Annotated in this window: 51 protein-coding genes (2 of these 51 running past the window's edge); 30 read left to right on the top strand and 21 right to left on the bottom strand. The window is 64.2% G+C overall.

What is annotated here, in order from left to right; translation table 11 throughout:
• The 12 genes from rimP to LC343_RS20960 form a co-directional block, all read left to right on the top strand.
• Positions 1–550, top strand: partial view of a ribosome maturation factor RimP gene (rimP, locus tag LC343_RS21015; protein WP_223479145.1) — the 3' portion only. The gene continues 80 nt to the left of window position 1, outside the view; 550 of the gene's 630 nt are visible here — the last part of the coding sequence; its start codon lies beyond the left edge, outside the window; it ends in the stop codon at positions 548–550.
• A 19-nt stretch (positions 551–569) separates the two neighbouring features.
• Entirely contained in the window at positions 570–2,213 is a 1,644-nt protein-coding gene (nusA, locus tag LC343_RS21010) for a transcription termination factor NusA (protein ID WP_223479144.1), read from the top strand.
• A gap of 66 nt (positions 2,214–2,279) precedes the next feature.
• Positions 2,280–2,927, top strand: coding sequence for an RNA-binding protein (locus LC343_RS21005; protein ID WP_223479165.1), 648 nt, complete (start codon positions 2,280–2,282; stop codon positions 2,925–2,927).
• Entirely contained in the window at positions 2,924–5,497 is a 2,574-nt protein-coding gene (gene infB / locus LC343_RS21000) for a translation initiation factor IF-2 (protein ID WP_223479143.1), read from the top strand. Before LC343_RS21005 ends, infB begins: the two co-directional genes overlap by 4 nt.
• Before the next feature lie 71 nt (positions 5,498–5,568).
• Entirely contained in the window at positions 5,569–6,141 is a 573-nt protein-coding gene (locus tag LC343_RS20995) for a hypothetical protein (RefSeq protein ID WP_223479142.1), read from the top strand.
• Between the two features lie 67 nt (positions 6,142–6,208).
• Entirely contained in the window at positions 6,209–6,622 is a 414-nt protein-coding gene (rbfA, locus tag LC343_RS20990) for a 30S ribosome-binding factor RbfA (protein WP_223479141.1), read from the top strand.
• The gene (locus LC343_RS20985) at positions 6,619–6,909 is read left to right on the top strand and encodes an HNH endonuclease (protein WP_223479140.1); all 291 of its coding nucleotides are present in this window, start codon (positions 6,619–6,621) and stop codon (positions 6,907–6,909) included. Before rbfA ends, LC343_RS20985 begins: the two co-directional genes overlap by 4 nt.
• 47 nt (positions 6,910–6,956) lie before the next feature.
• Complete coding sequence (gene truB / locus LC343_RS20980) at positions 6,957–7,934, top strand: tRNA pseudouridine(55) synthase TruB (protein ID WP_223479139.1); 978 nt, start codon at positions 6,957–6,959, stop codon at positions 7,932–7,934.
• Positions 7,935–8,043: 109 nt separating this feature from the next.
• Entirely contained in the window at positions 8,044–9,468 is a 1,425-nt protein-coding gene (locus tag LC343_RS20975) for an aldehyde dehydrogenase family protein (RefSeq protein WP_223479164.1), read from the top strand.
• Positions 9,469–9,648: 180 nt separating this feature from the next.
• Positions 9,649–9,918 carry a 30S ribosomal protein S15 gene (gene rpsO / locus LC343_RS20970; RefSeq protein ID WP_223479138.1) on the top strand — a complete coding sequence of 90 codons (270 nt, stop codon included), beginning with the start codon at positions 9,649–9,651 and terminating at the stop codon, positions 9,916–9,918.
• A gap of 238 nt (positions 9,919–10,156) precedes the next feature.
• Complete coding sequence (pnp, locus tag LC343_RS20965; protein WP_223479137.1) at positions 10,157–12,286, top strand: polyribonucleotide nucleotidyltransferase; 2,130 nt, start codon at positions 10,157–10,159, stop codon at positions 12,284–12,286.
• A gap of 68 nt (positions 12,287–12,354) precedes the next feature.
• Positions 12,355–13,368, top strand: a complete 1,014-nt coding sequence (locus tag LC343_RS20960) for a class I SAM-dependent methyltransferase (protein WP_223479136.1) — start codon at positions 12,355–12,357, stop codon at positions 13,366–13,368.
• Here LC343_RS20960 and LC343_RS20955 read toward each other — a convergent pair.
• The 4 genes from LC343_RS20955 to fabA all read right to left on the bottom strand — a co-directional run bounded on the left by LC343_RS20955 (position 13,360) and on the right by fabA (position 17,602).
• Positions 13,360–14,898: a putative bifunctional diguanylate cyclase/phosphodiesterase gene (locus LC343_RS20955; RefSeq protein WP_223479135.1), complete on the bottom strand. Its 1,539-nt coding sequence runs from the start codon at positions 14,896–14,898 to the stop codon at positions 13,360–13,362. The two genes, LC343_RS20960 and LC343_RS20955, sit on opposite strands and share 9 nt — an antisense overlap.
• 84 nt (positions 14,899–14,982) lie before the next feature.
• The gene (gene fabI, locus LC343_RS20950; RefSeq protein ID WP_223479134.1) at positions 14,983–15,792 is read right to left on the bottom strand and encodes an enoyl-ACP reductase FabI; all 810 of its coding nucleotides are present in this window, start codon (positions 15,790–15,792) and stop codon (positions 14,983–14,985) included.
• 19 nt (positions 15,793–15,811) lie between these two features.
• The gene (fabB, locus tag LC343_RS20945; RefSeq protein WP_223479133.1) at positions 15,812–17,032 is read right to left on the bottom strand and encodes a beta-ketoacyl-ACP synthase I; all 1,221 of its coding nucleotides are present in this window, start codon (positions 17,030–17,032) and stop codon (positions 15,812–15,814) included.
• 54 nt (positions 17,033–17,086) lie between these two features.
• Entirely contained in the window at positions 17,087–17,602 is a 516-nt protein-coding gene (gene fabA, locus LC343_RS20940; protein ID WP_223479132.1) for a 3-hydroxyacyl-[acyl-carrier-protein] dehydratase FabA, read from the bottom strand.
• Positions 17,603–17,752: 150 nt separating this feature from the next.
• Between fabA and irrA the strand changes: the two genes are divergently transcribed.
• Positions 17,753–18,187 (top strand): iron response transcriptional regulator IrrA, encoded by a 435-nt coding sequence (irrA, locus tag LC343_RS20935; RefSeq protein WP_223479131.1) that lies wholly within the window; start codon positions 17,753–17,755, stop codon positions 18,185–18,187.
• A gap of 17 nt (positions 18,188–18,204) precedes the next feature.
• Here the strand turns inward: irrA and LC343_RS20930 are convergent, their stop codons facing one another.
• Entirely contained in the window at positions 18,205–18,780 is a 576-nt protein-coding gene (locus LC343_RS20930; RefSeq protein WP_223479130.1) for an SH3 domain-containing protein, read from the bottom strand.
• 206 nt (positions 18,781–18,986) lie between these two features.
• On the opposite strand from LC343_RS20930, the gene LC343_RS20925 reads away from it, so the two are divergent.
• Positions 18,987–19,988: a 2-hydroxyacid dehydrogenase gene (locus LC343_RS20925; RefSeq protein WP_223479129.1), complete on the top strand. Its 1,002-nt coding sequence runs from the start codon at positions 18,987–18,989 to the stop codon at positions 19,986–19,988.
• Between the two features lie 3 nt (positions 19,989–19,991).
• Here the strand turns inward: LC343_RS20925 and LC343_RS20920 are convergent, their stop codons facing one another.
• The 13 genes from LC343_RS20920 to LC343_RS20860 form a co-directional block, all read right to left on the bottom strand.
• A complete protein-coding gene (locus LC343_RS20920; RefSeq protein ID WP_223479128.1) occupies positions 19,992–20,786 on the bottom strand; it encodes a glutathione S-transferase family protein in 795 nt (264 codons plus the stop codon).
• Positions 20,787–20,881: 95 nt separating this feature from the next.
• Positions 20,882–22,741 (bottom strand): ABC transporter ATP-binding protein, encoded by a 1,860-nt coding sequence (locus LC343_RS20915; RefSeq protein WP_223479127.1) that lies wholly within the window; start codon positions 22,739–22,741, stop codon positions 20,882–20,884.
• Positions 22,742–22,746: 5 nt separating this feature from the next.
• Positions 22,747–23,508, bottom strand: coding sequence for a HesA/MoeB/ThiF family protein (locus LC343_RS20910; RefSeq protein ID WP_223479126.1), 762 nt, complete (start codon positions 23,506–23,508; stop codon positions 22,747–22,749).
• Positions 23,505–24,656 carry a DNA replication/repair protein RecF gene (gene recF / locus LC343_RS20905; RefSeq protein WP_223479125.1) on the bottom strand — a complete coding sequence of 384 codons (1,152 nt, stop codon included), beginning with the start codon at positions 24,654–24,656 and terminating at the stop codon, positions 23,505–23,507. The genes LC343_RS20910 and recF overlap by 4 nt, the downstream gene beginning before the upstream one ends.
• A gap of 26 nt (positions 24,657–24,682) precedes the next feature.
• On the bottom strand, positions 24,683–25,801 hold the full coding sequence (gene dnaN / locus LC343_RS20900) for a DNA polymerase III subunit beta (protein WP_223479124.1): 1,119 nt from the start codon (positions 25,799–25,801) through the stop codon (positions 24,683–24,685).
• A gap of 226 nt (positions 25,802–26,027) precedes the next feature.
• Positions 26,028–27,650 carry a chromosomal replication initiator protein DnaA gene (gene dnaA, locus LC343_RS20895; protein WP_428982635.1) on the bottom strand — a complete coding sequence of 541 codons (1,623 nt, stop codon included), beginning with the start codon at positions 27,648–27,650 and terminating at the stop codon, positions 26,028–26,030.
• Between the two features lie 768 nt (positions 27,651–28,418).
• The gene (gene rpsT / locus LC343_RS20890) at positions 28,419–28,685 is read right to left on the bottom strand and encodes a 30S ribosomal protein S20 (protein WP_223479123.1); all 267 of its coding nucleotides are present in this window, start codon (positions 28,683–28,685) and stop codon (positions 28,419–28,421) included.
• 124 nt (positions 28,686–28,809) lie between these two features.
• Positions 28,810–29,583: an enoyl-CoA hydratase gene (locus LC343_RS20885; protein ID WP_223479122.1), complete on the bottom strand. Its 774-nt coding sequence runs from the start codon at positions 29,581–29,583 to the stop codon at positions 28,810–28,812.
• Positions 29,584–29,617: 34 nt separating this feature from the next.
• Positions 29,618–30,511, bottom strand: a complete 894-nt coding sequence (gene mutM, locus LC343_RS20880) for a bifunctional DNA-formamidopyrimidine glycosylase/DNA-(apurinic or apyrimidinic site) lyase (protein WP_223479121.1) — start codon at positions 30,509–30,511, stop codon at positions 29,618–29,620.
• Positions 30,504–31,742 carry a phosphopentomutase gene (locus LC343_RS20875; protein ID WP_223479120.1) on the bottom strand — a complete coding sequence of 413 codons (1,239 nt, stop codon included), beginning with the start codon at positions 31,740–31,742 and terminating at the stop codon, positions 30,504–30,506. The genes mutM and LC343_RS20875 overlap by 8 nt, the downstream gene beginning before the upstream one ends.
• Before the next feature lie 129 nt (positions 31,743–31,871).
• Entirely contained in the window at positions 31,872–32,477 is a 606-nt protein-coding gene (locus tag LC343_RS20870; protein ID WP_223479119.1) for a TadE/TadG family type IV pilus assembly protein, read from the bottom strand.
• A gap of 8 nt (positions 32,478–32,485) precedes the next feature.
• Complete coding sequence (locus LC343_RS20865) at positions 32,486–33,058, bottom strand: TadE/TadG family type IV pilus assembly protein (protein WP_223479118.1); 573 nt, start codon at positions 33,056–33,058, stop codon at positions 32,486–32,488.
• A 114-nt stretch (positions 33,059–33,172) separates the two neighbouring features.
• Positions 33,173–33,649 carry a pilus assembly protein N-terminal domain-containing protein gene (locus tag LC343_RS20860; protein ID WP_223479117.1) on the bottom strand — a complete coding sequence of 159 codons (477 nt, stop codon included), beginning with the start codon at positions 33,647–33,649 and terminating at the stop codon, positions 33,173–33,175.
• Between the two features lie 265 nt (positions 33,650–33,914).
• Between LC343_RS20860 and LC343_RS20855 the strand changes: the two genes are divergently transcribed.
• From LC343_RS20855 to LC343_RS20825, 7 genes are all read left to right on the top strand, one after another.
• Complete coding sequence (locus LC343_RS20855; protein ID WP_223479116.1) at positions 33,915–34,079, top strand: Flp family type IVb pilin; 165 nt, start codon at positions 33,915–33,917, stop codon at positions 34,077–34,079.
• A gap of 133 nt (positions 34,080–34,212) precedes the next feature.
• Positions 34,213–36,447, top strand: coding sequence for an AGE family epimerase/isomerase (locus LC343_RS20850; protein ID WP_223479115.1), 2,235 nt, complete (start codon positions 34,213–34,215; stop codon positions 36,445–36,447).
• A 174-nt stretch (positions 36,448–36,621) separates the two neighbouring features.
• Positions 36,622–37,698, top strand: coding sequence for a cysteine synthase A (gene cysK, locus LC343_RS20845; protein WP_223479114.1), 1,077 nt, complete (start codon positions 36,622–36,624; stop codon positions 37,696–37,698).
• Positions 37,699–37,838: 140 nt separating this feature from the next.
• Positions 37,839–38,321: a luciferase domain-containing protein gene (locus LC343_RS20840; protein ID WP_223479113.1), complete on the top strand. Its 483-nt coding sequence runs from the start codon at positions 37,839–37,841 to the stop codon at positions 38,319–38,321.
• 34 nt (positions 38,322–38,355) lie between these two features.
• Positions 38,356–39,294: a LysR family transcriptional regulator gene (locus LC343_RS20835; protein WP_223479112.1), complete on the top strand. Its 939-nt coding sequence runs from the start codon at positions 38,356–38,358 to the stop codon at positions 39,292–39,294.
• Positions 39,295–39,456: 162 nt separating this feature from the next.
• Entirely contained in the window at positions 39,457–40,113 is a 657-nt protein-coding gene (locus LC343_RS20830) for a glutathione S-transferase family protein (RefSeq protein WP_223479111.1), read from the top strand.
• Positions 40,114–40,161: 48 nt separating this feature from the next.
• The gene (locus LC343_RS20825) at positions 40,162–40,548 is read left to right on the top strand and encodes a hypothetical protein (RefSeq protein WP_223479110.1); all 387 of its coding nucleotides are present in this window, start codon (positions 40,162–40,164) and stop codon (positions 40,546–40,548) included.
• A 38-nt stretch (positions 40,549–40,586) separates the two neighbouring features.
• Here the strand turns inward: LC343_RS20825 and LC343_RS20820 are convergent, their stop codons facing one another.
• Positions 40,587–41,438: an SDR family NAD(P)-dependent oxidoreductase gene (locus LC343_RS20820; RefSeq protein ID WP_223479109.1), complete on the bottom strand. Its 852-nt coding sequence runs from the start codon at positions 41,436–41,438 to the stop codon at positions 40,587–40,589.
• A 273-nt stretch (positions 41,439–41,711) separates the two neighbouring features.
• Here LC343_RS20820 and LC343_RS20815 point away from each other — a divergent pair, with 273 nt between their 5' ends.
• From LC343_RS20815 to LC343_RS20805, 3 genes are read left to right on the top strand one after another with little or no spacing between them, the layout of a single operon-like run.
• On the top strand, positions 41,712–43,487 hold the full coding sequence (locus LC343_RS20815; RefSeq protein WP_223479108.1) for an N-acetylglutaminylglutamine amidotransferase: 1,776 nt from the start codon (positions 41,712–41,714) through the stop codon (positions 43,485–43,487).
• 8 nt (positions 43,488–43,495) lie between these two features.
• Complete coding sequence (gene ngg / locus LC343_RS20810; protein ID WP_223479107.1) at positions 43,496–45,304, top strand: N-acetylglutaminylglutamine synthetase; 1,809 nt, start codon at positions 43,496–43,498, stop codon at positions 45,302–45,304.
• A 21-nt stretch (positions 45,305–45,325) separates the two neighbouring features.
• Complete coding sequence (locus tag LC343_RS20805) at positions 45,326–46,489, top strand: osmoprotectant NAGGN system M42 family peptidase (RefSeq protein WP_223479106.1); 1,164 nt, start codon at positions 45,326–45,328, stop codon at positions 46,487–46,489.
• A gap of 9 nt (positions 46,490–46,498) precedes the next feature.
• Here the strand turns inward: LC343_RS20805 and LC343_RS20800 are convergent, their stop codons facing one another.
• On the bottom strand, positions 46,499–47,755 hold the full coding sequence (locus LC343_RS20800; protein ID WP_223479105.1) for a Zn-dependent hydrolase: 1,257 nt from the start codon (positions 47,753–47,755) through the stop codon (positions 46,499–46,501).
• A 121-nt stretch (positions 47,756–47,876) separates the two neighbouring features.
• Between LC343_RS20800 and LC343_RS20795 the strand changes: the two genes are divergently transcribed.
• The 6 genes from LC343_RS20795 (at position 47,877) to LC343_RS20770 (ending at position 55,097) form a co-directional block, all read left to right on the top strand.
• Positions 47,877–49,436, top strand: coding sequence for an ABC transporter substrate-binding protein (locus LC343_RS20795; RefSeq protein WP_223479104.1), 1,560 nt, complete (start codon positions 47,877–47,879; stop codon positions 49,434–49,436).
• Between the two features lie 61 nt (positions 49,437–49,497).
• Complete coding sequence (locus LC343_RS20790; protein WP_223479103.1) at positions 49,498–50,442, top strand: ABC transporter permease; 945 nt, start codon at positions 49,498–49,500, stop codon at positions 50,440–50,442.
• The gene (locus LC343_RS20785; RefSeq protein WP_223479102.1) at positions 50,442–52,385 is read left to right on the top strand and encodes a dipeptide/oligopeptide/nickel ABC transporter permease/ATP-binding protein; all 1,944 of its coding nucleotides are present in this window, start codon (positions 50,442–50,444) and stop codon (positions 52,383–52,385) included. Before LC343_RS20790 ends, LC343_RS20785 begins: the two co-directional genes overlap by 1 nt.
• Positions 52,378–53,361, top strand: a complete 984-nt coding sequence (locus tag LC343_RS20780; protein ID WP_223479101.1) for an ABC transporter ATP-binding protein — start codon at positions 52,378–52,380, stop codon at positions 53,359–53,361. Before LC343_RS20785 ends, LC343_RS20780 begins: the two co-directional genes overlap by 8 nt.
• A gap of 6 nt (positions 53,362–53,367) precedes the next feature.
• A complete protein-coding gene (locus LC343_RS20775) occupies positions 53,368–54,150 on the top strand; it encodes a FadR/GntR family transcriptional regulator (RefSeq protein WP_223479100.1) in 783 nt (260 codons plus the stop codon).
• Positions 54,147–55,097 (top strand): acetamidase/formamidase family protein, encoded by a 951-nt coding sequence (locus LC343_RS20770; protein WP_223479099.1) that lies wholly within the window; start codon positions 54,147–54,149, stop codon positions 55,095–55,097. Before LC343_RS20775 ends, LC343_RS20770 begins: the two co-directional genes overlap by 4 nt.
• An 8-nt stretch (positions 55,098–55,105) precedes the next feature.
• Here LC343_RS20770 and LC343_RS20765 read toward each other — a convergent pair whose 3' ends face one another.
• A protein-coding gene (locus LC343_RS20765) for an SIS domain-containing protein (RefSeq protein ID WP_223479098.1) crosses the window boundary here: on the bottom strand, positions 55,106–57,671 show its 3' portion. The gene runs 818 nt beyond the window's last position; only the last 2,566 of its 3,384 coding nucleotides appear in the window; its start codon lies off the right edge, out of view; its stop codon occupies positions 55,106–55,108.

Raw genomic sequence — 57,671 nt, 5'->3', positions numbered from 1 at the left:
GTCGATCGTCGAGCCCGTGCTCAATTCGGCCGGTTACCGGCTGGTCCGCGTCCGCCTGTCCGGAATGAACGGACTGACGCTCCAGATCATGGCCGAGCGTGCCGACGGCACAATGACCGTCGAGGATTGCGAGAACGTATCGCGCATGATCTCGCCTCTGCTCGACGTCGAGGATCCGATCGACCGGGCCTACCACCTCGAAGTGTCATCGCCCGGCATCGACCGGCCGCTTGTGCGCATGTCCGATTTCGCGCGGTGGAGCGGCCATATGGCGAAGATCGACACGTCGGTGATTGTCGCGGGGCGCAAGCGCTTTCGCGGCACGATCATCGGGCTTTCGCAGGACAGCGTCACGGTGGAATCCGACAAGGCGAGCTTCGGCGATTCGATGGTCGCGGAAATCCCGCTCGACACGATCGCCGATGCACGGCTGATCCTGACCGATGAATTGATCCGCGCCGCGCTGAAGGCCGACAAGGCTGCCCGCCAGGCGCGTGGACTGGAACTGGAAGACGAGGACTCCGTATCCGAAGACGATACGGACAACTGAAGGCCCACAGGAGACCGCAATGGCTGTCAGTGCAAACAGGTTGGAACTTCTTCAGATCGCCGATGCCGTGGCGCGCGAGAAGCTCATCGACAAGGACATCGTGATCGGCGCCATGGCCGATGCCATTCAGAAGGCCGCGAAGTCCCGCTACGGGCAGGAAACCAATATCCGCGCCGATATCAACACCAAGACCGGCGAGATCAAGCTGCAGCGGCTTCTGGAGGTCTCCGAGACCGTCGAGGACTCCGCGACGCAGATTTCCATCGAGCAGGCCCGCGACCGCAACCCGGACGCCCAGCCCGGTGATTTCATCGCCGAACAGCTGCCGCCGCTCGATTTCGGCCGTATCGCCGCACAGTCCGCGAAGCAGGTCATCGTGCAGAAGGTCCGCGAGGCCGAGCGCGACAACCAGTATGACGAGTTCAAGGACCGTGTTGGCGAGATCGTCAACGGATCGGTCAAGCGCGTCGAATACGGCAACGTGATCGTCGATCTCGGCCGCGCCGAGGCGATCATCCGCCGGGACGAACTGATCCCGCGCGAGACCTACCGCTATGGCGACCGCGTGCGCGCCTATGTCTATGACGTGCGCCGCGAGCAGCGCGGCCCGCAGATCTTCCTGTCGCGCACCCATCCGCAGTTCATGGCGAAGCTGTTCCAGATGGAAGTGCCGGAAATCTACGACGGCATCATCGAGATCAAGTCTGTCGCCCGCGACCCCGGTTCGCGCGCCAAGATCGCCGTCGTCTCGCGCGATTCGGCCATCGACCCGGTCGGCGCCTGCGTCGGCATGCGCGGCTCCAGGGTTCAGGCGGTCGTCGCCGAGTTGCAGGGCGAGAAGATCGACATCATTCCCTGGCAGCCCGATGCGGCGTCCTTCATCGTCAACGCGCTGCAGCCGGCCGAAGTCGCCAAGGTCGTCCTCGACGAGGATGCCGAGCGCATCGAGGTCGTCGTGCCGGACGAGCAGCTGTCGCTGGCCATCGGCCGCCGCGGCCAGAATGTCCGTCTTGCCTCGCAATTGACCGGTTGGGATATCGACATCCTGACCGAGGAAGAGGAATCGGCGCGCCGTCAGAAGGAATTCGTCGAGCGCTCGAACCTGTTCATGGAATCGCTCGATGTCGACGAGATGGTCGGCCAGGTGCTGGCTTCGGAAGGCTTCACCTCGATCGAGGAAGTCGCCTATGTCGATGCCGAGGAAGTCTCCTCCATCGAGGGCTTCGACGAGGAAACCGCCGCCGAGATCCAGACCCGTGCGCGCGAGCACCTCGACCGCATCGAGGCGGAAAACGACGAGAAGCGCAAGAGTCTGGGCGTCGCCGACGAAATTCGCGAAGTTCCCGGCATCACCACCGCGATGATGGTCGCGCTCGGCGAGGAAGGCATCAAGTCGATGGAAGACTTCGCCGGTTGCGCCTCCGACGACCTCGTCGGCTGGCGCGAGCGCAAGGATGGCGAGACGACGTTCCACGACGGCGTCCTGACGCCGTTCGGCGTCAGCCGCGTTGATGCCGAGGAAATGGTCGTCGCCGCGCGTCTCGCCGTCGGCTGGATCACCGAGGAGGACCTGCGCGCCCCCGAGGAGGAAGTCGAGGGCGAAGGCGAAGAGGAAGCCGTGGAAGAAGCACCGGTCTCGACCGGCGTGATCTTCGACGCCTGAGACGAACGATGCGCGCGCGGACGGAGATAACGGCACTTGGGCGGGATCGCAGGCAAGAAGGACGACATGAACGACCGCACCTGCATCGTGACCGGGAAGGCCGGGTCCGTGGACGACATGATCCGCTTCGTGGCGGGTCCCGACGGGACGGTCGTCCCTGACCTGAAGCGCAATCTGCCGGGTCGTGGCTGTTGGGTCACGGCCAGGCGGGACCTCGTCGACAAGGCCGTTGCGAAGAAACTGTTTCGCCGCGGTCTGAAACAGGAAGTGTCCGCCGATCTTGAACTCGGCGCCCTCGTCGATCATCTGATAGCTAGGCGCGCGCTCGGCCAACTGGGTCTGACACGCAAGGCCGGCGGTGCCGTCACGGGACACGCTCAGGTCGAAAAGGCAGTGCGAAGCGGCATGGCGATCGCCGTTCTGCACGATCCGTCCGCGGCTGCGGACGGCGTGCGCAAGATTGACCAGGCCCGGACATTCGTCCGCCGTATGGAAGGGCCTGATATACCCGCGTTCAAATCCTTTGCCGAGGGCGAATTGGATTTGGCATTGGGCGCGGGAAATGTGATACATGCTGCGATACTTGACGGACAGCCGGGACGTGCCGCACTGCGGCACCTTGTGTTTCTCGACCATTTCCGGCATTCCAGCGCAGAAAATGACAGATCAGGCGGTTCGAGCGAAAAGACCGCAAAGGACATGACTACGGAATGAGTGATACGACAGACGACAAGAAGACAGGCGCGGACGGCAAACGCACGCTGACGCTGAAACGCTCCGGCGGTGACAAGAGCACCGTCCGGCAGAATTTCAGCCACGGCCGCACGAAGTCGGTTGTCGTCGAAACGCGCAAGCGCAAGTTTACGCGGCCCGACGAAAAGCCGGCCGGCTCCGTTGCGTCCGGCGTGAAGCCACGCGCAGCCGCACCGGCTCCGGCGCCCGAGGCGCCGAAGCCCGCCGCCCCGCGTCCCGCGCCGGCGGCCGACGATCGCAGCGGCGTTGTGCTGAACCAGCTCTCCGATAACGAGATGGAAGCACGCAAGCGCGCGCTGGAAGAAGCCAAGGCCCGCGAGGTCGAGGATCGTCAGCGTGCGGCCGAAGAGGCCAAGCGTCGCGCCGAGGAAGATGAGCGCCGTGCGCAGGAGCGTGCCGAATCCGAACGCCGCCAGCGCGAGGAAGAAGAGCGTCTTGCCGCCGAGAAGGCCGCGCGCGAACGCGCCGAGGTCGAGGCCGCCAAGCGTGCGCCGGAACCCGAAGAGGAAAAGCCCGCGGCGGCCGCCAAGAGCGGACGCCGTGCAGCGGGCGACGCGGACGACGGACGCGGTGGTCCGCGCCGGTCCAGCCGCGCCGTCGAAGCGCCGCCGAAGCCGGCGCCGCGCCGCGAGGATGAACGCCGTCGCGGCAAGCTGACCCTGTCGAATGTCGGCGCCGACGCCGAAGGGCGCTCGCGCTCGCTGTCGGCCATGCGTCGCCGCCAGGAGAAGTTCAAGCGCTCCATGGCGTCGAACGAGCCGCGCGAGAAGATTTCCCGCGAGGTGCAGCTGCCCGAGACCATCACCATTCAGGAACTTGCCCAGCGCATGGCGGAACGCGCCGTCGATGTGGTCAAGTATCTGATGAAGGAAGGTCAGATGATGAAGCCCGGCGATCTGATCGACGCCGATCTGGCCGAACTCATCGCCGGCGAATTCGGACATACGGTCCGGCGCGTCACCGAGGCCGATGTCGAGGAAGGCATCTTCGACGTCGAGGACAACCCCGACGACATGCGGCCGCGTCCGCCGGTCGTGACCATCATGGGTCACGTCGACCACGGCAAGACCTCGCTGCTCGATGCGATCCGCAACGCCAATGTGGTGTCCGGCGAAGCCGGCGGCATCACCCAGCATATCGGCGCCTATCAGGTCGAGAAGGACGGTCAGAAGATCACCTTCCTCGACACGCCGGGCCACGCCGCCTTCACGGCGATGCGCGCGCGCGGTGCCCAGGCCACCGATATCGCTATCCTCGTGGTCGCGGCGGACGACAGCGTCATGCCGCAGACGATCGAATCGATCAATCACATCAAGGCGGCCGGCGTGCCGATGATCGTGGCGATCAACAAGATCGACAAGCCGGACTCCGATGCGCAGAAAGTGCGCACCGAACTGCTCCAGCACGAGGTCTTCGTGGAATCCATGGGTGGTGAAATCCAGGATGTCGAAGTCTCGGCGCTCAAGGGCACCAATCTCGACGGCTTGCTCGAGGCGATCCTGCTGCAGTCGGAACTCCTCGAACTCAAGGCCAATCCGAACCGCACGGCCGAAGGCGTGGTCATCGAGGCCAAGCTGGACAAGGGCCGCGGTTCGGTTGCGACCGTGCTCGTTCAGGCCGGTACGCTCAGGACCGGCGACATCGTCGTCGCCGGCGACGAGTCGGGCCGCGTCCGCGCGATCATCAACGATCGCGGCGAGCAGTTGAAGGAAGCCGAGCCGTCGCTTCCGGTCGAGATCCTCGGTCTCAGCGGAACGCCGCAGGCCGGTGACCGTGTCGCCGTGGTCGATTCGGAAGCACGTGCCCGCGAAATCTCCGAGTACCGCCAGCGCGTGTCGCGCGAAAAGGCGGTCGCCCGCCAGGCCGGCTCGCGCGGTTCGCTCGAGCAGATGATGGCCCAGGCCCGCGACAACGAACTGGCCGAGTTCCCGCTTGTCATCAAGGGCGATGTGCAGGGTTCCGTGGAGGCGATCCTCGGTGCGCTCGATAAGCTCGGCACCGACGAGGTCCAGGCCCGCATCGTCCATTCGGGCGCCGGCGGCATCACCGAGACCGACGTCTCGCTTGCCGAATCCACCGGCGCCGCGATCATGGCGTTCAACGTGCGTGCCAACAAGCAGGCCCGCGAAGCCGCAGAAGCCAACGGCGTCGAGATCCGCTACTACAACATCATCTACAACCTGCTGGATGATGTGAAGGCGGCCATGTCCGGCCTGCTTTCGCCGGAACGTCGCGAGACCTTCCTCGGCAATGCCGAGATCCTGGAGGTGTTCAACATCACCAAGGTCGGCAAGGTTGCCGGTTGCCAGGTCACCGAAGGCAAGGTCGAGCGTGGAGCCGGCGTGCGCCTCGTGCGCGACAACGTCGTGATCCACGAGGGCAAGCTGAAGACGCTCAAGCGCTTCAAGGACGAAGTTGCGGAAGTGCCGGTTGGTCAGGAATGTGGCATGGCGTTCGAGAACTACGACGACATCCGTGCCGGCGACGTGATCGAGTGCTTCCGCGTCGAGGAAATCGCCCGGACGCTCTGACGCCGGGCGCGACGTGAAATCCGAGTCGGGCCGGTAGCGATACCGGCCCGCCGCTTTTTGGGGGCAAAGGCGTGGAGCAGGATGATCCCGACAGCGGCCAGCCGATCCGCACCTTTGCTTACCGCCTGACGCCGCAAGACGCTTACGCATGGGTCTCGATCCCACGCGCCTATTCGGGCACCGGAAAATTTCTTTCCATCCTTTGGCTGATGCTGGCCGGTGTCGCGATGGGACTGCTTCCGGAAAGCATCGTCGGTGCGGATCGCTCCCTGCGATGGTGGGCGATTGGAGGAGGACTTCTCCTCTTCCAGTTCGCGGTCCTCGTCCTGGTCTTCAATCTGCGCCTGCGGCGGCGTGCCCGCCGGCTGGTGCCGGCGCCATGCGATGTTGAACTGGAGGAATGGGGCGATCATCTCTGCGAGAAGCGCGACGGCCGCACAACCGAGGTGCCGCTCGAAACGATCGCGTCGGTGACGCGCACCGAGCGTCACGTCTTCATCGATGCGCCGGACGATATCCTGATCATCCCCGCGCGCGCCTTCGAGGACACCGGCGAGATGGTTGCCTTCGCCGAGGGTTGGGAGGAGGCCGCCCGCGACCCCGAGACGTTCCTTTACGGCGCAAAGGGTGGCGAAAACCGATAACCGGCGTTATGACGCGCCAAACGCTCTCCGGTCCGATCCCGCGGGGCGAACAAAACAGAGTAAGCCAATGTCACGTTCTGAACAGTCGAAGGGGCCGTCCCAGCGCCAATTGCGTGTCGGCGAACAGGTTCGCCACGCCCTCACCGAAATCCTGCAGCGCGGCGAAGTCCGCGATCCCGTCCTCGAAGGCTCGGTGATCTCGGTCAACGAGGTGCGCATGTCGCCGGACCTCAAGATCGCCACGGCCTATGTCACGGCGCTTGGCCGCGAGGACATGGACCCCGTCGTCAAGGCGCTCGCCGCCAACGCGAAGTTCATTCGCGGCCGCGTCGGCCCGTCCCTTCGCCAGATGAAATACATGCCGCAATTCCGCTTCCGCGCCGATACCAGCTTCGACAATTTCTCGAAGATCGACGAATTGCTGCGGTCTCCCGAGGTTGCGCGCGATCTCGACCACGGGGAGGGAGACGAGAACGAGTGAGGGCGGGCGAAGCGGCAACCTGCTGGCTGTGCGACCGGGCGCTCGGGCCCCGCGTCGAATGGCACCACCCGGTGCCGAAAAGTCGCGGCGGCCGGGACACGGTCCCCGTCCATCCGATCTGCCACGCCACGCTGCATCGCCATTTCTCCAACACGGAGCTTGCCGTCTTCGGCGACGATGTCGCGGCGCTGAGACGACAGGAGAAGGTCGCGCGCTTCCTGCGCTGGATCGACCGCAAGCCGCCAGAATTTCACGCGCCGACCCGCAAGCGGCGCAACTCGATATAGAATCCGCCGCGCCTTCGCCGGCGGATGCATGAACGGACAGGAAAAACATGGGTCGCAGAAAGAAAAAGGGCCGTCCGGTATCGGGCTGGCTGGTGCTCGACAAGCCGCTCGGCATGGGGTCGACCGACGCCGTCTCGAAGATCAAATGGCTGTTCAAGGCCGAGAAGGCGGGGCATGCCGGCACGCTCGATCCGCTGGCCTCTGGCATCCTGCCGATCGCGCTCGGCGAGGCCACCAAGACGGTGCCCTACGTGATGGACGGCGCCAAGGTCTATCGCTTCACTGTCGCGTGGGGCTCGGAGACGGCGACCGACGATGCCGAGGGCGAGGTGCTCAAGACCTCGGAAGACCGTCCGGCCCGCGATGCCATCGAGGCGATCCTCGGCGATTACACCGGCACGATCCAGCAGAAGCCGCCGGCCTATTCGGCGATCAAGATCGCCGGCGAGCGCGCCTATGATCTCGCCCGCGAGGGCGAAGCCGTCGATATCCCGGCCCGCGAGGTCGAGATCGAGAGCCTGGAGATCGTCAGCCACGAAGACGGACGCACCGCCTTCGAGGTCGATTGCGGCAAAGGAACCTATGTCCGTGCGCTCGCCCGCGACATGGGGCGCGATCTCGGTTGCTACGGCCATGTCGTCGAATTGCGTCGCACGGTCGTCGAACCCTTCGATGAGGAAGACGCGGTCTCGCTCGAGGAACTGGAAAAGGCCGTCGCCGAGGCCGAAGCGGCCGTGGCCTCCGAAGGTGAGGAGGATGAAATTGTCGAGGAGCGCCTGAAGGCGCGGTTCGCGGCGCTCGATCCGGTTCTCCTGGATACTGGCGAGGCGATGGACGGTTATCCGCAGGTCGTCATGTCGGGCGATCAGGCGAATCGCATTCGTCTCGGCAATCCGGTGATTCTGCGCGGCCGCGACGCGCCGCTGCCCGCCGAAGACGCCTGTGCTTTCGAACACGGCAGGCTGATCGCCATCGGCGAGATCGCCGGCGGCGAGTTCCGGCCGCGCCGCGTCATCAAGACCTGACCTGCCGTGCGGGATCGCAAGAATGCGACCTGCAGGATCGCTGCGCCGATAGCGTCTCGCATGGGCTTTGTGCTGGTGTAGCGAAATGAACAAACGAAAGGATCTCACCATGATCGAGAAACGGGATTTCTATATCGACGGCAAATGGGTCGCGCCGCGCGCGCCCAATGATTGCGACGTCATCGATCCGGCCACGGAAGAGGCCTGCGCCGTCATTTCGCTGGGCGCGAAAGCCGATGTCGACGCTGCCGTCGCGGCCGCGCGCCGCGCTTTCCCGGCCTGGGCGGCGACGCCGCTTGAAACCCGCATCGCGCTGCTGGAAAAGCTCGACGCCGTCATGCAGCGCCGCATCGGCGAGCTCGGCGAGGCGATCTCGCTGGAAATGGGTGCGCCGATCGATTTCGCCACCAACGACCAGGCGGCCTGCGGCCCGTGGCATATGAGCGGCTTCCTCGAAGGCGCGAAGCACATCGCATGGGAAGAACCCTTCGCCGAGGGACAGGTGATCGTGCGCGAGCCGATCGGCGTCTGCGGCCTCATCACGCCGTGGAACTGGCCGATCAACCAGATCGCGCTGAAGGTCTATCCGGCGCTCCTGACCGGCTGCACCTGCATCCTGAAACCCTCGGAGATCGCGCCGCTCTCGGCGCTCCTGTTCGCTGAGTTCGTCGACGAGGCGGGTTTCCCGGCCGGTGTCTTCAATCTCGTCAATGGCGACGGCCCGGGTGTTGGTGAGGCGATGTCCAACCACCCCGACATCGACATGATGTCGTTCACCGGCTCCACCCGCGCCGGGACGGCCGTTTCCAGGGGCGCGGCCGAAATGGTCAAGCGCGTCACGCTGGAGCTTGGCGGCAAGTCGCCCAACATCATCTTCGCCGATGCCGACCTGCCGCGCTCCATCCGCCGCGGTGTCGATCACTGCATGGAGAACACCGGCCAGTCCTGCAATGCGCCGACCCGCATGCTGGTCGAACGCCCGGTTTACGAAGAAGCGGTCGATCTTGCCCGGCAGTCCGCCGAGGCCGTCGGCGTCGGCAATCCGCGCGAGCATGGAGATCATATCGGCCCGCTCGTCTCGCAGGCGCAGTTCGACAAGGTCCAGGGCCTGATCGAGACCGCCATTTCGGAAGGCGCGCGGCTTGTCACGGGCGGCATGGGCCGCCCCGACGGTATCAATCGCGGCTACTATGTGCGCCCGACGGTCTTCGCCGACGTGGATAACGGGATGACGATCGCACGCGAGGAGGTCTTCGGTCCGGTGCTGGTCATGATCCCCTTCGAGGGCGAGGAAGAGGCTGTCGCCATCGCCAACGACACGCCTTACGGCCTTGCTGCCTATCTCTCGACGGGCGACGCCGAAAAGGGCCAGCGCGTCGCGCGGCAACTGCGCGCCGGAATGGTCCGCGTCAATGGCGCCGGCTTCTCCGCCGGCCATCCCTTCGGCGGCTACAAGCAGTCCGGCAATGGCCGCGAGGGCGGCCGCTGGGGCATCGAGGATTTTCTGGAGGTCAAGATCGTCAGCGCGCGCTAGCCAGCGAAGCGCCATGTCGAGCGGTATCTCCGGAAACCCTCGACATTTGGCCTTTCATCGCTTATATGCGCGCCAGCATTCCCGAAATGCGAAACACGGCCCCTGCTGGACGACATCCCGGCACAGGGCGGCTCACCCGAACAAAAAAGGGGCTTGGCCCCGAAATAGAAAGGACACACGATGTCGATTACGCCTGAGCGCAAAGCCGAACTTATCCAGAAATTCGCGACCAAGGAAGGCGACACAGGTTCGCCGGAAGTCCAGGTGGCGATCCTCACCGAACGGATCACCAACCTGACCGAACACTTCAAGGGCCACAAGAAGGACAACCATTCCCGCCGTGGCCTCCTGAAGATGGTTTCGCAGCGCCGCAGCCTTCTGGACTATGTGAAGCGCATCGACGTGGCACGGTATCAGACGCTGATTTCCGAACTCGGCATTCGCCGCTAACAAATTGACGGACCGGTCCTGCCGGTCCGTCTTTGCCATTCCGGGGCATTAACCGGAAAACACCGGCCGGCGGACATTGGTGCCGCCGCCAGACCCGAGGGAGCTTCGGGGCAGGATTGCCGGCTGCTTGAGACCGTTCCAAGCATCCTGTCGTCTTGCCCGTCGCTCGTTCAGAACGAAGACAGGGGCGATCCGCGCGATAACGCAGCGGATGCGTTCCGCATAACAAGGACAAGACATGTTCAATCATCACAAGGTCGAAATCGACTGGGGCGGCCGCCCGCTCATTCTCGAAACGGGCAAGGTTGCCCGTCAGGCGCATGGCTCGGTCATCGCCACCTACGGCGAGAGCGTCGTTCTGGCCACCGTCGTCTCCGCCAAGGAGCCGAAGCCCGGCCAGGATTTCTTCCCGCTGACCGTCAACTACCAGGAAAAGACCTTCGCGGCCGGCAAGATCCCCGGCGGCTTCTTCAAGCGTGAAGGCCGCCCGTCGGAAAAGGAAACGCTGACCTCGCGTCTGATCGACCGCCCGATCCGCCCGCTTTTCCCCGACGGCTACAAGAACGACACCCAGGTCGTCCTCACCGTTCTTCAGCATGATCTGGAAAACGATCCGGACGTCCTCGCCATGGTCGGCGCTTCCGCTGCGCTGACGCTCTCCGGCGTTCCCTTCATGGGCCCGATCGGCGGCGCGCGCGTCGGCTACATCAACGGCGAGTATGTGCTCAACCCGCATATCGACGAGATGGAGGAAAGCGAACTCGATCTGGTCGTCGCCGGCACCACGGACGCCGTGCTGATGGTCGAGTCGGAAGCCAACGAACTGTCCGAAGATGTCATGCTCGGCGCGGTCATGTTCGGCCATCGCTCGATGCAGCCGGTCATCAACGCCATCATCAAGCTGGCCGAAGTCGCCGCCAACGAGCCGCGCGATTTCCAGCCGGAAGATCTCTCCGCCCTCGAAGGCGAGATGGAAGGCCTCGTCGCCTCGGAACTGGCGGAAGCCTACACCATCACCGACAAGCAGGACCGCTACAAGGCCATCGACGCCGCCAAGGCGAAGGTGAAGGCGCATTTCGCGCCGGCCGAAGGCGAGGAAGCCGCATGGACCGGCGAGCAGATCGGCTCGGTCTTCAAGTCGCTTCAGGCCAAGGTGGTCCGCGGAAACATCCTCAAGACCAAGACCCGCATCGACGGCCGCGATCTTTCGACGGTCCGCCCGATCGTGTCGGAAGTCGGCATCCTGCCGCGCACGCACGGTTCGGCCCTGTTCACCCGCGGTGAAACCCAGGCTCTCGTCGTCGCCACGCTCGGCACCGGCGAGGACGAGCAGTTCATCGACGCGCTGACCGGGACCTACAAGGAATCCTTCATGCTGCACTACAACTTCCCGCCCTATTCGGTCGGTGAAGCAGGTCGCATGGGCTCCCCGGGCCGCCGCGAGATCGGCCACGGCAAGCTGGCATGGCGCGCGGTGCACCCGCTCCTGCCGAGCGCCGAGGAATTCCCCTACACGCTGCGCGTCGTCTCCGAGATCACCGAGTCCAACGGCTCGTCCTCGATGGCAACCGTTTGCGGCACCTCGCTGTCGCTGATGGATGCGGGCGTTCCGCTGAAGTCGCCGGTCGCGGGCATCGCGATGGGCCTCATCAAGGAAGGCGAAGACTTCGCCGTCCTCTCCGACATTCTCGGTGACGAGGATCATCTCGGCGACATGGACTTCAAGGTGGCCGGTTCGGCCAATGGCGTGACCTCGCTGCAGATGGACATCAAGATCCAGGGCATCACCGAGGAGATCATGCGCGTCGCTCTCGACCAGGCCAAGGACGGTCGCCTGCACATCCTCGGCGAAATGTCGAAGGCGCTGTCGGAAAGCCGTGCGGAACTGGGCGAATTCGCCCCGCGCATCGAGCAGCTGCAGATCCCGGTCGACAAGATTCGTGACGTCATCGGCTCGGGCGGCAAGGTGATCCGCGAGATCGTCGAGCAGACCGGCGCGAAGATCAACATCGAGGACGACGGCACGGTGAAGATCGCATCGGCCTCCGGCAAGGAGATCGAGGCGGCCAAGAAGTGGATCCACTCCATCGTGGCCGAGCCGGAAGTCGGCGAGATCTACGAGGGCACGGTCGTCAAGACCGCCGATTTTGGCGCCTTCGTGAACTTCTTCGGCCCGCGTGACGGCCTCGTCCACATTTCGCAGCTCGCTCCCGAGCGTGTCGGCAAGACTACCGACGTCGTCAAGGAAGGCGACAAGGTCTTCGTCAAGCTGATGGGCTTCGACGAGCGCGGCAAGGTCCGCCTGTCGATGAAGGTCGTCGATCAGGAGACCGGCAAGGAAAAGCCGCGCGAGGAAAAGGCCGAGTAGGTCCTTTCATCCCGGAATGAACAACGACGCGGGGCATTTTGCCCCGCGTTTTTTCTTTGAGGCACGAGATGAGCGGCGCTGTCGAAACCCTGTTCCTGCCCCTGTCGTCCGGCGATATCGACCCGCCGCGCGAAGGCGAGCGCGTCGCTTTTCTCAACGCCGCCGTTCCGCTGTCTGCGCCTGACCCGGCACTCAAGGCGGCGCTTTTGTGCGAGCAGGGCTTCCGCCCGGACTATCTCGCGCTGGAGCGTGCCGGTTTCGCCGTGACTGCCGACCTAAATGCGCAAGATGGCAGCCTGGCTGCCGCGCTGGTTCTGGCCGGCAAGCACAAGGGCGAGAACCACGCGATGCTCGCGCGTGCCGCCCGCCTTGTGAAACCCGGAGGCACCATCGCCGTCGCGGGCGACAAGGCACTCGGCATTGCCAGCTTGCGCAAATGGGCCGGAGACCGCGTCGCGATCGAAGGCTCGCTCGCCAAGCACCACGCCACGGTCTTCTGGTTCGCCGCGCCGGGCGATGAGACCTTCGCCGATGCGTTTGCAGCGCCCGCCACCGTGGATGGCCGCTTCGAAACCGCACCGGGCATGTTCTCCCACACCAGGCCCGATCCCGGCTCCATCCTGCTGGCGCGCCATTTCGATGACCGCATCAAGGGCGCGGTCGCCGATTTCGGCGCGGGCTGGGGTTATCTGGCGGCGCATGTGCTGGAGAATGGGCGTCCGCAAAGCCTGGCGCTTTTCGAGGCGCATCATCCCTCGCTGCAGGCCGCGGGGCGCAATCTCGCGGATATCCTTGGCGACGTGACGCTCGAAATGCATTGGGCCGACCTGACATCCGAACCGCTCGACCGCCGCTTCGACTGGATCGTCATGAACCCGCCCTTCCATGCAGGCCGCGGGTCGGAGCCGGATATTGGCAAGGCCTTCATCGCGGCGGCATCGAAGGCGTTGAAGCCCGGCGGTCGTTTGCTGATGGTCGCGAACCGCAAGCTGCCCTACGAGCAGGCGCTGACGCAGGGGTTCCGGCACGTGAAGGAAGTAACGGTGGAAGCCGGTTACAAGGTCGTGGAAGCTTTACGCTAGCACGCTCTCGGGCTCGTCGTGCTCTTCGCGGGTGTCCTCGATTGCGACCGGTTTGCCGAAGTAATACCCTTGCATCAACGTGCAGCCGGCAGCCTCCAGGAGAAGCTTTTGCGCCTCCGTTTCCACGCCTTCGGCCAGCACTGAGACGCCGAGCGCATGCCCGAGATTGACGACCGTGGAAATGACAGCCGCGCCGTTCTCGTGCTCGCCGATCCGCGCCACGAGCGACTGGTCGAGTTTCAGCTTGGTAAAGGGCAATTCGGTCAGGTAGCCGAGATTGGAATAGCCTGTTCCGAAGTCGTCGATCGAGATCGCACAGCCAAGATCGCGGATTTCCTGGAACTTCCGGCGCACGGTAAAATGATCGAGGATCAGGATGTTCTCGGTGACTTCCAGTTCGATCCGTTTCGGCGAGACACCGTGAGCGCGCATCACTTCTGAAAACCGCGCGACGAAGTCCGGATACTCCAGTTGCTTCGGAGAGACGTTCACGGCGATCGTGACATCCTGCGGGAACCGGGCGATGTCCTCGCACACGCGTTTCAGCACCCACATTCCGATCTGACCGATCAATCCGCATTTCTCGGCGACAGAGATGAACTCCGAGGGCGGGATGTAGCCCTTCTCGGGATGGTTCCAGCGCAACAGTGCCTCATAACCGACGACCTCCCCCGAAATGCTCTGCACCTGAGGCTGGTAGACCAGTTCGAAATCTCGCGTATGCACAGTCTTCGCAAGCTCGCTCTCGATCCATTTGCGGTAGGTGTCTGACCGGGTCATCTCCGGATGGTAGATGGCCCAGTTTCCGAGCCCGCCCGCCCGCGCATTGCTGCGCGCCAGGTTCGTCCGTCTCAGCGCGGTGGCCATGGAACGGTTCTCCGGGCCAAGCTCGACAAGGCCCGCTGTGCAGAAGATCGGTATCACGTGGTGGCCCAGGCGGATCGGCCGGGCCATCTCTTCCAGCACGGCCGTCATCACGGCATGCAGTTCGCGTTCGTCATGACTGACCTGGAACGCGAAGGCGAATTCGCTTCCGGTGATCCGCGCCACCGGGCCCAGATCGCCGACCAGCCGGCGGATACGGTCGCCGATATATCGCAGTATTTCGTCACCCGTCTCCGCGCCATGCACCTGATTGATGTCGCGGAATGTGTCGACCTCGATCGATACGAGCATCCAGCGCATCAGCTTGTGCATATGGCTCTCACCGGATTCGTCCAGGCCCGTGACGGCCTTTTCCAGACCTTCGCGCGAAAGAAGGCCGGTGGCGGAGTCGGTGGCGAGCGCGGCCTCGTAGACTTTCGAGGCTTCGTCGGAGCCGATGAAATAGGCATGTGCGCAGCCGGCCCCTGCAAGTGCGGACAGGCCGGCGATAATCGCTGAAATGGCGTTGAAATCGGATGCGCCGGCAGCGTCCAGCTGGTTCATCATCACCGCCCAGAGGCTGAGTGAAGCGGCGCCGAAGCCGCTCGAAAAAATCGTGATCAGCCGGAAAAGACTCGAATGTGCAACGGTAGACCGACTAGACATGACAACCTCGAACGTTTCGAAGATTGCCCGTCAAACCCTAATAAGCCGTTGCTTAACAGTCGTTTTTTGGACTGTCGCGGCAGCCTATTTGGGGTCGAGCTTGCGCAGTTCGTCCATCATCGGCATCGACATGATGTTGTACCCCGAATCCACGTAATGAATTTCACCCGTGACGCCCGAGGACATGTCCGACAGCAGATAGAGAGCCGACTGTCCGATTTCCTTGATGTCGACAGTCCGACGGAGAGGAGAATTGCGCTGCTGGTATGAGAAAATCGGTCGCGCGTCGCCGATGCCGGCACCCGCAAGCGTCCGCACCGGCCCCGCAGAGATCGCGTTGACGCGCACCCCGTCCTCGCCGAAATCGGCCGCCAGATACCGCACCATCGCCTCCAGAGCCGCTTTCGCGATACCCATCACATTGTAGTTCGGCATCACGCGCACCGATCCGCCATAGGTCAGCGTCAGCACCGATCCGCCCTTGTTGAGCAGCGGTGCCGCAAGCTGTGCGACTTCGGTGAAGGAATAAGCCGAAATCACCATCGTGCGCGTGAAGTTGGCCCGCGTGGTGACGTCGAGATAGCGGCCCCTGAGTTCGTTGCGATCCGAAAAGCCGATGGCATGAACGAGGAAGTCGATCGATCCCCATTCGGATTTCAGCGTGTCGAAAACGCTTTTGACGCTCTCGATGTCCTCGACATCGCATGGCATGAGCAGTTTCGAGCCGATCTCCTCGGCCAGCGGTTTCACGCGTCTGCCGAAAGCATCGCCCTGATAGGTCAGCGCGATCTCGGCGCCCTGGTCGGCCAGCGCCTTGGAGATTCCCCAGGCGATGGAGTGGTCGTTGGCCACTCCCATGATCAAGCCGCGTTTTCCCGCCATTAACCCGTTCATGCTTGCAGTTCCTCTCAGGTCAGCCGTTATGGCGTTGGAAAACCAGGGTGGCGTTGGTGCCGCCGAAGCCGAAGGAGTTGGACAGCACCGTATCGATCTTGGCGTTGTCGATGCGTTCGCGCACGATCGGCATGCCTTCGAACTCCGGATCGAGTTCGCTGATATGGGCGCTCTCGCCGATAAAGCCGTTCTGCATCATCAGGATCGAATAGATCGATTCCTGCGCCCCGGCCGCGCCGAGCGAGTGGCCGGTCAGCGATTTCGTCGAGGCGATGTAGGGCATCTCCTCGCCGAAGACCTCGCGGATCGCCGCCATTTCGCGGCTGTCGCCGACGGGCGTCGAGGTGCCGTGCGTGTTGATGTAATCGGCCTTGCCGTCGACGGTCGCCATCGCCTGGCGCATGCAGCGCACCGCGCCTTCGCCGGAAGGGGCCACCATGTCGTAACCGTCGGAGGTCGCGCCGTAGCCGACGATCTCGGCATAAATCTTCGCGCCGCGCGCCTTGGCGTGCTCCAGTTCCTCGAGCACCAGCACACCCGCGCCGCCGGCGATGACGAAGCCGTCGCGCGCCACGTCATAGGCCCGCGAGGCGGTTGCGGCCGTGTCGTTGTGCTTCGACGACATCGCGCCCATCGCGTCGAACAGGTTCGACATCGTCCAGTCGAGATCCTCGTGGCCGCCGGCGAAGACCATGTCCTGCTTGCCCCACTGGATCAGTTCGTAGGCGTTGCCGATGCAATGCGCCGACGTCGAGCAGGCCGACGAGATGGAATAGTTGACGCCATGGATCTTGAACCAGGTCGCCAGTGTCGCCGATGCGGTTGACGACATCGCCTTCGGCACCGCGAACGGCCCGATGCGCTTCGGAGACCCTTTCTCGCGGGTGATGTCGGCGGCCTCGACGATCGTGTGGGTCGACGGTCCGCCCGATCCCATGATGATGCCGATCCGGTCATCGGTGATCGTGTCCGTGGTCAGCCCGGCATCGGCGATCGCCTGTTCCATGGCGACGTGGTTCCACCCCGCGCCCTGTGACAGGAAGCGCATGGCCCGCCTGTCGACGAGTTCGCTGGGGTCGAGCGTTGGCGCTCCCCAGACCTGGCAGCGGAATCCGCGTTCAGCGAAATCCGGAGAGAAACTGATGCCGGATTTCGCTTCGCGCAGCGAGGCGGTGACCTCTTCGGCATTGTTGCCGATGGATGAAACGATACCCAGCCCTGTAACGACGACGCGTCTCATGAAAGGCTCCCTGGCTTGTGTGGAGGGCGCTGCGGCCCTGCAGGCTGCGTTGTGTCAGGCCGTTTTTTCTTGGAACAGACCGACACGCAAGTCCTTCGCCTGAAAAACCGTTTCGCCGTCGGCCTTGACGAGGCCATCCGCGATACCGAGCACCAGCCGGCCGCGCATCACGCGCTTGAAGTCGATCTCGTAGCTGACCAGCTTCGTCTTCGGCGTGACCATGCCCTTGAACTTGACCTCGCCCGTCGAGATTGCGCGCCCCTTGCCGGGCTCGCCAAGCCAGCCGAGGAAAAAGCCCGTCAATTGCCAGAGCGCATCGAGGCCAAGGCAGCCGGGCATCACCGGGTCGCCGATGAAGTGGCAGGGGAAGAACCAGAGATCGGGTTTGATGTCGAATTCCGCGCGAATCTGACCCTTGTCGTTCTCGCCGCCGGTCTCGCTGATATTGGTGATCCGGTCGACCATGAGCATCGGTGGAGCCGGCAGCTGCGCATTGCCCGGACCGAACATCTCGCCGCGAGCGCAGGTCATCAACTCCTCGAATGTATAGCTGGATTTCTGGTCAGCCATCGGCCGCTTCTTCCCTTCGTGTTCTTTCAGGCGTCGCGGGAGGGTTCCTCCGGACCCGCGCCTATTGATCGTTCAAGCCATAGCGAATATATGAAGACCACTGCAAGGGACAGAAAAATTCGCTGTTTTGCACGCAAGTTGAAACACGTTATGCGGGAATTGGACGAGGAATTGGCTGAGTCTGGGGTGGAGATCAGGCACAAACTGCAGAGCGCGGGGCTTCGGCCGACGCGGCAACGCGTTGCGCTTGCTGAACTGTTATTCGCTCAGGGTGATCGCCATCTCGCTGCCGAGGACCTGCATGGCGAGGCGCTCGCCTCCGGCGTGCCCGTCTCGCTTGCGACCGTCTACAACACGCTGCACCAGTTCACCGATGCGGGCATGCTTCGCATTCTGTCGGTGGAGGGCTCGCGCACCTATTTCGACACCAACACCTCCGACCACCATCACTTCTATGTCGAGGAGGATGGCGAGGTGATCGACGTTCCTGTCTCGAGCCTCTCGGTTCAAAACCTGCCCGAGCCGCCCGAGGGCATGGAAGTCGCCAATATCGATGTGGTGATCCGGCTGCGCCGCAAGCGCTGAGCCGCGGGCTTTCTCTTCTACTTGATGACTTCGTCCGGATACGCGCCCCAGAGTTCCGCCTGGTTGACGTAGCCGCGAAGCTTGCGGCTTTCATAGCCGACTTCCAGCTCGCACCAGGCGCCGTCGCAGGATGCGATCTTGCCGACAACGCCCGGTTCCAGATAGGCGACCACGCCGGCTGCGGCGGCAGGCGTGTTGTAGAGGATCACCGTGTCGTCGGGGGAATTTTCCTCGCGCCAGGGCGAAGCGATGGCCGTGCGCTCGCCCGAAAGCAGCGAGCTGTGGATCCACCCCGTGGTGCCGTCCGCATCGCGCACCCGGCGCCAGTTGTCGTATTCCTGGATGATCTCCATCGGAATGCCGTTCTTCAGGTACCGGTAGGCGACCGAGTAGTCCGACCCTGGCCCGACGCGCATGTTCACCTTCGTCGCCTTGAGGCTGACGTAACGCGGCAGCGGCAATCCGCTCGCACCGCGATTGATCGAACCGGTCTGCTGTGCGGTCGCCGGCGCGGCGGTCGCGAAGGCGGCAAGCGCGATGGCGAGGGCAATGGCGGCTTTCGGCGCGGCGGAGAGGAAGAAACGGGAATACATGCGGTCTCGGCCTTTCGATTTTCCGGGCGGTCGCGGTGCTGCGGAGGGGAGCGTCGCGGACGCGCGCAAAACTCTTTGTCATGGCCCGGCCGCCTTGCTAGAGAACGGCGAACGGGCCGAATTCTATTTTGGTCCCACATTGGTTAATGAGCACTCAACACTTGTCCCGGGCTGGAACAAGAAAGAGTGCGTCCTAGGGAGTGCGAATGCCCCTGAGCCGAAAACCGCTGGTCGTCATCACGCGCAAGCTGCCGGAGGCCGTCGAGGTCCGGATGCGCGAATTGTTCGATGTGCGTCTGAACGAGACCGACCGGCCCATGTCGCGCGAGGAACTGGCCGAGGCGATGGGCATCGCCGAGGTGCTCGTGCCGACCGTCACCGACAGGATCGACGCCGAGCTGATCAGCAGGGCCGGCCCGCAACTGAAGCTGATCGCCAATTTCGGCAACGGCGTCGACAATATCGACGTCAAGGAGGCCCACGCCCACGGCCTGACTGTCACCAACACGCCCAACGTCCTCAACGAGGACACGGCCGACATGACCATGGCGCTGATCCTCGCCGTGCCGCGCCGGCTCACCGAGGGCGCGGCTGTGCTGACGGGTGAGGGCGAATGGCAGGGCTGGTCGCCGACATGGATGCTCGGCCGCCGAATTTCCGGCAAGCGCCTCGGCATCGTCGGCCTCGGCCGCATCGGCATCGCGGTGGCGCGGCGCGCCCGCGCATTCGGCCTGTCGATCAACTATCACAATCGCCAGCGCATGTCGGAGGCGATCGAGACCGCGCTTGGCGCGACCTGGTGGGAAAGCCTCGACCAGATGCTCGCCCACATGGACATCGTCTCGGTCAACTGCCCGTCCACACCGGCGACCTTCCATCTCCTGTCCGCGCGCCGGCTCGAACTGCTCCAGCCGACGGCCTATATCGTCAACACCTCGCGCGGCGACGTGATCGACGAGAACGCGCTGATCCGGCTGATCGAGGAGGATCGTATCGCCGGCGCCGGCCTCGATGTCTTCGATAACGAGCCGACCCTCGACCCGCGCCTGCGCGAACTGGCCCGCAAGGGCAAGGTCGTCGTCTCGCCACATATGAGCTCGGCAACCATCGAAGGCCGCATCGAGATGGGCGAAAAGGTCATCATCAATATCCGCATGATGGCCGATGGCGACCGCCCGCCGGACCGCGTCCTGCCGTCGATGGTGTAAGCCTCAGACCAGCCCCAGCTCCGCGTCGGTCGCGGCCGCATCGTATTTGTCGCGCGGCGGCCAGGGCCGGTCCTTCCAGTCAGGCGTGAAGACGAAGCTTGAGACCGAGCGGCCTTTCGGCAGCGCGCCATTGCCCGCGCCGAGCGCATAGTCGTGGTAGCTCTTGACGATTTCCTCGTATGAAACCTGCTGCGCGGCCTCGTGCTCCAGACAGGCGGCCTTCCACTTGCGCACCCGGTCGTATTCCTCACCCGACGGCAACTCGAAATTCTCGTAATAGTCGAGGAACCAGAACCGCATGAACATCGGCGTGAACACGGCCTCGGCCAGTCCGAAGTCGTCGAAGAGAAACGTGCCGCCGGGATTGTGTTCCACAAGAAAGCCGTTGATGTCCCGGTAGAGCGCCAGCAGCTTGTCGTTGAACGCGTCGCGTTTCGCCCGGTCCTGGTTCATGACGAAGAGATACCCCGCCGCCGTGAACGGACCTTCCTTTGCGATCAGCATGTTTTCGACCGCATGTTCGAACGGGTCGCTTCGCCGAACCGGGGTTCCAAAAACCTCGTCGAAATAGCGCAGGATGACGAGGCTTTCCTTCAGGATGCGCCCGTCGGGCGTTTCCAGAACCGGCAGGGCCGTCGTGCCGCGCGTCTTCTTCAGCAATTCCGGGTCGCGTGGCTTGGTAATGTCGACGACGCTGAACGCCACGTCGCCGGTGCAGCCCTTCAGTGCCAGCAAGATCTCCAGCCGTTGCGAAAACGGGCAGACCGGGATGTGGTAGATGGTGGGACGAATGGTCATGCATGCTCCTCACTGGCTCGGAGCCGCATCCAACCGCCACGCTTCCGCAACGTCAAGTGTCGGGAAGGCGTCGTCTTTTTGTCCCGACCGATGGCCTATGCCGGGTCGATCGTGTCCGGGATATAGCCGCCGGTCTGTCGCTTCCACAATTTGGCGTACAGCCCGTCCTGCTCGAGAAGCGCCGCCGGCGTTCCCTCTTCGGCGATGCGGCCTTCGTCGAGGACGACGATCCGGTCCATGCTGGCGATCGTCGAGAGACGGTGCGCGATCGCGATCACGGTCTTGCCTTCCATCAGCAGCGCCAGCTTGTCCTGGACCGCCGCTTCCGCCTCGCTGTCGAGCGCCGACGTGGCCTCGTCGAGAACGAGGATCCGCGCGTCCTTGAGAAGCACCCGTGCAATGGCGACGCGCTGCCGCTGTCCGCCCGAGAGCTTCACCCCGCGATCGCCGACATAGGCATCGAAGCCGGTGCGGCCTTCGCCGTCTTCCAGATCGGCGATGAACCCGTCCGCCTCGGCGAGCGCGGTGGCGTGTTCCATCTCCTCGTGCGTCGCCTCCGGCCGGCCATAGAGAATGTTGTCGCCGACCGACCGGTGGAGCAGCGACACATCCTGCGTCACGACGCCGATACTGTCGCGCAGGCTCTCCTGGGTCACGTCGCGGATATCCTGGCCGTCGATCCGGATTGCGCCGCCCTCGACATCGAAAAAACGAAGCAGAAGGCTGACCAGCGTGGATTTGCCCGCGCCCGACAGCCCGACCAGCCCGACCTTTTCGCTGGGCCGGATCGACAGCGACAGGTCGCGGATGACGCGTTGTCCCTCGCGGTACTCGAACCGGACGCCGCTGAACTCGACCGCGCCCTCGCTCACAACGAGTGGCCTGGCGTCCGGCGCGTCGACGATCGTCGGCGGCGTGGTGACCACGGGCATGGCGTCGCGGATCGTGCCCACCGCGCGGAAGATCTGCTGGCCCATCTGCAGGAAGGCGCGCGAATTCGCGCTGAGCCGCTGCACGATGGCGATCGAGGCGACGAATTCGCCTGTCGTGACGAAACCGGCGACGAGGCCCCAGAACCCGATGGCGATATTGGCGACTAACAGCAGCGCATTGAAAACCACGACAGTGCTGTCGGTCGTCAAATGCAGGCGCCGTTCCATCTGCTGGGTGCGGATCGATTCGCCCATCACGCCGCGCATCGCGCCTGCTTCGCTGTCCTCGGCGGCGAACAGCTTCACCATCTGGATATTGGCGTAGAGGTCCGTCATCGCACCCACCACGAGGCTGCGCGCGCGGGCGGCATGGCGCGAGCGTTCCGCAAAATGCGGCACCGCGACGACGGCGAGGGTGACGTTGGCGGCGATCCATATGAAGACCGGTATCGCAAGCGGCCAGGACAGTGTGGCGAGCAGGACGAGCGAGCCGACGAATTGCACCAGGAAATACGGAACGGAATAGAAGGCGACGACGATCTGCTGCTGCACGGCCGAAGCGACCTGCGAGATACGCGAGGCCACCTGCCCGGCGAACAGGTCCTGGAAGAAGGCGAGATCCTGCCGCTCGACCGCCTTGTGCCCCTGCCACTGCATTGCCGCCGGCATGCTGACGGCGACGACCTGGGAGTTCAACGTGTTGGCGAGAAAGATGAGCACTGGCACCACGGGAACGATGAGAAAGCCGAGAAGCGCAAGGATCGGCCATTCCTCTGACAGGAACGCGGAAGCGCCCTTCGCCCCGACACCGTCGACGGCGAACGAGATACCCCAGATGGTGGCGAGGTTGATTCCCTCGACCGTCACCATCAGCAAGGCCACGGCCGCCAGGACACCGCGAAACATCCGCGCGAAATGCGCCAGAAGGGCGAATGGCCCGCTCGCCGGAAGCGGCTCATAGGGAATGTCGAGCGGACGGACAATCGTCTCGAAGGGGCGGAAAATGAAATCGGACGCTGACATGGCGCTCACCCGCGCCGCCGGTAAGTCATCGTCTGGAACCGAACCGATAGCGCGTCATAAAGCAGGAGCTTTCCGACCAGCGGTTCGCCCGTTCCGGTGATCAGTTTCAGCGTCTCGACGGCCTGCAGCGTGCCGATTACGCCAGCGACCGCGCCGAGAATGCCGGTCTCCGCGCAGGTCGGCACCGTGCCGTCCGGCGGCGGCTCGGGAAACAGGTCGCGGTAACGCGGATTGGGCGCGCCCTCGGCGTCCGTCTCGTGCGGCGCAAGCACGGTCAGGCTGCCGTCGAAACGGCCGAGCGCGCCCGCGACCAGCGGCATCGCCAGCGCCTCCGCCATGTCCGCCACGAGGTAGCGCGTCCCGAAATTGTCCGAGCCATCGACCACGATGTCGTAGTCCTTCATGATCGCGGACGCGTTGTCCGCCGTCAGCCGCGCGCGATGTTCGACGATTTCGACCAGCGGATTGACCTCGCCGAGCGCATGCGCCGCGCTCTCGGTCTTGGGCCGCCCGATATCGCCGCTTCCGTGCAATATCTGGCGCTGCAGGTTCGACAGGCTCACCGCATCGTCATCGACCACGCCCAACGTGCCGACCCCCGCGGCCGCCAGGTAGAGAAGCACCGGGCTGCCGAGGCCGCCCGCGCCGATGACCAGGACGCGCGCCTTCTTCAGCTTCTGCTGGCCGGCGCCGCCGATCTCGGACAGGATGATGTGGCGCGCATAGCGCTCGATCTCGTCGGGCTTCAAGGCCTTGTCGTCATTCATGTCGGGTCCGCTTCCGCCGCAAGGGCGCCGTTTTCGACCCGGAAATGCTGCGCCCGGTCGGCCAGCGCATCGAACAGCGCCCGGTCGGTGCCGGTCATGAAGGCTTGTCCGCCGACATCGTCGATGCGGTCGAACAGGGCGGCGCGGCGTGCCGGATCGAGATGCGCCGCGATTTCGTCGAGTAGCATGATCGGCGCCATGCCGGAAACCGTGCGCGTCAGGCTTGCGTGGGCGAGCACTAGCCCGACGAGAAGCGCCTTCTGTTCGCCGGTCGAGCAGCGCGCTGCCTCCATGTCCTTTTCCGTGTGGCGGATGGCGAATTCGGCGCGGTGCGGTCCCGACAATGTGCGTCCCGCCGCCCGGTCGCGATACCGACCGTCGCGATAGTCGGCGACGAGCCGGTCCTCGATTTCGCCTGCCGCCATGCCCTCGCGCGCGGCCTCCTCCATCGTGCCGACCAGCGCGAGCGTGGCCGTCGGAAACGGATCATCGCCGTCGCGCCGCGCATCGATGATGCCCGCGAGCAACCCCGCCAGTTCCTGCCGTGCCGCGATGATCGCCGAGCCGAGCGCGGCCAGCTGCGTTTCGGTCGCGGCGAGCCAGGCATCCGTCTGGCCGGTCGCGGGCTCGTCGAGCAGCCGGTTTCGCTGCCGCATCGCCTTTTCGTAATCCGCCGCCCGGCGGCCATGCGCCGGATCGATGGCCAGCACCATGCGGTCGAGGAAACGCCGCCGGTCCGAGGCCGGACCGGTGAAAAGCCCGTCCATCGACGGCGTCAGCCAGATGATGCGGCACAGGTCGAGCAGTTCGTCGGCGGTCTTGGCGTTGGTGCCGTTGATGCGCAGCCGGCGCTGCCCGGCGTCGCCGAACGCGGTGCCGGTGCCGATCGCATAGCTTTCGCCATCGCGTTCCAGCGTCGCGTGGATCGCGAAGCCGTTCTCGGTCCCGGCCTTCGCCACGTCGGCCAATTGCGCGCGGCGCAGGCCACGGCCCGGCGACAGGAACGACACAGCTTCCATGAGATTGGTCTTGCCGGCGCCGTTCGGCCCGGTCAGCACGATATGCTTCGGCTGGAACGCGACCGAAAGCTGCGCATAGTTGCGGAACGCCGTCAGTTTCAGCGCGGAGAGATGGCTTTCCGGCGTCATCGTCCCACGGTTCGCGGATCCCGCTCCTAGACGCGCATCGGCATCAGCACGTAGAGCGAATTCTCGTCCGCCGTGTCGATGATCAGTGTCGGCGATCCGGCATCGGCAAGCGTGAACTTCACGTCCGATCCGGTGATCTGGTTGGTGATGTCGAGAAGGTAGCGCGCGTTGAAACCGATCTCCATCGGTTCCGCTTCGTAGCCCACCGCCAGTTCCTCGGTCGCCGATCCGGAATCGGGGTTGTTGACGGTCAGCGTCATCTGGCCGTCGGTGAGCGCGATCTTCACCGCACGTCCGCGTTCGCTGGAAACGGTGGAGACGCGGTCGACGGCGGAGGCGAAGGTCTGCCGGTCGACCATCATGTCCTTGTCGTTGGCGGTCGGTATGACGCGCTGATAGTCCGGGAACGTGCCGTCGATCAGTTTCGAGGTCAGCACAATGCCGCCGATGGTGAAGCGAATCTTCGAGTCAGAGAGTTCCACGGTCACCGCGACATCCGGATCGTCGACGAGCTTCTGCAACTCGCCCACCGTCTTGCGCGGGATGATGATGCCGGGCATCTGTTCGGCGCCGTTGGGCGCAGTAGTCTCGCAGCGCGCCAGCCGGTGTCCGTCGGTCGCCACGGCGCGCAGCACCATGTCGCCGTCGCTTTCGGCCGTGTGCATGTAGATGCCATTGAGATAGTACCGCGTCTCCTCGGTGGAGATCGCGAACTGTGTGCGGTCGATCAGCGCCCGCAACTGCCCGGATTCGAGCCGGAACGTATGCGTGAACTCGCCGGCAGTCAGTTCCGGGAAGTCGGACTGCGGCAGGCATTGCAGCTTGAAGTTCGAGCGCCCCGAAATCACCGTCATCGAATTGCCGTCGGCATCCGTCGACAGCATGACTTCCGTGCCGTCGGGAAGCTTGCGCACGATGTCGTAGAGAAGATGCGCTGCGACGGTCGTTGCGCCGGCCTGTTCGACGACCGCCGGCACAGCCTCGGTGATCTCGAGGTCGAGGTCCGTCGCTTTCATTTCCAGCGCCGAACTGTCGGCTTTCAGAAGCACGTTCGAAAGGATCGGTATCGTATTGCGGCGCTCCACGACCCTGTGAACGTGGTTCAGGGATTTCAGCAGGTTGGCTCGCTCGATTGTGACACGCATTGTTCGCTGTCCGCTTGGGTAAATCACTGATGGACCGGCGGAATGACGGGTGGCGCGGCTGCGGATTCGGGCGAATCCGTCGACGCCGGGTCCCCGCCGGATCGGACCGCGAATGTGGCGGTTTGCGGTCCGAAAAGCAAGCGCGCAGCAAAAGGCCGCGCACGAGGCGCGGCCAAAGATTGGGGAAAAGAGCGCAGTCCCGGCGAAGCGCCGCCGGGGCCGCTTGTTATTCCTCGATCAGTCGCTTCAGGAGCTCGAGTTCCTTGGCGAGCTGGCCGTCTTCGGCGATCATCGATTCCACCTTTCGCACCGCGTGCAACACCGTCGTGTGATCACGCCCGCCGAAGCGGCGGCCGATTTCCGGCAGCGAACGCGGCGTCATGATCTTGGCCAGATACATGGCGATCTGGCGCGGTTTGACGATCACCCGCGTACGCCGGTTGGACAGCATGTCCGTGCGCGACACATTGTAGTGGCGCGAGACGGCGCGCTGGATGTCCTCGATGCGGATCTTGCGGTTGTCCTCGACGCGCACGAGATGACCCAGAATGTCGTCGACACGGTCGATCGAAAGGTCCGGCTCGAAGGAGTGACGGAAGACCAACTGGTTGAAGGCGCCTTCCAGTTCGCGGAAGCTGGAGGTCACGTTCTTGGCGACGTGATCCAGAACGTCGCTGCCGATCTCCAGCGTCAAATCGTCCCGCTTTGCGCTTTCGAGGCGCTGCTGCAGCATGGCGAGCCGCATGTCGTAGTCGGGCGCGCCGATTTCCAGCGCAACGCCGCCCTGCAGGCGTGATCGCACCCGCGCATCCAGCGATTCCAGTTCATGCGGCGGCCGGTCGGCGGCGACGACCACCTGGCGCGCGCTGTCGAGCAGCGTGTTGATCAGGTGGCAGAACTCCGACTGGATCTTCTTGCCCTGCAGGAACTGCATGTCGTCGATGATCAGGAGGTCGATATCGTGCAGCGTTTCCTTGAGAAGGAGCGCATTGTTGTCGCGAATGGCGCTGGCGAAACGCCACATGAAATATTCGGCGGTCAGGTAGACGACGCGCTTCTTGGGCTCGTCGGCGAGCACGCCGTTGGCGATCGCCTGCAGAAGGTGCGTCTTGCCCAGGCCGACCGAGGCATAGATGAACAGGGGGTTGAAACGGGCCGAATTGGCCCCCTGGTCGGCGGCCGCGCGGGCTGCGGCGAGACTGACGCGGTTCGACTTGCCCTCGATGAAATTGTCGAAGGTGTAATGCGAGTCGATCGGCGAGCCGATCAGCTTGCCATTGGCGTTCTGCTCGGCGAAGCCGCCACTGCGCGCCGCCTTGGCCCGGTCCTGGTTGTATACGGCGCGGGCGACCGGCTGCACGGAGGTCTTCTTGGCGGCAAGGCCGGGGTTCTTCGCGTCCTCGGGACGGATATGCGCAGGCTTCGTCGCGCTGCGCACAACGATCTCGACCTGCATGATCTGCGGAACCTCTTCCGTCCAGAGCGCCAGAAGGTCGTCTATATAATGGCTGTTGATCCACGACCGCAGGAAGGCCGTCGGCACGGACATCCGCGCCACGTTGCGGCTGACCGAATCCAGTTTCAGGCGGCCGAACCAGCTGTTGTAGACATCGGCGCCGAGCTTGGCGCGCAATCGCTGCTGCACGCGGTCGAAAGCCGCTTTTCGTTTTGGAGTATCGTTCTCGAAATCGTCTGGAGTGGTGTCCGGCCCGTCCATCTTGTCGTCGCTCAAAATTTCCCCCTTGATCGAAGTCGAGGCCGATTGTGTTGCGCGTTTTCCAATCATTATTGCTGGTATGCTGGCCGGTCCCTCGTTCCGTCCGCTGATGCGCCCGCTATCGTATCTCATCGACCCTCTCTCTGTCGCCAGTATTCATCGGTATGTGTTGGGTGTGGTCGTCGATTCCGCGTTGCCCGTCGCGGAATAGCCACTGTCGGTCGTCTATCTCTTGCCCGGCGCCCCCACGGCATAGCCCCACCGTTCACCGGTCGCGAAACCGACGGTCCCCGAGGCTGTTCTCGTTCTCGTTTGGAGTGACAGGCGAAGTGCCTGTCGTTAGACAAAACCCTGCCGTCTTCGCGCCCTGGATCCCGAAAAAAGAACCCTGCGGAGAAGCGCGCCGACGTCTGTTTGAGCGTCTTGTCTGATGGCCTCAAGATAGCGAAAAGCGGCATGCGAAAGCAAGTCGTGTTTACCGATTTTTAATCTCCAAAGCGGACCAAATCGGACGTCGGCTGATGCGATTCGAGCCTTGTGTAAACCTAAACAATTGTGATTCCACGACTTTAGATTTTGGCTCCGGAGAGCCCCCGTCGGGAATCTAATTTTTTAATTATTTCTCATCGTAAGATTTTGGGAGAGGGATTCCACATGGGGTTATCCACGTGGAGGATGCGATTATAAGTTATTGTAATTATTTGTTTTTTTAAAACGACCGAAAATCAGGCGACAGTTTCGCGACATCCGTCGCGATCCTGTTCATGTGGGCGTCGCCGCCTAAGGCTTTGCGCCAGAACGCAAAACTCGGTTTCCACAAATGGTGGCTTCTCGCCGCCCGGCAACAAAAAAGCCCGGCAGGGCCGGGCTCGAAAAAATCATTTTGCCAGCTAATGGAAATCAGCTTGCAATCGCCTTCACGCGAGACGCCAGGCGCGAGATCTTGCGCGACGCCGTATTCTTGTGCAGCACGCCCTTGGAAGCGGCACGCATGATCTCCGGCTGCGCGGCTTTCAGCGCGTCGCTTGCCGCCTTGGCGTCGCCGGCTGCGATCGCTTCCTCGACCTTGCGCATGAAGGAGCGGATGCGGGAGCGGCGGTTCGTGTTCACCGCGGTGCGGCGTGCGATCTTGCGCGTCGCCTTCTTGGCCGAGACTGTATTGGCCATGGTGTCCTCTTTCTTTTTTCCGGGTCCCCGCGGCGGCGTTGGCGCCAGTCAGGGCAGCTAAAAACGTAATGGCGACCGGTTGGCCGCCAAGGTGCGCGGTCTATACGCGCAAATCACCGGGTCGTCAACGGTTCTTGAAGCTCGGCGAACGCTTCTCCGCGAAGGCGGCCATGCCCTCTTTCTGGTCCTCCAGCGAAAACATCGAATGGAAGACCCGCCGCTCGAAGCGAAGCCCTTCGGCGAGCGTCGTTTCGAACGACCTGTTGACCGTTTCCTTGGTCATCAGAACGACCGGCGCGGAGAAGGAGGCGATCTTGCCGGCGGCGCGCATCGCTTCCTCGATGACATCGTGATCGGGCACGACCCGCGCCACGAGGCCGGAGCTCTCCGCCTCGGCGGCGTTCATCAGCCGACCGGTCAGGCACATTTCCATCGCCTTGGCCTTGCCGATGGCCCGGGTGAGGCGCTGCGTGCCGCCCATGCCCGGCATGACGCCGAGTGTGATTTCCGGCTGGCCGAATTTCGCGCCCTCGCCGGCAATGATGAAGTCGCACATCATCGCCAGTTCGCATCCGCCGCCCAGCGCATAGCCGGAGACGGCCGCGATGATCGGCTTGCGGGTCGCCGCGAACCGGTCCCAACCCGAGATGAAGTCGCCCATATAGACGTCGACATAGGTGTGGGACTGCATTTCCTTGATGTCGACGCCGGCGGCGAAGGCCTTGGCCGATCCCGTGATCACCATCGCGCCGATCTTGGCGTCCTTGTCGTATTTGCCGACCGCGTCGAGCAATTCTTCCAGGAGCTTCGAGTTCAGCGCATTCAGCGCGTCGGGCCGGTTCAGCGTGATCAGGGCCACATCGCCGCGTTTCTCTGTCAGGATCGTGTCGTAGGCCATCTTCGTCTCCCCGTTCGACATGCCGTTGGACCGGCTACTTCTGGCACGCCGGACAGTAGAAAGTCGAGCGCCCCGATTGGACGATGCGGCGTATCGTCCCGCCGCATCCGTCGCTGCGGCAGATTTCGCCTTCACGGTCGTACACGGCGAAGGAATGCTGGAAATAGCCGAGAGTTCCGTCGGCCTGCATATAGTCCCTGAGCGACGATCCGCCGGCGGCGATGGCGTCGGCGATGACCGCGCGGATCGCATCGGCCAGGCGTATGCAGCGTTGCGTCGGCGTCCCGTCGCGGCGCACCAGCGTGCCTGCCGCGCGTTTGGGCGACAGTCCGGCGCGCCACAGCGCCTCGCATACATAGATGTTGCCGAGACCGGCGATCGCGCTTTGGTCGAGCAGGGCCGCCTTCAGCGGTGTCCGGCGACCGGCCAGCATCCGCGCCAGCGCCGCGCCATCCAGCGCGTTTCCCGTCGGCTCCAGCCCGAGATTTTTCAGATGCGGATGCTCCGCCATGCCGTTTCGGTCGGTCAGGAACATGAAGCCGAAGCGGCGCGGATCGTTGTAGATCACGCGGCACGCCGCACCGTCAGCGCGCGCGAGATGGAAGACCACGTGATCATGCGCCGCCAGCTTGCCGCGCGCATGGTGGAAGTCCCCCGGCATCGCGGCCCCGTCGTCTGTCTCGATGCGAAAGGAGCCGGACATGCCGAGATGACAGACGAGCACGCTCCGGTCGTCCAGCTCGACGGTGAGATATTTTGCGCGCCGCCCGAGCGCGACGATCCGCCGGCCTTCCAGCGCCGCTTTCATCCCCTCAGGCAGCGGAAAGCGAAGATCGGGCCGCCGCAACTCGACATCGCCGATGCGCGCGCCTTCCATAGCCGGCTGCAGGCCGCGCCGAACGGTCTCGACCTCCGGCAGTTCAGGCATCGGCGATGGTGGAGAGGAACGATGTCCCGTGCGGTCCGGCGGCGAGACCGAGATGTTCGGCGATGGTTTCGCCCATGTCGGCATAGCTCGGCCGGACACCGATCGTCCCGGGCTGCAATCCCGGCCCCGTGCCGATGATCGGCACGCGTTCGCGGGTGTGGTCCGTGCCGCGCCATGTCGGATCGCAGCCATGGTCGGCGGTGATCATCATCAGGTCGCCGTCCCGCAGCTTCGCCGTCAGTTCCGGCAGCCGCCGGTCGAATGCCTCCAGCGCAGCGGCATAACCGGCGACATTGCGCCGATGGCCGTAGAGCATGTCGAAATCCACGAAATTGGTGAAGACGAGGTCGCGGTCGCCCGCCTCGTCCATCGTTTCCAGCGTCGCATCGAGCAGCGCCATGTTGCCGGTCGCCTTGCGCAGCTTGGTAATGCCCTGATGGGCGAAGATGTCGCCGATCTTGCCGACAGCGAGCACGCGCCCGCCCGCATCGGTCAGCCGGTCGAGAAGCGTCGGTTCCGGCGGCAGGACGGAATAGTCGCGCCGATTGCCGGTTCGCTCGAAATCCTCCGCGCTGCTTCCGAGGAAGGGGCGCGCGATCACGCGGCCGATATTCAGCGCATCGACATGGGTGCGCACCATTTCGCACAGTTCATAGAGACGCTGCAGGCCGAAGGCTTCCTCGTGCGCGGCGATCTGGAAGACGGAATCGGCGGACGTGTAGAAGATCGGCAGCCCTGTCTTCACATGCTCCTCGCCGAGCTCGGCGATGATCTCCGTGCCCGAGGCATGCTTGTTGCCGAGTGAACCCTTAAGGCCCGCTTCCTTGTAGATCGTGTCGAGCAGGTCCTGCGGGAAGCAGGGAATCTCGTCGGGAAAATAGCCCCAGTCGAAGCGCACCGGCACGCCGGCGATCTCCCAGTGGCCGGAGGGCGTGTCCTTGCCGTTCGACACTTCGTCCGCCGCGCCCCAGAAACCTGTGACGGTTGGCGCCTTGGAAGCTTCGGCCAGCGGATGTCCCGAGGCCGCGTCGAGCGCGTGGAAAAGGCCGAGCGCCGCCAGATTGGGCAGTTTCAGCGGGCCTTCGCGCAGGCCCGCTTCGTCGGCCTCGCCGTGCGCGGCGCGCTCCATGATGTGCCCGACCGTGTTCGATCCCGTGTCGCCGAAAGCCTCGGCGTCGTTGGCACCGCCGATGCCGACGGAATCGAGGACGAAGAGAAATGCGCGCTTCATGAGATCAGCCTGCCAGATTGCATTGCCGGATGCGGCCGATCGGCCGGTCGGACACGGAAGATGGCATCGCCAATCGGCGGAAACAAGGTGAGGGATCTAGCCTGTCGCACCGGCGCACCGGCGCGAGGTTCAGCAGTTGGTGCAGGGAATGGACGCGCCGAGACGCGGGCGCAGGAAATAGCGTTCGCTCATCTCGATCACGCCGACGCCGTCTTTCAACTTGCCCGTCGTATCGCCGATCAGCCAGTGAACGATCGGGACATAGTCGAGTTCCGCGTCAACGCGCACCAGAAACGTGCCGTCGATGCGCAGGTCGTCGGGAACCCAGGTGTTCTGGTTTTTGTTCAGACCGGCGTCGTCGAACGTGCCCTTGTTGTAGCGCCGCGCCCAGGCAACCTTGCCGCCGGTCGGATAGGAGGAGTTCACATTGATCGCGGTGATCGTGATCCTAGGCTTCTCGGCGGTATAGGGAAACAGAAGCGACTCGCCGATTTCCAGCATGCCCTTCAGGTCGGTCTTGTTGGTTTCCGTCTGCTGGGTCACGAGGTCGGCCACCGTGGCGGCGATACGCGACACCTTCTTGTTGATCGAGACGGCGCCCGAAATCTCCAGCGTGCCGAGATACATCACCAGCATCATCGGAACGACGAGCGCGAATTCGATCGCGGCCGCGCCGCGCCGGTTTGCGGTAAAGCGGCGGAATTTCGCGATGAGGCTGCGGGTCTTTGTCATCATCGCATGTCCTAGAATGGCTCGTTTTGCCAGGTCACGGAGGCATAGAGCAGCGTCTTGCCGTCCGGCAGGTTGGACATGGAGGATTGCATCACATCGATCAGTACCGGCCATTTGTAGAAGACGCGCAGCGAGACGATCGAGTTTTCCATGCCGGGATCGTATTTGAACCCGGTCGTATCGATGTCGCCATTGCCGTCATGCGGGATTTCCTTGGGCACTTCCGCGAAGCTGTTGTAGGACTGCAGGTCCCAGACGAGACCGCTGCACTTGCTGCCCGACATGACGGAAATCTCGTCGCAGATCTTCTGGCCGAACTGGCTCTTTGTCGTGTTGGCGAGCGTCAGCTGGCCGGTCCGGATTTCGCGCGAAATCGTGTCGACGGCATTGCTGACCACCTGTTGCGCGGTGAAAGAGACCGTCGTTTCGATGATCGCAAAGGACAGGAAGGCGAAGGGCAGGGCAAGCATCGCGAACTCGATCGCTGTCGCGCCGCTCTGGTCGCGACGCAAGGCACGGACGGCATCGGCAAGGTGCCGAATGGTGTTGAGCGCGCGTGACGCCATGATGACCCCGAGGAACATACTCGTTCCTGAATAGGCCGAAATGATTGAGGAATCGTTGTCGCGACGGCTAAGAATATGAATGTGCCGCTACGGCAGGAGCCCGGAATGCGGGCCCGGATCTCGATATCGCCGTCAGTCTTGTTCTTTCGCCCGGTTTGCCAGCCGCACGGCCCGGATGGACTGCACCTCGGCTTCCGTCAGATAGGCTTTCTCGCAATAGGGTTCGCAGGACAGAGTCTCGATATTGGCCTGCCTGTAAATACGCAGGGCCGTCCCGTTCTCGCGCGAGACCGCGATGCGCTCGTCGAGGATCGCGTTCCCGTCGACGTCGAGGATGACCATGTTGGTCTGTCCGAAGCCGCGTCCCGTCAGCACCAGCGTCTGTGAGTCGCGTACGGTCGCGTCGGCGATTTCCGGATTGCCGATGATCACGGTCGCTGCCGCCTGAGACAGCTTGACGATCTTGGCATGGTTCAGCACGACGCGGATGCCGGGCTCGGGAACGGCGTTCATGGCAAGGAAATCCTCTTCGGCGACAGCGGCCGACATATTGAGGAGGGCGCCTGCGACCGCCATTGCGGCCAGTCCGGATCGAATGCCCATGAACATGCCTGTACTCCTTGCAAACTCGGGCCCCAATATCGCCGCGAATGATGAACGAAGATTTAACCATAAGCGGGCTGCGCGGACGCCGCCGCACGCACCCGCCGAAAGCTACGATTTGTTCACTATGAAAGCCCGTTTGGCGGGTTAAAGCTTTGGCAACCCTGTTCCTTAAGCGGGTGGCAAGAGCAGCCGTGTAGTGTCCAGCCATCCGATCAATGCCCGCAGAGTGTTGACGGGTGTGCTGTGTAAACGAGTAAGGAGCTCAACAATGTTCGCACGCTTCATGAAAGACGAGTCCGGTGCAACCGCAATCGAATACGGTCTGATCGCTGCCCTGATCGCCGTTGCCATCATCACCGGCGCCACGACGCTTGGTTCGAGCCTGAACGCCAAGTTCAACGCTATCGGTACCAAGGTCGGCTCGACCGCCTAAGTGTCGCGCCGCTTTGGCGGCACTTGACAAACAATCGCGGCCTGTCCCCTAACCGGGGGCAGGCCGTTTTCGATTCCCTTGCACGGCAGGGACGACGGGAATTCGGTCCCGAACCGACATCCAGGGCTTAGCCATGAACCGGGAAACAGCCGACATCTCAGAACGCGCGAACAAGAAAGCCGGCACGGTCGCCGTCACGCCGGTCATCCTGTGCGGCGGCGCGGGGTCGCGCCTGTGGCCGATGTCGCGCGAGGACAAGCCCAAGCAGTTCCACGCCCTGGTCAATGACCGCAGCCTGCTCGTCAACACGATCGAGCGCATGGTGCCCGCCGTCGACGAGATCGCGTTTCGCCCGGTCCGGGTCATCGGGTCCGCCGCGCTTGGCGACGCGCTTGAGAAAGAAGTCGCCCGCGCGCCGGTTCGCCCGGACGTGCTGGTGCTCGAACCCTGCATCCGCGACACGGCGGCGGCCGTTGCTGCCGCCATCGTCGAAAGCGATCCTGACGAATTCCTCATCGTTCTGCCGTCCGATGCGCGCATCGACGATGTTGCCGGTTTCCAGAAGACCGTCGCCGCGGCGGCCCGCCAGGCGCGCGCCACCGACGCGATCATGACCATCGGCATCACGCCGTCGCGCGCCGAGACGCAGTACGGCTATATCGAGAAGGGCGAACCGCTCGGCGAGGGGTTCAGCGTCACCCGCTTCCGCGAGAAGCCGGATCACGCCACCGCCGAACGCTATCTGGCGAGCGGAGATTTCCTCTGGAACGCCGGCATTTTCCTGTTTCGCGCCGGACGGCTCGCAGATGAATATGCGCGGCTGCAGCCGGAAATCTGGGATTGCGCCCGAAAGGCCGTAGAAGAGGGCGTTCGCGACGGCGCGAAACTTTTGCTCGATCCCGAGGCCTTCGCCGCCTCGCCGAAACTTTCCATCGACTATGCGATCATGGAACAAGCCGGCAATATCGGCGTCGTGCCCGCCATGTTCGACTGGGACGATCTCGGATCATGGGCGCAGCTCTATGAGGGCGCCTCCAAGGACGACGCGGGCAACGCGTTGTCCGGCGACGTCATCACCGTGCAGGCCTCCAACAACCTCGTTCGTGCTCGTGGCGCCTCGGTCGCGATCGCCGGTGTCGAGGATCTCGTGGTCGTCGCCGAGGACAACAAGATCCTCGTCACGCGCCGCGACTGCACCCACCTGGTCAAGAATGTCACGCAGGCCTTCAAGGAGCGTGGCGACGACACCCACCCATCGACGGTTCGCTCGTGGCTGTTCGAGACCGCCTTGCCCTACTGGGCCGAACACGGCATCGACCGCGTCCATGGCGGCGTCCACGAGGCGCTGACATTCGATGGTGAGCCGGCGCCGCACGAAGCCAAGCGCCTGAGAGTGCTGGCGCGCCAGATCTACTGCTTTTCCCGCGCCAAGCTGATGGGCTGGCCGGGTGACGCCGATGGCGTGCTGGAGCATTGCTTCCACACGCTGACGACCACTGGCTGGCATGGCGACGGCGGCTGGATTCACCTGTTCAATCCGGACGGGTCGGTGCGCGACGAAACCCGCGACACCTACGACCACTGTTTCGTGATGTTCGGCCTGGCCTGGCTCTACCGCGCCACCGGAAAGCCCGAAGCGCGCGAATGGGCCGACTGGACCCTCGATTACATGGACCGGCATCTCGCCGATCACGCCCATGGCGGCTACTACGAGACGGACGGCCGCAAGCTGCCGCGCCGCGCCAACCCGCACATGCATTTCCTCGAGGCGATGATGGCGTGGTACGAGGCGACGGGCGAGGAGAAGTTCCTGGACCGCGCCCAGGCGATGGTCAGGCTGTTCGACCGGCATTTCTTCGACAGCGCCACCGGCACGCTGTCGGAATTCTTCGACGCCGACTGGACGATCAGCCGCAAGACCCCCGCCGAAGCCCGCATCGAGCCCGGCCATCACTACGAGTGGGCATGGCTGATCTCTCGCTTTCTCGATTATCGGCCCCTTCCGGGTGTCGATGCCAAGGCGCGACAGCTTTTCGCGACCGCCGCCACTTTCGGCCATCACCCGGCCACCGGGGCGGCCGCCGACGGGTTGCAGCCGGACGGTTCCGCCGTCGAGCCGCATGCCCGCCTCTGGCCGCAGACGGAGGCTCTGAAGGCGGCGCTCGCTTTCGAGAAACGCGGTCTCGGTTCCGCCGCCGCCTTGCGCCGCCGCATGTTCGACGTGCTGTTCGCGTACTACCTGAACGGTCCCGTGCCCGGCGGGTGGTACGACGCTATCGACGAGGAGGGTCACGTGACCGCGCCGGACATGCCGTCATCGAGCTTCTATCACGTCTTCTGCGCGCTCGCGGAATACGCCGAAAGCTGATCCGCCGGTCTGCCTCGTTTGGAATTTCGTTCCGGATCCTTGCCCTGATCGAGAGGAATATGCCTCCAGCAGCCGCGCTGTCGGAATGACGGCGGTCCACGCCTGTCGGTAACCGTGCTAAGTTGTCGCACCCGAAAAACACGCAAGGCGCTCGAAACGCCTGAGGAGGCAGCAATGACCGGCAAGCTCAGAACCACCAGTGGCCGCGGGCGGCTATACGAAAGCGTTCTCGACACGATCGGCGACACCCCCGTCATCCGGATCAACTCGCTCGCGCCGGATCACGTGACCGTCTACGTCAAGGCGGAGGCGTTCAACCCCGGCGCCTCGGTCAAGGACCGTCTCGCCGTCAACATCATCGAGGCAGCGGAACGCGAGGGCAAGCTGAAGCCGGGCCAGACGGTCGTCGAGGCGACCAGCGGCAACACCGGCATCGGTCTCGCCATGGTCTGCGCCGCCAAGGGCTATCCGCTCGTCATCACCATGGCCGACAGTTTCTCGGTCGAGCGCCGCAGGCTGATGCGCATGCTCGGCGCGAAGGTCGTTCTCACGCCGCGCGCCCAGAAGGGGTTCGGCATGTACCAGAAGGCGGCTGAACTGGCCGAGAAGCACGGCTGGTTCCTGGCTTCCCAGTTCGAGACGTCGGCCAATGCCGAAATCCACGAGGCGACGACCGCCCGCGAAATCCTCGGCGATTTCGGCGACGGGCGGCTCGATTACGTCGTCACGGGCTACGGCACGGGCGGCACGGTCTCCGGCATCGGACGCGTCCTGCGCAAGGAGCGGCCCGACACGAAGATCATCCTCAGCGAACCGGCCAATGCCGCGCTCATAGCGAGCGGCACGGCGCAGGAGCGCACGCCGGATGGCGCGCCGGCCGCCAGCCATCCCGCCTTCGAGCCGCACCCGATCCAGGGCTGGACGCCGGATTTCATCCCGCTTGTCCTGCAGGAGGCGGTCGACGGAAAATACTACGACGATCTGATCCCGGTTGCGGGGCCTGACGGCATCGCATGGTCGCGCAAGCTGGCGCAGAAGGAAGGCATCTTCACCGGCATCTCCGGCGGCTCCACCTTCGCGGTGTCGATGAAGATAGCCGAGACGGCCGAACCGGGCTCCGTCATCCTGTGCATGCTGCCGGACACCGGCGAACGTTATCTCTCGACCCCGCTCTTCGAGGGCATTCCGGAGGATATGGACGACGAGGAGCGCGAGATCATGCGTTCCACCCCCGGCTACCACATGGAATAGCGCGAACCCCGGAAAATCCGGGCTGCCGCTTTCAGGGTTCGGTTTTTCCGAACAGGCAGTCCGGTATTTCACCTCTAGCCGCCAAACCTCCTTCGCGGAACACTGCCGGAATTGAGTTCACGACAGCGAATGAGATTCCGATGGCCATTCACCTCGCAAGGCGCAGCGGTGCGAAACCCGAAACATCGGTCGAGATTCCGCATCGGCAGTTGGACCAGAACGCACCGGTCGAATTGCAAGAGCGGCTGTGGGACCGTATGCGCGGGCTTCCGGGCGTCGAGACCGGGCAAAGCCTGATTTCGGTCCCCGGCGCGCGTGCGATCTTCGCCTGCGATGACGGGGTGGCGTCGGTTTGCCCCGATTGTGTGATGAAAGGCCTGGAATTCGCGCATATCCATCCCGCGCAGGACGGCAGCCTGCATGCCTGTTTGCCCGAACACGCGAGGGTCGAGGCGATCGAAAAGGGCTGGGCGGAACCTCATCCCTGGGTCGCGCTCGGCCGCATCGCCGCGTCCAACGTGATGCTCTACGGTCCTCGCGACGAAGCCGAACTCGAAGTCGTCTGGTCGCTGGTCCGCGCAAGCCACGAATATGCGACTGGATTGCCGGAGCTTGTCGGTTAGGATCATCCCATCACCGGGAGGAACCCGATCCGGCATGATTCGAAGCGAACTGATCGCAACATTCGTTCTGATCGTCGACTGCGGCAGCCTCAACGCGGCAGCGGGGCGGTTGCGGCTTTCGCGCTCCGTGGTCAGCGATCGTCTGAACGCGCTTGAGGCCGATGTCGGCACGCAGCTCATAACCCGGTCGACCCATGGTCTCAGCCTGACGCGCGCGGGCGAGGTTTTCCTGCGCCATGCCCGCGAGATTGCCACAGCCATGGAGGTCGCCCGCAACGATGTCGCGAGCGCCGGCGGCGAGATCAGCGGCTCGCTGCGCATCGCCGCCCCCGCCGCCCTGACCGGCGATTGGCTGGTCCCGGTCTTCAATGATTTCCTGCAGGAAAATCCGCTTGTTTCGATCGAACTCTCCGTGTCGGACAGGTCGGTGGACATCGTCCAGGATGGTTTCGATCTCGCGATCCGTGGCGGCAATCTCTCCGATTCGGCATTGCTCGCACGCAAGATCACGTCCTCGCACCGCGTCGTCGTCTGCAGCCCGGATTATCGCGATCGCCGGGGCGTGCCCTCGTCGCCCGCCGATCTGGCCGGCCACGAGTGTATCGGCTACCGCAACAGGCGGGTGACCCAGGACTGGACGTTCCGGACCGCGAAGGGCATCCGCTCCGAATGGGTCACGGGCCGGTTTCAGGCCGATGATGGCGTTACACTTGGCCGCGCCGCCGTCGCCGGCGCCGGCGCCGGCATCGTGCTCGTCCCGACCTTCATCGTGTCGCGGGATCTGCTCGCCGGCCGTTTGATCACCGTCGATCTGGGCGCGGAGGTGGAATCCATTTCGGTTTCGGCGGTTTATCCCGCCGCCAATGCCGGCCTGCCCCGGTTGCAGGCGCTCATCGATCACCTGCGCAAGGCGCTCGGCGATCCGCCCTCATGGGACCTTGCGCTGGCCGATGCCGGCCTGATCCAACTCTAGAGCCTTACGCGATCCGCTTTTTGCGCCCCGCCGTCCGGCGCGTCGATCACCATCCGCCATGGCTGTTCGGAAATTTCGGACACCACGTTCGGAGTTTATTCGGTAGTCCCCGATCACCGGTCCACCGATGATCTCCCTGGTCAAACACCAGGGAGGCTCCCCATGAAACTCTATATGAACCCGGTATCCACCACGTCGCGGCCGGTCTCGCTGTTCGCGGCCGAGGCCGGCATACCGCTCGACGAGATCGTCATCGACCTGATGACCGGCGAGCACAAGGCGCCTGACTTCGTTGCCGTCAATCCGAACGGCCTCGTGCCGGTCCTCGACGATGACGGTTTCGTCCTGACGGAAAGTTCCGCAATCCTGAAATACCTCGCGCAGAAGACGAACTCGCCGCTCTACCCGGATGACCTGCAGGAACGGGCGCGGGTCAACGAGGCGATGGACTGGCTGAACGCCAATTTCTATCGCGACTTCGGCTTCAACTACGTCTACCCGCAGATCATGCCGCATCACCGCCGGCGCACCGACACCGGCAATGCCGATGTCGTCACCTGGGGCTATGAAAAGTCATGTGAATGGCTCTCGGTCCTCGACCGGCATTTCATCGGTCCGAAGTCGGATTACATCTGCCTCGGGCGGCTGACCATCGCGGATTTCATGGGTGCCGGTATCGTCGGCCTCGGCGAAGTCATCGGTTTCGACTTTTCGCCATATCCGCATATCATGCGCTGGCTCGCGGCCATGAAACGCCTCGAACACTGGGACCGGGTCAATGAGGCCTTCCACCGGATGGTGGCGGCCGAAGCGGCCTGATCCCTTCTGGTCTGACAAATCGATAATCAAAAAAAAGGACCCCCAATCATGCCGAAAATCTCGAAACTCTTCTTCAAGACAGCGATCCTGTTCCTCCTGGTGGGGATCGCGATCGGCCTCAAGATGTCGATCTCAGGCGTTCACAACGTCACCGGCGCGCATGCTCACGCCAATCTTCTGGGCTGGGTGACGATGGCGATCATGGGCGCGTATTACGCCCTCGCGCCGGCCAAGGCGGAAGGCCGCCTCGCGATGGTGCAATACGGTGTCTACACCCTCGGCGTGCTGATCATGATCCCGGCGCTTTACATGCTGCTGCTCGGCAACCCGCAATACGAACCGCTGGTGGCCGGCGGCTCGCTGATCACCTTTGCAGGCGTGATCCTCTTCGCCTTCATCATCTTCTCCGGCGAACGCCAGGCGGCCAAGGCCTAGGCCCGACGCGGAAAGGGCGGCGGCTCGCCGCCCGATCCCTATTTCTCCTCCAGGAAAGCCTTGAAGGCCTCGTCGTAATCCGGGTGCCAGCGCGACAGCGGCGGGCGGTTCTCGACGATGTCGCCCGCAGCCCACAGGATCCGTCGCTCGTCCACGCTGCGCGGCACGTCATTGTCCGGGCACAGGATGTAGAAGTCGCCGGCTTCCAGGCTTTGCATCATGAAGTCTACCGTCTGGTCCGGCGTCCATGCACCGGCCGGTTTCTCGGCCCTGCCGCCGCGCGTCAGTTCGGTGAAGACGAATCCCGGGATCAGCAGATGCGCCGAGATCGCGCAGCTCTCGCGGTTGCGCAAATCGTGCTGCAGAGCCTCGGTGAATGCCTTCACGCCCGCTTTCGACACATTGTAGGCCGGGTCGCCCGGCGGCGTGGTGATGCCCTGTTTCGACCCGGTATTGATGACAAGCCCCGGCCGTCCGCGCTCGATCATGCCGGGCACGATCGCCTGCACGCCGTTGATCACGCCCCACAGATTGACGCCGATGACGCGCCGCCAGTTCTCGGCCGGCCCGAATATGGCGCTGCCGGGTTGGATGCCGGCATTGTTCATCAGCACGTCGATCGACCCGAACCGCGCCAGAACGTCGGCCTCCAGCCGCTTGAGATCGTCCATTTGGCCGACGTCGCATTCCAGCGCCATGACGCTTTCCATGCCTTGCGGTGCGACCTCCGCGATTTCGCCTTCCGCCGCGGTCAGCCGTTCCGCGCCGAGATCGGCGATGGCCACCTTCAGGCCAAGGCTTGCGAAGGCCTTTGCGGCTGCGAGGCCGATACCGGCCGCGCCTCCGGTCACGATGGCGACGGCGCCGGGAACCAAAACGGGGTGGTTCATGTTTACCTCCTGCATTTCGCGACAGTGGCGTGGATCGAATGACGGAACCTGATAACCCGGTGAGCATGTTACGGACTGAGCATGGTATGGGCAATCGACGGCAAAGTCTCTCATTGTGCGCCGCACTATCGAAATTTGCCTTACTGCGCGGGGATGTCTACGTATTGAACATATCCGCATGAATCGCGCTTCGCCGCGATTTTCGCCCGCGTGGCCGGCGATCCGCCCGATTTTGGCCGCGTGACAACAATCACGAGGGAAATACAACCGAATATGTGTGGAATTGCCGGAGAAATCCGTGTCGACGGTGCGTTTGCAGATACAGCCGCCGTTGCGCGGATGACCGAGATGCTGGCCCCCCGCGGGCCTGACGGAAGCGGGCTCGTCGCCCAGGGTCGCGTTGCCTTTGGCCATCGCCGCCTCAAGATCATCGATCTGTCCGAAAAGGCCGGCCAGCCGATGACGGATTCGGCGCTCGGCATGACGATCGTCTTCAATGGCTGCATCTACAACTATCCGGAGCTTCGCGAGCAGCTGATCGCCGAGGGATACGATTTCTTCTCGCATGGCGACACCGAGGTCGTCCTCAAGGCCTTCCACAAATGGGGCGAGGCCTGCGTCGAGCGCTTCCACGGCATGTTCGCCTTCGCGATCCACGAACGCGACAGCGGCGCCGTGACCCTTGCGCGCGACCGGTTCGGCATCAAGCCGCTCTACTATTCGGAATCGGGCAAGCGGATCCGCTTCGCTTCCTTCCTGCCGGCGCTTCTCAAGGCGGGCGACGTCGATACCGAGATCGACCGCGAGGCGCTGCACAACTACATGAGCTTCCACGCCGTCGTGCCGCCGCCGCGCACCATCCTGAAGGGTGTGCGCAAGCTGCCGCCGGCGACCACGCGGCGCATCGAGGCGGACGGCACGGCGACCGACCGCACCTACTGGTCGCCGCCTTATCAGCGCCGTTCGGAAGACACCGGCCTGACCCGCAATGACTGGCGCGACCGCGTCCTCGAGGCGCTGCGCGTATCCGTGCGCCGCCGCATGGTGGCCGACGTGCCGGTCGGTGTGCTCCTGTCCGGCGGCGTCGATTCCTCGCTGATCGTCGGCCTGCTCGCCGAGGAAGGCCAGAAGGACCTGATGACCTTCTCCATCGGCTTCGAGGAGGCCAATGGCGAAAAGGGCGACGAGTTCACCTATTCCGACCTGATCGCCGAGCGGTTCGGGACCGATCACCACAAAATCTTCGTGCCGTCGGCCGATCTGATCGGCCATCTGCCCGACACGATCTCCGCCATGTCCGAGCCGATGGTCTCCTACGACAATATCGGATTCTTCCTGTTGAGCCGCGAGGTCTCGAAACACATCAAGGTCGTGCAGTCCGGGCAGGGCGCCGACGAGGTCTTCGGCGGCTATCACTGGTATCCGCCGCTCGCCGATTCCAACGATGTTGTCGGCGACTATGCCAAGGTGTTCTTCGACCGCAGCCACGAAAAGCTGAAGACGCAGCTGGACGGCCGCTGGTTGGCCGACACCGATGCCAGCCTCGATTTCGTGCGCGAGCATCTCCTGCGCTCGGGCGCGGCGACCTCGGTCGATCGCGCGCTCCGGCTCGATTCTCACGTCATGCTGGTCGACGACCCGGTCAAGCGCGTCGACAACATGACCATGGCCTGGGGGCTTGAAGCCCGCGTGCCCTTCCTCGACCACGAACTGGTCGAACTGGCGGCGACCATCCCGCCGGAATTCAAGCTGCACGACCAGGGCAAGGGCGTTCTCAAGGATGCCGCCCGCCTTGTCGTCCCGCATGAGGTGATCGACCGCAAGAAGGGCTATTTCCCGGTTCCGCAGCTCAAATATATCCAGGGCGAATATCTCGACATGGTCAGGGATGCGCTCGGGTCGCAGGCGGCGCGCGAGCGCGGCCTTTTCCGGCAGGATTACCTCGATGCGCTGTTCGCCGATCCGGCGAGCCATATCACGCCCCTGCGCGGCTCCGAGCTGTGGCAGGTCGCGCTACTGGAAATGTGGTTCCAGTCACACGGAGTTTGAAGACCGGCATGGGCAAGGAAAGCGACGGTTCGAAACCCGGCTCCGGCCCGCGTTCCAGGCAGACGAGCGATGCCTACAAGCATCGCCTGAAGCGCATGCGCGACCAGGGCCTGAAACCGCCGATCGCGCGCCACGGCGGCGACAAGACGAAGACGACGCCGCAATTCGCGCTGGATTGCGGCTGGGGAAGGCTCGTCTTTTCCCAGACCTTCGAGGACTCCGGCGCGATGATCGCGGCGCTGCGCGGCGAACAGCCCGACCGGCGCGATATCGCGGTCTATGTGCGCAATCCGCATGTTCTGCTCGCCAACGCCCCGCAGGAACTCTTCCTCGACCCGTCCCACACCTACCGTCTCGACCTGTCGCGCTATCGGGCGTCGAGAAAGAGACCAAAGGGATATTTCATCCGGCGGCTGACCTCGCAGGCAGACGCCGAGGCGATCAACCGCATCTATGCGGCGCGCGGCATGGTCACGGTGCCGCCCGAGTTCTTCTGGGCCAAGCGCGACGCGCGCACCATCATCTACTTTGTCGCCGAAGACGAGAAGACCGGCGAGGTGCTCGGCACGGTGACCGGCGTCGATCACATGCGCGCCTTCGAAGATCCGGAACGCGGCTCCTCGCTCTGGTGTCTCGCCGTCGATCCCTCGGCGCGTCATCCGGGCATCGGTGAGGCGCTGGTGCGGCGGTTGGCGGAGTATTTCACGACGCGCGGCGCCGCTTTCCTCGATCTCTCGGTGTTGCACGACAACGAGCAGGCGATCGCGCTCTACGAGAAGCTCGGTTTCCAGCGCGTTTCCTTCTTCTCGGTCAAGCGCAAGAACCCGATCAACGAGACCCTGTTCACCGGACCCGCCGACGATCAGGCCCTCAATCCCTATGCCCGCATCCTCGTCAACGAGGCGCGCCGGCGCGGTATCCATGTCGAGGTCGTCGATGCCGAGGGCGGCTTCTTCCGGCTGACTCATGGCGGCCGCTCGGTCCTGTGCCGCGAGAGCCTGTCGGAACTGACATCCGCCGTCGCCATGTCGATCTGCGACGACAAGTCGGTGACCCGCCGCATCGTCTCGGCGGCCGGCGTACGCGTGCCCGAGCAACTTGCCGATGGCGCCAGCCCCGATGAAATTTCGGAATTCGTCCGCCGCTGCGGCAAGGTCGTGGTCAAGCCGGCGCGGGGCGAGCAGGGCCGGGGTATCTCCGTGGGCCTGTCCGAGCTCGATGAGGTCGAAAAGGCGATCGCCGCCGCCCGCCAGGTCTCCGACACGATCCTTCTGGAGGAATATGTCGAGGGCGAAGACCTTCGCCTCATCGTCATCAATTTCCGTGTCGTCGCCGCCGCGGTCCGGCGTCCGCCGGTGGTTGTCGGCGACGGCGAGCGCACCATCCGCGAACTGATCGCCGCACAAAGCCGGCGCCGCAAGGCGGCCACGGGCGGAGAATCGCGGATACCCCTCGACGAGGAAACCGAACGCACCGTGCGCGACGCGGGCTACGGTCTCGACGACGTCCTCGACCCGGAGGTCCACGTCGCCGTGCGCAAGACCGCAAACCTGCACACCGGCGGCACGATCCACGACGTGACCGACATCGTCGACCCGGTTTTGGTGGAGGCCGCCATCGAGGCTGCCCGGGCGATCGACATTCCGGTCACAGGCATCGACCTGATGGTGAAATCGCCGAGCCGGCCCGATTACGCCTTCATCGAGGCAAACGAGCGCCCCGGCCTCGCCAACCATGAACCGCAGCCGACGGCGGAACGTTTCATCGACTTGCTGTTTCCGTTATCGGTACCTGCATCGGTCAAGCGAATACGATAAGAAAATTGGGGGTGTCGACCTATGTCACGACTGGCGATTGATCACGAATACCTGCTCTCGGTCCTGGAGAAGATGCTGCACATCCCCAGCCCGACCGGCTTCACCGATTCCATCGTCCGTTTCGTCACGTCGGAACTGGAACGCCACGGGCTGACAGTGGAAATGACGCGGCGCGGCGCGATCCGCGCGATCCGGCCCGGCAAGCGCGAAGAGGGCGCGCGCGCCATCGTCTCGCATCTCGACACCCTCGGCGCGCAGGTCAAATACCTCAAGGACAATGGCCGCCTTGAAGTCGTTTCCATCGGGCATTGGTCGGCGCGTTTTGCCGAGGGCGCGCGTGCCGAGGTCTTCACGGAGAGCGGCAGCTATCGCGGCACGATCCTGCCTCTGAAGGCGTCCGGCCACACCTACAATGACGAAGTCGACAAGATGCCCATCGGCTGGGAAAACGTCGAATTTCGCATAGACGCGCTGGCGCGCGACAAGGCCGACATCGAACGTCTCGGCATCGAGATCGGCGACATCATCGCCATCGATCCGCAGCCCGAATTCCTCGACAACGGTTTCATCGTGTCCCGTCACCTCGACAACAAGGCCGGCGTCGCCGTGATGCTGGCGGCGCTCAAGGCGCTGCAGGACGAGGAGGTCGAGACACCCGTCGATATCCATTTCCTGTTCACGATCGCGGAGGAGGTCGGCGTCGGCGCGTCGTCCGTTCTGACCCACAACATCGCCTCGATGATCACGGTCGACAATGGCACGACAGCGCCGGGCCAGAACTCCGACGAGTTCGGCGTGACCATCGGCATGGCCGACCAGACCGGCCCGTTCGACTATCATCTCGCCAAGAAGCTCGCGAGCCTGTGCCGGGAAAACGAGATCCGTTACCAGAAGGACATCTTCAAATATTACCGGTCGGATTCCGCCAGCGCCATCGAGGCCGGCGCTGATGTCCGCACCGCGCTGATCACCTTCGGCGTAGACGCCTCGCACGGTTACGAGCGCATCCACACCCACGCGCTACGGTCACTCGCGGAACTGATCACCGCCTATGTCGTCAGCCCGGTGATGATCAAGCGCGACTTCAAGGAGACGTCGGGCGTCAAGGGCTTCACCCGCCAGCCCACCGGCGAGGCCGAGCAGGACCTGTCGCCGGATATCGAGGACAAGGAACTCAGCGAGTAATCTCGCAGATCACGACGAGAGCCGCACGAGGGCGTTCAGCATCAGCTGGGCGCCCTTTTCGATATCCGCCCAGTCGCTCCATTCCTCCGGCGCGTGGCTGATGCCGTTGCGCGACGGGATGAAGACGAGACCGGACGGGCAGACCGATTGCATGGTCTGGGCGTCATGACCGGCGCCGGAGGGCATGTCGAGCGCCGCATGGCCCAGCGTGCCGGCTTCCTCCATCAACATGGCGTGCAGCTCGGCATCCAGCGCGACGGGCGAAAGCCAGCTCTTCTCCTCGATCGACAGCGCCAGCCCGTGCCGGGCGGCAGCGGTTTCGAGTTTCGTTCGCACCGCGTCGCGCAAGCCCAGCATCACCTCTTCGGACGTGTCGCGCAGGATGATCGAGAATTCGGCCGCGCCGGGGATCGTGTGCGCATGGTTGGGATGGACCTCAACCTTGCCGATGGTGATCCGGCTTTGCTCTGTTCCGTGAATGGCGATCGTGTCGGTGATCGTCCCGGCAAAATCCGCGAGCCCGGCGAATGCATCGGCGCGCATCTCCATCGGCGTCGTGCCCGAATGGTTCGCCACGCCGTCGAAACGCACCTGCAGGAAACAGACGCCCGACACGGCATTGGCGATCCCGAGCGGGATTTCGGCATGTTCGAGCACCGGTCCTTGCTCGATATGCAGTTCCAGGAACGCGGAGATCGAGCCCGGCGCCCAGCCGGCGTCGAGCGCCCCGAACGCATCGAGCCCCTGATCCCGCATCGCATCGACCAGGCGGACGCCATCCGCGTCAGAGGCCTGCTCGATCCAGTCGCGCGTGACCCGCCCCGCGATTGTCTGCGAGCCGAGCATGCCGCCGAAACGGCCTTCCTCCTCGGCCGTCGCCGCGACGACGATGGCGGTCTTCGGCACATGGCCGGCGGCACGCAAGGCGCGCACGCATTCCAGCGCCACGCAGGCGCCAAGCGATCCGTCGAAGGCGCCGCCTTCCGGCACGGTGTCGAGATGCGAGCCCGCCATGATGCACGGACCGGTCTCCGGTCCGAAGCGTCCGAACAGGTTGTTCACCGCGTCGCGGCTGACTTGCAATCCGTCACTGCCCATCTCGCGGGCGAACCAGTCGCGCACGGCCATGTCTTCGCCGGAATAACCGACACGATTGTAGCCGCCGGTTACTGCGTTGAATCCAAAGACGTTTACGCCGTCGAGCAGGCGACGCAGTCGGTCGATATCGATGACGGGCGCAGTGTGGCTCATGGTGCGGACGGGCATGCCTTCCATTTTCCGGGCAGGTGACGGATCAAGGATGCACAAAAATTTATCATAATAAATGCTTGCATGAATTTTAATTTTCCGAATTAATTGAATCCCATCTGCAACGATGGAGATCGCCATGAAGAGACTTCTGGCCGCTGCGGTAACAGTCGCATCGCTCGCATTCGCCTCACCGTCCCTGGCACAAACGCCGCCAAATGTTCTGGTCGTAGGCCAGATCGCGGAGCCCAAGTCGCTCGATCCTTCCGCGGTCACCGCGCAGAACGACTTCCGCATCCTGCTCAACATGTATGACGGCCTCGTGCGCTACAAGGACGGCACGCTGGAAGTCGAGCCCGCGCTGGCCGAAAGCTGGACGATCTCCGATGACGGCCTGACTTACACGTTCAAGCTGCGCGAGGGTGTGTCCTTCCACGACGGCTCGCCGTTCAACGCGGAGGCGGTCAAGTTCACCTTCGAACGCATGCTGAACGAGGATCACCCCTATCACGACACGGGGCCGTTCCCGCTGGCCTTCTATTTCTCCTCGATCGACACCGTGACCGCCATTGACGACACGACGGTCGAGTTCAAGCTGAAGGAGCCCTACGCGCCCTTCCTCTCGAACCTCGCTTATGCGACCGGCCTCATCGTTTCGCCCAAGGGCGTGATGGACAATGGCGCCGATTTCGGCCGCAACCCGTCGGGCACCGGCGCGTTCAAATTCGCCGAGTGGGAAGCCAACTCGAAAGTGGTGGTCACCCGTAACGAGGATTACTGGGATGGCGCCGCGCCGCTCCAAGCGGTGATCTACCGCCCGATAACCGACACCAACACCCGCATCGCCGAGATGCTTTCCGGCGGCATCGACGTCATGCCGGAAGTCCCGCCGGACAGCCTGCAGCAGTTCCGCAGCGATGCGAACTACACCGTCTACGAACAGGTTGGCCCGCATGTCTGGTTCCTCATCCTCAACGCCAAGGAAGGCCCGTTCGCCAACAAGGCGGTGCGTCAGGCGGCCAACTACGCGATCAACAAGACCGCGCTGGTCGACAACATCCTGCAGGGCACGGCTGCTGTGGCCAACGGACCGACGCCGCCGGCCTTCAACTGGGCCTACAATGAAAGCCTGGAGCCCTATCCCTACGATCCGGAAAAGGCCAAGGCGCTGCTCGAGGAAGCCGGCTATGACGGCGAACCGGTGACCTTCTACGTCACCGAGGGCGGCTCCGGCATGCTCGATCCGATCGCCATGGGCACGGCCATCCAGGCCGATCTCGAAGCCGTCGGCATGGACGTCAACATCGAGACCTACGAGTGGAATACCTTCCTCGGCAAGGTCAATCCCGGTCTCGAAGGCAAGGCCGACATGGCCGAAATGGCCTGGATGACCAACGATCCGGACACGCTGCCCTTCCTGGCGCTGCGCTCCGAGGCCTTCCCGGACAAGGGCGGCTTCAACTCCGGCTACTACTCCAATCCGGAAGTCGACGAACTGCTCAACAAGGCGCGCCAGGCCACCGATCAGGGGGAACGCGCCGAGCTCTACAAGAAGATGCAGGAAATCGTGCAGGAAGACGCACCCTGGGTCTTCGTCGCCAACTGGAAGCAGAACGCCGTCACCAAGGCGAGCGTCGAGAACTTCAAGCTGCAGCCTTCCTTCTTCCTGATGCTTCAGGACGTGGCGAAGCCGCAGTAACGACGACGAGCCGCCGGCTTGCGGGCCGGCGGCTTTCCCCCATTCTCACGCGGAGCCCGCCTTGTCGGCCTATATCGCCAAGCGCCTTCTGGCTGCGATCCCGGTCATCTTCGGCCTGACCATCATCGTCTTCCTGATCATGGCGATGATCCCCGGCGACCCGGCGACGGCCATTCTCGGCTCCTACGCGACCCCGGAAAACGTCGAGAAGCTGAACCGCGATCTTGGCCTCGACAAACCTCTCGTGCAGCAATACTTCATCTGGCTCGGCAACATGCTGCAGGGCGATTTCGGCCGCTCCTACACGCTCAATCGCCCGGTCATCGACGAGGTTCTGGAGCGCTTCTCGGCGACGCTCATCCTCGCCGGAACATCGCTCGTCCTGTGCTCCGTCCTCGGCCTGATTGCCGGAGTGATCTCCGCCGTTCGGCAATATTCCTGGGTCGACAAGGCCATCACCTTCGTCGTCCTGATCGGCATCTCCGTGCCGTCTTTCTGGCTCGGCCTCCTGCTGATCCTCGTCTTCGCCGTCAATCTGAAGTGGTTTCCTGCGTCTGGCATGTACGCCATCTATGGCGGCGGCGATCTGCCCGATCTTCTCAAGCACCTCTTTCTCCCGGCCCTGACGCTCGCCGTGGTCGCCACCGGCGTCATCGCCCGGCTGACCCGCACCGCGATGCTGGAAGTTCTGCGCCAGGATTTCATCCGCACGGCCCGCGCCAAGGGCGTCACCGAAAGCACCGTCATCTACAAGCATGCATTCAAGGCGGCATTGGTCACCGTCATTCCCGTGATCGGCATCCAGGCCGGCTTCGTGCTCGGCGGAGCGGTCTATATCGAGACCGTGTTCCAGTGGCCGGGCATCGGCTCGATGCTGGTCAAGGCGATCTCGACGCGTGACCTGCTGCTCGTGCAGGGCGGCGTTCTGGTCGTTGCCAGCGCCTATGTGCTGTTCAACCTCGCCGCCGATGTCGTCCAGACCATACTCGATCCGAGGTTGCGCTGATGGCCGAAGCGACCGCCACGACCGCCGCCCAGAAGCCGGCGAAGAAGCCGAAGGGACGCCCGGACAGCCTGTCGCTGTTGCTCAACAACACGCTGGCGACCGCCGGTCTGGTCGTTTTCGCACTAATCGTTCTGGCCGCGCTCGCCGCGCCGCTTCTGCCATTGCCGGATCCGGACGCGACAGCGCCCGCCGACCGCCTGCTGCGTCCCTTGGCTGAAGGCCATCTGCTCGGCACCGACGCGCTCGGCCGCGACATCCTTTCGCGCCTGCTCTGGGGCACGCAGGTCAGCCTTCTGGTCGGCATTTCCGCCACGCTGATCGCCGCCTTCTTCGGCTCGCTGATCGGCCTTGTCGCCGGCTATGCCGGCGGCCGCGTCGATACGCTGCTGATGCGCGGCATCGACATGGTCATGGCCTTTCCCTACATTCTTCTGGCGCTCGCCATCGTCGCCGTCCTCGGCCCCGGCCTCCTGAACGCGCTCTACGCGATCGCCGTGGTCAACATCCCCTTCTTCGCGCGCAACATCCGCGGCATCGCGCTCGGCCTGTCGCGCCGCGAATTCGTCGATGCGGCGCGGCTGTCGGGCAAGTCGAACGCGCAGATCCTGTTCATCGAGGTGCTGCCCAACGTGCTGCCGGTGATCATCATCACCATGTCGACCACGATCGGCTGGATGATCCTCGAAACGGCGGGCCTCTCCTTCCTTGGTCTCGGTGCGCAGCCGCCCCAGGCCGATCTCGGCTCGATGCTTGGCGACGGCCGCAAGATCCTCTTCACCGCGCCGCATGTCTCGATCATCCCCGGCGTGATGATCTTCGCCCTGGTCATGAGCATCAACCTGCTCGGCGACGGCGTGCGCGACGTGCTCGACCCGCGCCTGAAATCCGGCGCGCTGACAAGGCCCGTGGCGCGCACCGCCGTCATGCGCGAGGACGTCCCGGACGTCACGCCCCGTCCGGACACCGTCCTCGACGTGCGCGGCCTGAAGACCGAATTCCGCTTCGGCGGCGAAATCTACAAGGCGGTCGGCGGCGTCGATCTTGCCGTCGGGCAGGGCGAGTGCCTTGGCGTTGTTGGCGAATCCGGCTCCGGCAAATCGGTGACCGCGATGTCGATCATGGGACTGGTCCCCACGCCGCCCGGCCGTATCGCCGGTGGCGCGGCGCTGCTCGATGGCGAGGATCTGTTTGCCGCCTCCGACGAGCGAATCCGCAAATTGCGCGGCTCCGCCGTCTCCCATGTCTTCCAGGATCCGCTTTCGACGCTGCATCCGCTGTTCACCGTCGGCGACCAGCTGGTCGAGGCGATCCAGGCGCATCAGCCGCTGTCGAAAAGCGAGGCGACCGCCAAGGCCGCGGACCTGCTGAAGGTCGTCCGCATCCCCAATCCGGCGGAACGTTTGAAGGCCTATCCGCACGAGCTCTCCGGCGGCATGCGTCAGCGCGTCTGCATCGCCATGGCGCTCGCCGACGACGCGAAGATCATCATCGCCGACGAACCGACCACCGCGCTCGACGTCACCGTGCAGGCGCAGGTGCTGTCGCTGCTGGATACGCTGCGCAAGGAAAAGAATGCGGGCATTCTCTTCATCACCCATGATTTCGGCGTCGTCTCGGCGATCTGCGACCGCGTCGCCGTGATGTATGCCGGCAAGTTCGTCGAAACCGGCACGACCGAGGAAATCCTCAATTCCCCGGCCCATCCCTACACCGCCAAGCTGATCGATTGCGTTCCGGTTCTCGGAGAGCCCGAACGCCGTCTCGACGCCATCGAGGGCCGGCCGCCCGTGGTCAACAACCTGCCGGTGGGATGCGCCTTCGCGGCGCGCTGTCCGCGCGCGCAGGACGATTGCCGCGCCGCGCCGATCCCACTCACCGAAATGGGCAAGGGGCGAACGGTGCGCTGTATCCACCCGCTCACCGGAGACGATGCCGATGTCTGACGCGCCGCTTCTGTCCATTGAAAAGGCCGAGCGCGTCTTCGGCGGCGGCCGGTCCCTGTTCGGGCAGCCGAAACCGGCGGTCCACGCCGTGCAGGATGTCACCATCGAGGTGCGCAAGGGCGAAACGCTGGGCGTCGTCGGCGAATCCGGCTGCGGCAAGTCCACGCTCGCGCGCATGATCGTCGGTCTCGATGCGCCGACAGGCGGCCGCATCGTCTTCGACGGACGCGATCTCGTCGCCGAGGCCGGCCATGATCTGCGCCGCCTGTCGCGCGAGGTGCAATATGTCTTCCAGGACCCGGTCGCCTCGCTCAATCCGCGCAAGACCATCCGCACCATCCTCGAAGCGCCGCTGCGCTATCTGCTCGATCTCGACCGGCCGGCGCGCGAGAAGCGCCTCGGCGAACTGATGGATGCCGTCAACCTCGCGCCGGAATTCCTCGACCGCTACCCGCATGAATTCTCCGGCGGGCAGGCGCAGCGCATCGGCATCGCCCGCGCGCTTGCCGCCGATCCGAAGCTGATCGTCCTCGACGAACCGGTGTCCGCGCTCGACGTCTCAGTGCAGGCGCAGGTGCTCAATATCCTCGACGGTCTCAAGGACCAGTTCGGCCTGACCTATGTCTTCATCAGCCACGATCTCTCGGTGGTCGAAAGCGTCAGCGATCGGGTCGCGGTGATGTATTTCGGACGCATCGTGGAGATTGGCGCGGGAAAAACCATCTTCCGTTCGCCGCGCCATCCCTACACGCATCTGCTGCTGAATTCGGCACCCGCGCCCGGCCGTCGCTCGCTGATCGCGGAGGACGCCAACACGGAATTGCCCGATCCTTACAATCCGCCGCCGGGATGCGCCTTCTACGCGCGCTGCCCCCGCCACACGGATGAATGCAACAGGGCGGTTCCGCCGCTTGCCGGGGCGGCCGGAGACGAGACGCACAGGGCCGCATGTTTCCACCCGCACGAGAGCAAGTGACGCCGCATGGAGGAGAGCGCGCCAAGACCTGAGCCTGTGTCGGTGACGCCGGCGCGCCGCCGAAAGCGTCCCGATATCGCGGCAGACGCGATCCGCGACCGCATCGTCGAGGCGGGTCTGTCGCCTGGCGACCGCGTGCCCTCCGAGTGGCTTGAACCGGAGGCGGTCAAGGTTTCGCGCGGCACGCTGCGCGAGGCGCTCAAGATCCTCGAATTCCAGGGGCTGATCGCCTCCAAGACCGGACCCGGCGGCGGAATCTTCGTTACCGCGATCGCGTCCGACAATGCGATCCGCATGCTGGACAATCTCTTCCTGTTTTCACCGCCCACGATCGCGGACATCTACGCGATCCGGAAGCTGGTCGAGCCGGAACTCGCCGCGTCCGCCGCCACCGGCTCGCTCTCCGTCCCGGCTTTCGAGGCGATGCGCGCGACCATCCGGCTTTACGAGGACGAACCCGCCACGGCGGAGGAGGAATATCGCCAGCGGCTCGCCGAGCTCGATTTCCACGCCGAACTCGCCCGCAACAGCCCGAACCGCCTCCTGGGCTTCGTCGCCGTGTTCCTGCTCTCACTCCTGCGCGACATGACCGTGTGCCGAGAGATCTACCAGGAGCCGCATCCCGAACTGCGCGAGACCGGCCTGCATTACCAGGTCCGCCTCCTGCGCGCGATCCGCGCCGGCGACGCCGACCGGGCGCGCGAGATCATGCGCGACCACATGGTCGAGGCGGAAAAATACATGCTGGAGAGGGCGGCCGTGCGCAAGCGGTCGGGATCGACGCGATGAGCGGACACGCGGCCCCATGGCGCACCATCCACGCCGACCATTGCCATTGCGGCTGGGACAATGCGCTGAAACCGGTGACCACCGTCGCGCCCGGTGAGACGTTGACGCTGCAATGCCGCGACGCGGGCGACGGGCACTACACGAAGAACAGCACCGCCGCCGACATCGCCACCATGGACCCGGGCCGCGTCAATCCGGTCACCGGTCCCGTCTTCATCGATGGCGCGGAACCGGGCGACGCGCTGAAGGTCACCATTCGCGACTTCGCCCCGTCGGGCTTCGGCTGGAGCGCCATCATCCCCGGCTTCGGCCTGCTGGCCGACCAGTTCACCGAGCCGCGCCTGCATCTCTGGAACTATGACCGCACGGCGAAAGCCCCGGCGGTCTTCAACGCCCTGGCGCGCGTGCCGCTCAAGCCGTTCGCGGGCACGATCGGCGTGGCGCTCGCCGAACCGGGCCGGCACGACATCATTCCGCCGCGCCGCACCGGCGGCAACATGGACATCCGCGACATGGCGGCGGGAACGGAGCTCTGGTTGCCGGTCGAGGTGGCGGGCGCGTTGTTCTCCGTCGGCGACACCCATGCCGCGCAGGGCGACGGCGAGGTTTGCGGCACGGCCATCGAAAGCGCGATGGACATCACCGTGACCCTCGATCTGGTCAAGGGCGCCGCGCCGCCATTCCCGCGCTTTTCGACGCCGGGTCCGGTGACGCGCCATCTCGATGCGGCGGGCTACGACGTGACGACAGGCATCGGTCCGGATCTGATGGCGGCGGCCCGCGATGCGGTCTCCGGCATGGTCGATCATCTCGCGCACGCACGCGGCCTCGCTCCGGAGGACGCCTATATCCTCTGCTCGGTTTGCGGCGATCTGCGCATCAGCGAGGTCGTCGACGCGCCCAACTGGGTCGTATCGTTCTATTTCCCGCGCATCGTCTTCGAGTAGCGGCCGCCTTAGGCGCTCTGGCGTTCGTCGCGGCTGAGCGACGGGTCGAGCATCTTCGGCCGGAAGACGACGTTTTCGGGCGTCTCGCGCGCGATCTGGCGGGCAAGCGCCGCGGCTGCCTCCTCGCCGAAACTCTGCTCCCATTCGCGCAGCACCGGCTTGTAGGTGCCGAGCGCCGCCATGGCCGCCGACTTCTGATCGCGCGAGGCATGCGCCTGCAGCCTGACGGCGAAGCAGACCAGCGAGTCGACCTCCGAATAGGAGGCGTTGTTGACCGGCACGGCGAACACCGCCGCGTCGCCGAGGAAGCCGGCATGCAGCGCATGGTCGTCGAGCGCCGAGCCGATCACGCCGAGCGGCTTGGACGGTTGGGCGTATCCCGCCATCGCAGGCGACGGAGCCACCCCGGTCAGCCGGACGACCGGGCCGTCCTTCGTCTGGTCGACATCGAGAAGCGCCGTCCACTCGATCTCGTCGATCAGCCGCGAAACGGCCGCCAGCACCTTGCGGTTGTCGAAGGTCATGCGGCTGTCGGCAACGCCGAGTGACGACAGAGCCTCGCGGATCGACGATGAGAGCGCGTCTTCCGGGCGGCTGGTGCCGACCGTCACGGTCTTGGCCTGATGGCGGATCGTGTCGATCGGCCGCGAGGTTTCCTCGAATGTGTGGCGCACCGGTCCGAGCGCGGCCTGTGCCACGTCGCGGGCGGTCGCGGCGTCATTCGCGCGGCCGAGATCGCGCGAGAGTTTCGCCAGCATGGCGAGATCGTTCGCGCCGAGACCGGAATTGAACGCGCCCGCCGCACCCTCGTCGATGAAGGCGTCGAGCTTGTCGAGAAGCGCCTGCCGGTCCGCGCCGGGATCGTCCATCGCGACAAGGCCGATATCGGCCAGGATCGTCTTCAGGAGTTGCGCGGCGCGGTCGATGGCGCGGGCTGCGTGGAAGCCGAACATGTGGCCCGCGACCGTCGCCAGCACGAAGGCCAGATCGCCACCGATTTTCGGCAGGGCGATCACCCGTTCCGCATATTCCGCGAAGGCTGCGGCATCCGCGCCCTCTGTCGCGAACACGATCGGCCGGCCGTTATGCGCCTTGAAGATCGCCACTTCCTTGACCACGTCGCCGACGAGATCGCCGGGCAGGTCGTTGGCGACGACCAGCGTCAGCGGCTCGGTCGAAAGGTCGATATGCTTCTTGTCCTCGGTGTAGTCGACCGGGATCGACTTGTAGCAGAGCTCCGACAATTTGATGCGGATTTCCAGCGCCGCCGTGTGGTTCACGCCGGACCCGGTCACCGCCCAGTATCTTGCCTGCGGCGCGAAACTGCGGGCGCATTCGGCGATCTGCTCTTCCTTGTCGAGAACCTCGGCGATCAGCCGGGGCATGCGTTCGAGTTCGCCCATCTCGTAGGCGATCTCGATCTCCGTCATCGTGTTCAGAGCGTCAGCGAGGAAAAGCGCGGTCAGCTTGCCGGCCGTCAGCTGCGAATAGAACGCCTTGGTCGAGGCGACCGACATTTCCACGTCGCGGCCGTCGGAGGTGAACAGCACCGAATCCGCCTTGCGCACGAGATCGGAGTTGCGGCGGTTGACGATGGCGTGGATCGAGGCCCCGCGCTCGCGAGCGAGGTCGACGGCGCGATTCGTGTCGGTCGTGGTGCCCGACTGCGAAACGGCGATCACCAGCGCGTTGCGGAATTCATAGCTCTCGATTTCCGCAGACATTTCCGAGGACCGCAGGGCGATGACGGGAATGTCGAGCCGGCTTTCGTAGCCGAGCGCCTTTTCGATCAGATGCGCGATGCCGACGGCGGCAACGCCCGCCGTGCCCTGGCCGATCACGTAGACGCGGCTGATGCCGAGCGCGACGGCCTTGCGCATCGAGGCCCAGATATCGGTCGGCAACTCGTCGAAGGCGATCAGTCCGCCGTCGCGGCGGTAGCGCCCGCGCAGCGTCTTGGCCACGCTTTCCGGTCCATCATGGATTTCTTTTTCGAGATAGAACTCGAAGCCGCCGCGATAGATGTCGCGCGCGAAGATCTGGATCGGCTCCGGCTTGATCGCTGCCGGCGTGCCGTCGGAAACGCCGACCATTTCCGGCTGTGCGGAGTCGCCGGAAAGACGGATCACCGAACCGCCCGCGACCGAGCGGGCGAGGTTGTAGGAGGCGCGCGCCACGTTGCACAGCCCGTAGACCTCGGAGGCGAACATCCAGCCGTCGGCGAGCCGCGCCGCATGCAGGCCCTGGCCGGAGCCCTTCTGCGCGAGAAAGGCGTCGCCCGGCTGGCTGGGATCGATACAGCCGACCGCGATCGAGCCGTCGAGGCGGCGCACGGCGGTGCGGAACCGGTCCAGCATGTCGCCGGCATCCGCGCCGGCGCTGCGATGCGCGATCGGGATGATCTTGGCGTCGGTGGTGATCGACGGGTCGATGGCGAGCTGGCGATTTGTCACCAGTTCTGCGATCAGCTCCACGTGGTTGTCCACGTCGCCGTTCAGCGCGTACATCGCGCCCAGCGAAACGCCGGACTGGCCACTCTCGTCCTGTGCCAGCGACGGATTGTGCGGGTGGCAG

The sequence above is a fragment of the Oricola indica genome, from assembly GCF_019966595.1.
In the GTDB taxonomy this organism is placed as follows: Bacteria; Pseudomonadota; Alphaproteobacteria; order Rhizobiales; family Rhizobiaceae; genus Oricola; species Oricola indica.
The sequence above is the reverse complement of the archived record's forward strand: the minus strand, read 5'-3'. Positions and strand labels throughout refer to the sequence as shown.

Coding starts and splice junctions, on each gene's coding strand:
- LC343_RS20870 (WP_223479119.1), bottom strand. CDS start 32,477: ATGATGACAAAGACCCGCAGCCTCATCGCGAAATTCCGCCGCTTTACC.
- rbfA (WP_223479141.1), top strand. CDS start 6,209: ATGTCACGTTCTGAACAGTCGAAGGGGCCGTCCCAGCGCCAATTGCGT.
- rpsO (WP_223479138.1), top strand. CDS start 9,649: ATGTCGATTACGCCTGAGCGCAAAGCCGAACTTATCCAGAAATTCGCG.
- LC343_RS20795 (WP_223479104.1), top strand. CDS start 47,877: ATGAAGAGACTTCTGGCCGCTGCGGTAACAGTCGCATCGCTCGCATTC.
- LC343_RS20840 (WP_223479113.1), top strand. CDS start 37,839: ATGGCCATTCACCTCGCAAGGCGCAGCGGTGCGAAACCCGAAACATCG.
- LC343_RS20785 (WP_223479102.1), top strand. CDS start 50,442: ATGGCCGAAGCGACCGCCACGACCGCCGCCCAGAAGCCGGCGAAGAAG.
- LC343_RS20800 (WP_223479105.1), bottom strand. CDS start 47,755: ATGCCCGTCCGCACCATGAGCCACACTGCGCCCGTCATCGATATCGAC.
- fabB (WP_223479133.1), bottom strand. CDS start 17,032: ATGAGACGCGTCGTCGTTACAGGGCTGGGTATCGTTTCATCCATCGGC.
- infB (WP_223479143.1), top strand. CDS start 2,924: ATGAGTGATACGACAGACGACAAGAAGACAGGCGCGGACGGCAAACGC.
- LC343_RS20960 (WP_223479136.1), top strand. CDS start 12,355: ATGAGCGGCGCTGTCGAAACCCTGTTCCTGCCCCTGTCGTCCGGCGAT.
- LC343_RS20775 (WP_223479100.1), top strand. CDS start 53,368: ATGGAGGAGAGCGCGCCAAGACCTGAGCCTGTGTCGGTGACGCCGGCG.
- LC343_RS20825 (WP_223479110.1), top strand. CDS start 40,162: ATGCCGAAAATCTCGAAACTCTTCTTCAAGACAGCGATCCTGTTCCTC.
- LC343_RS20865 (WP_223479118.1), bottom strand. CDS start 33,058: ATGTTCCTCGGGGTCATCATGGCGTCACGCGCGCTCAACACCATTCGG.
- LC343_RS20850 (WP_223479115.1), top strand. CDS start 34,213: ATGAACCGGGAAACAGCCGACATCTCAGAACGCGCGAACAAGAAAGCC.
- LC343_RS20815 (WP_223479108.1), top strand. CDS start 41,712: ATGTGTGGAATTGCCGGAGAAATCCGTGTCGACGGTGCGTTTGCAGAT.
- fabI (WP_223479134.1), bottom strand. CDS start 15,792: ATGAACGGGTTAATGGCGGGAAAACGCGGCTTGATCATGGGAGTGGCC.
- LC343_RS20915 (WP_223479127.1), bottom strand. CDS start 22,741: ATGTCAGCGTCCGATTTCATTTTCCGCCCCTTCGAGACGATTGTCCGT.
- LC343_RS20955 (WP_223479135.1), bottom strand. CDS start 14,898: ATGTCTAGTCGGTCTACCGTTGCACATTCGAGTCTTTTCCGGCTGATC.
- LC343_RS20920 (WP_223479128.1), bottom strand. CDS start 20,786: ATGACCATTCGTCCCACCATCTACCACATCCCGGTCTGCCCGTTTTCG.
- cysK (WP_223479114.1), top strand. CDS start 36,622: ATGACCGGCAAGCTCAGAACCACCAGTGGCCGCGGGCGGCTATACGAA.
- LC343_RS20860 (WP_223479117.1), bottom strand. CDS start 33,649: ATGTTCATGGGCATTCGATCCGGACTGGCCGCAATGGCGGTCGCAGGC.
- dnaN (WP_223479124.1), bottom strand. CDS start 25,801: ATGCGTGTCACAATCGAGCGAGCCAACCTGCTGAAATCCCTGAACCAC.
- recF (WP_223479125.1), bottom strand. CDS start 24,656: ATGACGCCGGAAAGCCATCTCTCCGCGCTGAAACTGACGGCGTTCCGC.
- LC343_RS20830 (WP_223479111.1), top strand. CDS start 39,457: ATGAAACTCTATATGAACCCGGTATCCACCACGTCGCGGCCGGTCTCG.
- LC343_RS20975 (WP_223479164.1), top strand. CDS start 8,044: ATGATCGAGAAACGGGATTTCTATATCGACGGCAAATGGGTCGCGCCG.
- dnaA (WP_428982635.1), bottom strand. CDS start 27,650: ATGAGATACGATAGCGGGCGCATCAGCGGACGGAACGAGGGACCGGCC.
- rpsT (WP_223479123.1), bottom strand. CDS start 28,685: ATGGCCAATACAGTCTCGGCCAAGAAGGCGACGCGCAAGATCGCACGC.
- LC343_RS20835 (WP_223479112.1), top strand. CDS start 38,356: ATGATTCGAAGCGAACTGATCGCAACATTCGTTCTGATCGTCGACTGC.
- LC343_RS20770 (WP_223479099.1), top strand. CDS start 54,147: ATGAGCGGACACGCGGCCCCATGGCGCACCATCCACGCCGACCATTGC.
- irrA (WP_223479131.1), top strand. CDS start 17,753: ATGCGGGAATTGGACGAGGAATTGGCTGAGTCTGGGGTGGAGATCAGG.
- nusA (WP_223479144.1), top strand. CDS start 570: ATGGCTGTCAGTGCAAACAGGTTGGAACTTCTTCAGATCGCCGATGCC.
- LC343_RS20875 (WP_223479120.1), bottom strand. CDS start 31,742: ATGAAGCGCGCATTTCTCTTCGTCCTCGATTCCGTCGGCATCGGCGGT.
- LC343_RS20885 (WP_223479122.1), bottom strand. CDS start 29,583: ATGGCCTACGACACGATCCTGACAGAGAAACGCGGCGATGTGGCCCTG.
- LC343_RS20930 (WP_223479130.1), bottom strand. CDS start 18,780: ATGTATTCCCGTTTCTTCCTCTCCGCCGCGCCGAAAGCCGCCATTGCC.
- pnp (WP_223479137.1), top strand. CDS start 10,157: ATGTTCAATCATCACAAGGTCGAAATCGACTGGGGCGGCCGCCCGCTC.
- LC343_RS20820 (WP_223479109.1), bottom strand. CDS start 41,438: ATGAACCACCCCGTTTTGGTTCCCGGCGCCGTCGCCATCGTGACCGGA.
- mutM (WP_223479121.1), bottom strand. CDS start 30,511: ATGCCTGAACTGCCGGAGGTCGAGACCGTTCGGCGCGGCCTGCAGCCG.
- ngg (WP_223479107.1), top strand. CDS start 43,496: ATGGGCAAGGAAAGCGACGGTTCGAAACCCGGCTCCGGCCCGCGTTCC.
- LC343_RS20855 (WP_223479116.1), top strand. CDS start 33,915: ATGTTCGCACGCTTCATGAAAGACGAGTCCGGTGCAACCGCAATCGAA.
- LC343_RS20925 (WP_223479129.1), top strand. CDS start 18,987: ATGCCCCTGAGCCGAAAACCGCTGGTCGTCATCACGCGCAAGCTGCCG.
- LC343_RS20910 (WP_223479126.1), bottom strand. CDS start 23,508: ATGAATGACGACAAGGCCTTGAAGCCCGACGAGATCGAGCGCTATGCG.
- LC343_RS20805 (WP_223479106.1), top strand. CDS start 45,326: ATGTCACGACTGGCGATTGATCACGAATACCTGCTCTCGGTCCTGGAG.
- LC343_RS21005 (WP_223479165.1), top strand. CDS start 2,280: ATGAACGACCGCACCTGCATCGTGACCGGGAAGGCCGGGTCCGTGGAC.
- LC343_RS20780 (WP_223479101.1), top strand. CDS start 52,378: ATGTCTGACGCGCCGCTTCTGTCCATTGAAAAGGCCGAGCGCGTCTTC.
- fabA (WP_223479132.1), bottom strand. CDS start 17,602: ATGGCTGACCAGAAATCCAGCTATACATTCGAGGAGTTGATGACCTGC.
- truB (WP_223479139.1), top strand. CDS start 6,957: ATGGGTCGCAGAAAGAAAAAGGGCCGTCCGGTATCGGGCTGGCTGGTG.